At 70.5% G+C, this 50,086-nt stretch carries 51 protein-coding genes, 1 tRNA gene and 1 other RNA gene; 21 read left to right on the top strand and 32 right to left on the bottom strand.

The window, feature by feature from the left end; genetic code table 11:
- Window positions 1-413: outer membrane beta-barrel protein (locus BM333_RS14695; RefSeq protein ID WP_177221914.1), on the bottom strand; the 413-nt coding region annotated here is incomplete at its 3' end.
- A gap of 198 nt (window positions 414-611) precedes the next feature.
- Here BM333_RS14695 and BM333_RS14700 point away from each other — a divergent pair.
- Window positions 612-1,523, top strand: a complete 912-nt coding sequence (locus BM333_RS14700; protein ID WP_092313433.1) for an SDR family NAD(P)-dependent oxidoreductase — start codon at window positions 612-614, stop codon at window positions 1,521-1,523.
- Between the two features lie 101 nt (window positions 1,524-1,624).
- A complete protein-coding gene (locus tag BM333_RS14705) occupies window positions 1,625-2,830 on the top strand; it encodes an acetyl-CoA C-acyltransferase (protein ID WP_092313436.1) in 1,206 nt (401 codons plus the stop codon).
- A 79-nt stretch (window positions 2,831-2,909) separates the two neighbouring features.
- Here the strand turns inward: BM333_RS14705 and BM333_RS14710 are convergent, their stop codons facing one another.
- Complete coding sequence (locus BM333_RS14710; RefSeq protein ID WP_092313439.1) at window positions 2,910-3,650, bottom strand: helix-turn-helix transcriptional regulator; 741 nt, start codon at window positions 3,648-3,650, stop codon at window positions 2,910-2,912.
- A 136-nt stretch (window positions 3,651-3,786) separates the two neighbouring features.
- Here BM333_RS14710 and BM333_RS14715 point away from each other — a divergent pair, with 136 nt between their 5' ends.
- Complete coding sequence (locus BM333_RS14715) at window positions 3,787-4,401, top strand: glutathione S-transferase family protein (RefSeq protein WP_092313442.1); 615 nt, start codon at window positions 3,787-3,789, stop codon at window positions 4,399-4,401.
- 16 nt (window positions 4,402-4,417) lie between these two features.
- On the opposite strand, the gene BM333_RS14720 is transcribed toward BM333_RS14715, so the two are convergent.
- Genes BM333_RS14720 through otsB form a run of 3 tightly spaced genes read right to left on the bottom strand, consistent with a single transcriptional unit; the run spans window position 4,418 to window position 8,464 of the window.
- Window positions 4,418-5,839, bottom strand: coding sequence for an alpha,alpha-trehalose-phosphate synthase (UDP-forming) (locus tag BM333_RS14720; RefSeq protein ID WP_092313445.1), 1,422 nt, complete (start codon window positions 5,837-5,839; stop codon window positions 4,418-4,420).
- Window positions 5,840-5,894: 55 nt separating this feature from the next.
- Window positions 5,895-7,679, bottom strand: coding sequence for a glycoside hydrolase family 15 protein (locus tag BM333_RS14725; RefSeq protein ID WP_092313448.1), 1,785 nt, complete (start codon window positions 7,677-7,679; stop codon window positions 5,895-5,897).
- Window positions 7,676-8,464, bottom strand: a complete 789-nt coding sequence (gene otsB / locus BM333_RS14730) for a trehalose-phosphatase (protein WP_092313451.1) — start codon at window positions 8,462-8,464, stop codon at window positions 7,676-7,678. The genes BM333_RS14725 and otsB overlap by 4 nt, the downstream gene beginning before the upstream one ends.
- 127 nt (window positions 8,465-8,591) lie before the next feature.
- Here otsB and BM333_RS14735 point away from each other — a divergent pair, with 127 nt between their 5' ends.
- Window positions 8,592-9,587: a KpsF/GutQ family sugar-phosphate isomerase gene (locus BM333_RS14735; protein ID WP_092313571.1), complete on the top strand. Its 996-nt coding sequence runs from the start codon at window positions 8,592-8,594 to the stop codon at window positions 9,585-9,587.
- A gap of 155 nt (window positions 9,588-9,742) precedes the next feature.
- Here BM333_RS14735 and BM333_RS14740 read toward each other — a convergent pair whose 3' ends face one another.
- Window positions 9,743-10,321 (bottom strand): CAP domain-containing protein, encoded by a 579-nt coding sequence (locus tag BM333_RS14740; protein WP_092313454.1) that lies wholly within the window; start codon window positions 10,319-10,321, stop codon window positions 9,743-9,745.
- A gap of 8 nt (window positions 10,322-10,329) precedes the next feature.
- On the bottom strand, window positions 10,330-10,887 hold the full coding sequence (locus BM333_RS14745) for a hemerythrin domain-containing protein (protein WP_092313457.1): 558 nt from the start codon (window positions 10,885-10,887) through the stop codon (window positions 10,330-10,332).
- 191 nt (window positions 10,888-11,078) lie between these two features.
- Between BM333_RS14745 and BM333_RS14750 the strand changes: the two genes are divergently transcribed.
- Window positions 11,079-12,284 carry an acetyl-CoA C-acetyltransferase gene (locus tag BM333_RS14750; protein ID WP_092313460.1) on the top strand — a complete coding sequence of 402 codons (1,206 nt, stop codon included), beginning with the start codon at window positions 11,079-11,081 and terminating at the stop codon, window positions 12,282-12,284.
- Window positions 12,285-12,301: 17 nt separating this feature from the next.
- Entirely contained in the window at window positions 12,302-14,476 is a 2,175-nt protein-coding gene (locus BM333_RS14755; RefSeq protein WP_092313463.1) for a 3-hydroxyacyl-CoA dehydrogenase NAD-binding domain-containing protein, read from the top strand.
- 155 nt (window positions 14,477-14,631) lie between these two features.
- On the opposite strand, the gene BM333_RS14760 is transcribed toward BM333_RS14755, so the two are convergent.
- Together BM333_RS14760 and BM333_RS14765 are read right to left on the bottom strand one after the other, a co-directional pair.
- Complete coding sequence (locus tag BM333_RS14760; RefSeq protein WP_092313466.1) at window positions 14,632-15,063, bottom strand: DUF488 domain-containing protein; 432 nt, start codon at window positions 15,061-15,063, stop codon at window positions 14,632-14,634.
- A 9-nt stretch (window positions 15,064-15,072) separates the two neighbouring features.
- Window positions 15,073-15,399, bottom strand: a complete 327-nt coding sequence (locus BM333_RS14765; protein ID WP_092313469.1) for a hypothetical protein — start codon at window positions 15,397-15,399, stop codon at window positions 15,073-15,075.
- A gap of 80 nt (window positions 15,400-15,479) precedes the next feature.
- Between BM333_RS14765 and BM333_RS14770 the strand changes: the two genes are divergently transcribed.
- The gene (locus tag BM333_RS14770; RefSeq protein WP_092313472.1) at window positions 15,480-17,135 is read left to right on the top strand and encodes an amidohydrolase; all 1,656 of its coding nucleotides are present in this window, start codon (window positions 15,480-15,482) and stop codon (window positions 17,133-17,135) included.
- Window positions 17,136-17,214: 79 nt separating this feature from the next.
- Window positions 17,215-17,288, top strand: a tRNA-Gly gene (locus BM333_RS14775).
- Window positions 17,289-17,297: 9 nt separating this feature from the next.
- Here BM333_RS14775 and BM333_RS14780 read toward each other — a convergent pair.
- From BM333_RS14780 to BM333_RS14815, 8 genes are all read right to left on the bottom strand, one after another.
- A complete protein-coding gene (locus tag BM333_RS14780) occupies window positions 17,298-18,182 on the bottom strand; it encodes a TraB/GumN family protein (protein WP_092313475.1) in 885 nt (294 codons plus the stop codon).
- A gap of 33 nt (window positions 18,183-18,215) precedes the next feature.
- Entirely contained in the window at window positions 18,216-19,199 is a 984-nt protein-coding gene (locus BM333_RS14785) for a TraB/GumN family protein (RefSeq protein ID WP_092313478.1), read from the bottom strand.
- A 32-nt stretch (window positions 19,200-19,231) separates the two neighbouring features.
- Window positions 19,232-19,879, bottom strand: coding sequence for a hypothetical protein (locus BM333_RS14790; protein ID WP_092313481.1), 648 nt, complete (start codon window positions 19,877-19,879; stop codon window positions 19,232-19,234).
- Between the two features lie 2 nt (window positions 19,880-19,881).
- Complete coding sequence (locus BM333_RS14795) at window positions 19,882-20,076, bottom strand: helix-turn-helix transcriptional regulator (protein ID WP_092313484.1); 195 nt, start codon at window positions 20,074-20,076, stop codon at window positions 19,882-19,884.
- Between the two features lie 10 nt (window positions 20,077-20,086).
- The gene (locus tag BM333_RS14800) at window positions 20,087-20,545 is read right to left on the bottom strand and encodes a hypothetical protein (protein ID WP_092313487.1); all 459 of its coding nucleotides are present in this window, start codon (window positions 20,543-20,545) and stop codon (window positions 20,087-20,089) included.
- 77 nt (window positions 20,546-20,622) lie between these two features.
- Window positions 20,623-22,038: a DNA recombination protein RmuC gene (locus tag BM333_RS14805; RefSeq protein WP_177221915.1), complete on the bottom strand. Its 1,416-nt coding sequence runs from the start codon at window positions 22,036-22,038 to the stop codon at window positions 20,623-20,625.
- 280 nt (window positions 22,039-22,318) lie between these two features.
- Window positions 22,319-22,921 (bottom strand): recombination mediator RecR, encoded by a 603-nt coding sequence (gene recR, locus BM333_RS14810; protein WP_092313493.1) that lies wholly within the window; start codon window positions 22,919-22,921, stop codon window positions 22,319-22,321.
- Between the two features lie 10 nt (window positions 22,922-22,931).
- On the bottom strand, window positions 22,932-23,261 hold the full coding sequence (locus BM333_RS14815) for a YbaB/EbfC family nucleoid-associated protein (protein WP_092313496.1): 330 nt from the start codon (window positions 23,259-23,261) through the stop codon (window positions 22,932-22,934).
- Between the two features lie 160 nt (window positions 23,262-23,421).
- Between BM333_RS14815 and BM333_RS14820 the strand changes: the two genes are divergently transcribed.
- A complete protein-coding gene (locus BM333_RS14820; protein WP_092313499.1) occupies window positions 23,422-24,036 on the top strand; it encodes a malonic semialdehyde reductase in 615 nt (204 codons plus the stop codon).
- On the opposite strand, the gene BM333_RS14825 is transcribed toward BM333_RS14820, so the two are convergent.
- The 4 genes from BM333_RS14825 to ffs form a co-directional block, all read right to left on the bottom strand.
- Window positions 24,033-24,428 (bottom strand): cupin domain-containing protein, encoded by a 396-nt coding sequence (locus BM333_RS14825; RefSeq protein WP_092313502.1) that lies wholly within the window; start codon window positions 24,426-24,428, stop codon window positions 24,033-24,035. The genes BM333_RS14820 and BM333_RS14825 overlap by 4 nt on opposite strands.
- 33 nt (window positions 24,429-24,461) lie before the next feature.
- Window positions 24,462-24,911, bottom strand: a complete 450-nt coding sequence (locus BM333_RS14830) for a hypothetical protein (protein ID WP_092313505.1) — start codon at window positions 24,909-24,911, stop codon at window positions 24,462-24,464.
- Window positions 24,912-24,914: 3 nt separating this feature from the next.
- The gene (locus BM333_RS14835) at window positions 24,915-26,804 is read right to left on the bottom strand and encodes a DNA polymerase III subunit gamma/tau (RefSeq protein ID WP_092313508.1); all 1,890 of its coding nucleotides are present in this window, start codon (window positions 26,802-26,804) and stop codon (window positions 24,915-24,917) included.
- A gap of 59 nt (window positions 26,805-26,863) precedes the next feature.
- Window positions 26,864-26,959, bottom strand: an RNA gene (gene ffs, locus BM333_RS14840) — signal recognition particle sRNA small type.
- 286 nt (window positions 26,960-27,245) lie between these two features.
- Here ffs and nudC point away from each other — a divergent pair.
- Complete coding sequence (gene nudC / locus BM333_RS14845) at window positions 27,246-28,175, top strand: NAD(+) diphosphatase (protein ID WP_092313511.1); 930 nt, start codon at window positions 27,246-27,248, stop codon at window positions 28,173-28,175.
- A gap of 108 nt (window positions 28,176-28,283) precedes the next feature.
- Window positions 28,284-28,640, top strand: a complete 357-nt coding sequence (locus BM333_RS16360; protein WP_425425139.1) for a four helix bundle protein — start codon at window positions 28,284-28,286, stop codon at window positions 28,638-28,640.
- A gap of 4 nt (window positions 28,641-28,644) precedes the next feature.
- Here BM333_RS16360 and BM333_RS14855 read toward each other — a convergent pair whose 3' ends face one another.
- Window positions 28,645-29,379 carry a 3-deoxy-manno-octulosonate cytidylyltransferase gene (locus BM333_RS14855; protein ID WP_092313517.1) on the bottom strand — a complete coding sequence of 245 codons (735 nt, stop codon included), beginning with the start codon at window positions 29,377-29,379 and terminating at the stop codon, window positions 28,645-28,647.
- Between the two features lie 138 nt (window positions 29,380-29,517).
- Here BM333_RS14855 and BM333_RS14860 point away from each other — a divergent pair, with 138 nt between their 5' ends.
- Window positions 29,518-30,258: a c-type cytochrome gene (locus tag BM333_RS14860; RefSeq protein ID WP_092313520.1), complete on the top strand. Its 741-nt coding sequence runs from the start codon at window positions 29,518-29,520 to the stop codon at window positions 30,256-30,258.
- 66 nt (window positions 30,259-30,324) lie between these two features.
- Here BM333_RS14860 and BM333_RS14865 read toward each other — a convergent pair whose 3' ends face one another.
- A complete protein-coding gene (locus BM333_RS14865) occupies window positions 30,325-31,104 on the bottom strand; it encodes a C40 family peptidase (protein ID WP_245777308.1) in 780 nt (259 codons plus the stop codon).
- 66 nt (window positions 31,105-31,170) lie between these two features.
- Entirely contained in the window at window positions 31,171-32,553 is a 1,383-nt protein-coding gene (locus BM333_RS14870) for a leucyl aminopeptidase family protein (RefSeq protein ID WP_092313522.1), read from the bottom strand.
- Window positions 32,554-32,647: 94 nt separating this feature from the next.
- Here BM333_RS14870 and BM333_RS14875 point away from each other — a divergent pair, with 94 nt between their 5' ends.
- From BM333_RS14875 to thrS, 4 genes are read left to right on the top strand one after another with little or no spacing between them, the layout of a single operon-like run.
- Window positions 32,648-33,457: a tetratricopeptide repeat protein gene (locus BM333_RS14875; RefSeq protein WP_092313525.1), complete on the top strand. Its 810-nt coding sequence runs from the start codon at window positions 32,648-32,650 to the stop codon at window positions 33,455-33,457.
- A gap of 17 nt (window positions 33,458-33,474) precedes the next feature.
- Window positions 33,475-33,945, top strand: coding sequence for an iron-sulfur cluster assembly scaffold protein (locus tag BM333_RS14880; protein ID WP_092313528.1), 471 nt, complete (start codon window positions 33,475-33,477; stop codon window positions 33,943-33,945).
- A gap of 45 nt (window positions 33,946-33,990) precedes the next feature.
- Window positions 33,991-34,245, top strand: a complete 255-nt coding sequence (gene yidD / locus BM333_RS14885) for a membrane protein insertion efficiency factor YidD (RefSeq protein WP_092313531.1) — start codon at window positions 33,991-33,993, stop codon at window positions 34,243-34,245.
- Window positions 34,245-36,170, top strand: a complete 1,926-nt coding sequence (thrS, locus tag BM333_RS14890) for a threonine--tRNA ligase (protein WP_092313534.1) — start codon at window positions 34,245-34,247, stop codon at window positions 36,168-36,170. The genes yidD and thrS overlap by 1 nt, the downstream gene beginning before the upstream one ends.
- A 72-nt stretch (window positions 36,171-36,242) precedes the next feature.
- Here the strand turns inward: thrS and phnE are convergent, their stop codons facing one another.
- The 4 genes from phnE to BM333_RS14910 all read right to left on the bottom strand — a co-directional run bounded on the left by phnE (window position 36,243) and on the right by BM333_RS14910 (window position 40,183).
- On the bottom strand, window positions 36,243-37,055 hold the full coding sequence (gene phnE, locus BM333_RS14895) for a phosphonate ABC transporter, permease protein PhnE (RefSeq protein ID WP_092313537.1): 813 nt from the start codon (window positions 37,053-37,055) through the stop codon (window positions 36,243-36,245).
- Window positions 37,052-38,050, bottom strand: a complete 999-nt coding sequence (phnD, locus tag BM333_RS14900; RefSeq protein WP_092313540.1) for a phosphate/phosphite/phosphonate ABC transporter substrate-binding protein — start codon at window positions 38,048-38,050, stop codon at window positions 37,052-37,054. Before phnD ends, phnE begins: the two co-directional genes overlap by 4 nt.
- A complete protein-coding gene (gene phnC, locus BM333_RS14905) occupies window positions 38,047-38,844 on the bottom strand; it encodes a phosphonate ABC transporter ATP-binding protein (protein WP_092313543.1) in 798 nt (265 codons plus the stop codon). Before phnC ends, phnD begins: the two co-directional genes overlap by 4 nt.
- Before the next feature lie 109 nt (window positions 38,845-38,953).
- Window positions 38,954-40,183: a DUF2254 domain-containing protein gene (locus tag BM333_RS14910; protein ID WP_092313546.1), complete on the bottom strand. Its 1,230-nt coding sequence runs from the start codon at window positions 40,181-40,183 to the stop codon at window positions 38,954-38,956.
- A 226-nt stretch (window positions 40,184-40,409) separates the two neighbouring features.
- Here BM333_RS14910 and BM333_RS14915 point away from each other — a divergent pair, with 226 nt between their 5' ends.
- The 5 genes from BM333_RS14915 to BM333_RS14935 all read left to right on the top strand — a co-directional run bounded on the left by BM333_RS14915 (window position 40,410) and on the right by BM333_RS14935 (window position 44,675).
- Window positions 40,410-41,675: a type III PLP-dependent enzyme gene (locus BM333_RS14915; RefSeq protein WP_092313550.1), complete on the top strand. Its 1,266-nt coding sequence runs from the start codon at window positions 40,410-40,412 to the stop codon at window positions 41,673-41,675.
- 100 nt (window positions 41,676-41,775) lie between these two features.
- A complete protein-coding gene (locus BM333_RS14920; protein WP_092313554.1) occupies window positions 41,776-42,834 on the top strand; it encodes a 1,9-bis(guanidino)-5-aza-nonane synthase in 1,059 nt (352 codons plus the stop codon).
- 95 nt (window positions 42,835-42,929) lie between these two features.
- The gene (locus tag BM333_RS14925) at window positions 42,930-43,262 is read left to right on the top strand and encodes a ribonuclease (RefSeq protein ID WP_245777309.1); all 333 of its coding nucleotides are present in this window, start codon (window positions 42,930-42,932) and stop codon (window positions 43,260-43,262) included.
- A 100-nt stretch (window positions 43,263-43,362) separates the two neighbouring features.
- Complete coding sequence (locus BM333_RS14930) at window positions 43,363-43,881, top strand: hypothetical protein (protein WP_092313557.1); 519 nt, start codon at window positions 43,363-43,365, stop codon at window positions 43,879-43,881.
- Between the two features lie 86 nt (window positions 43,882-43,967).
- Complete coding sequence (locus BM333_RS14935; protein WP_143105849.1) at window positions 43,968-44,675, top strand: phosphatase PAP2 family protein; 708 nt, start codon at window positions 43,968-43,970, stop codon at window positions 44,673-44,675.
- Here the strand turns inward: BM333_RS14935 and aguB are convergent.
- From aguB to BM333_RS14955, 4 genes are all read right to left on the bottom strand, one after another.
- The gene (gene aguB / locus BM333_RS14940; protein WP_092313563.1) at window positions 44,672-45,541 is read right to left on the bottom strand and encodes an N-carbamoylputrescine amidase; all 870 of its coding nucleotides are present in this window, start codon (window positions 45,539-45,541) and stop codon (window positions 44,672-44,674) included. The genes BM333_RS14935 and aguB overlap by 4 nt on opposite strands.
- Window positions 45,541-46,545, bottom strand: coding sequence for an agmatine deiminase family protein (locus tag BM333_RS14945; protein ID WP_092313566.1), 1,005 nt, complete (start codon window positions 46,543-46,545; stop codon window positions 45,541-45,543). The genes aguB and BM333_RS14945 overlap by 1 nt, the downstream gene beginning before the upstream one ends.
- Before the next feature lie 161 nt (window positions 46,546-46,706).
- A complete protein-coding gene (locus BM333_RS14950) occupies window positions 46,707-49,229 on the bottom strand; it encodes a TonB-dependent receptor (protein ID WP_092313568.1) in 2,523 nt (840 codons plus the stop codon).
- Window positions 49,230-49,501: 272 nt separating this feature from the next.
- The coding region (locus tag BM333_RS14955) for an OmpA family protein (protein ID WP_143105850.1) at window positions 49,502-50,086 on the bottom strand (585 nt) is incomplete at its 5' end.

Here is a 50,086-nt window from a genome sequence, read left to right on the forward strand (position 1 = left end):
CCCAGACCGATGAACGGACGCAGGCTCCACGACGCGTCGCCGAAGTCGTAGATCACATTGGCCATCAGCGTGGTCGAGGTGATCTCGCCGTCCGGCACATCGCACGCGCCCGCCGCCGGCGTCACGTTGCAGATGAACGGCGCGCCCGAAGCCACCGTCACCTCTTCGAGGTCGCCGCCCGAGCGGTGTCCGCCTTCCAGCTCGACACGCCAGTTCTCGTTGAACCGGTAGCCCAGCCGCGCAAAGCCGGCCCAGCTGTCTTCAGGGTTGAAATCGACGCCCTGCGCCGTCTCGACGTCCGCCGTGTGCCAGCCGGCGTCAAGCGCGCCGTACCAGCCGTTCGGCTCGGCAGACGCTGCGCCGGCTGCAAGCAGCCCGGCCATCGCGACGCCGGCGAGAAGTTTCACCTTCATCATATCCCTCACACTCAAGGTTGCCCGAATGCCCACGCTTACACGGGGCGGCTCGGGAGGCAGAACCACAATGTACGGTTCCGGTTCCTCGCCAGACCATCGAATGCGGCGACTGTGGCGCCATTCCAACACAAATGCAGGGGCTTTCTCCTTCTGAAACGCCTGCTAGGACAATCGGGCGGGATCAAGTGAGGCGAAATGGCGATGAAATTCGACGGACGGGTGGCGATCGTCACCGGGGCGGGCGGCGGCCTGGGGCGTGAACATGCACTGGCGCTGGCTAGCCGCGGGGCCCGGGTGGTGGTCAACGATCTGGGCGGCGCCCGCGACGGATCAGGCGGGTCGGCCACGGCGGCGGAAGCTGTGGTGGCCGAGATCACGGCGGCCGGCGGCGAGGCGATGCCCAGCGCCGCCTCGGTCACCGACTTCGCGGCCGTGCAGGCGATGATCGCCGAGGCGATGGAGCGCTGGGGCCGCGTCGACATCCTGGTCAACAACGCCGGGGTGCTGCGCGACAGGACCTTCGCCAAGATGGAGCTGGACGACTTCCGCTTCGTCGTCGACGTGCACCTGATGGGGGCCGTGAACTGCACCAAGGCCGTTTGGGACATCATGCGCGAGCGGAACTACGGCCGCATCGTCATGACCACCTCGTCCTCCGGGCTCTACGGCAACTTCGGCCAGTCGAACTACGGCGCCGCCAAGATGGCGCTGGTCGGCCTGATGCAGACCCTGTCGATCGAGGGGGCCAAACACGACATCCGGGTCAACTGCCTGGCCCCGACCGCCCACACCCGGATGACCGAGGATCTCGGCGCCCGGCTGCCGCTGGAGATGCTGGAGCCGTCGCTGGTCACGCCGGGGCTGCTGCACCTCGTCAGCGAGGCGGCGCCGAATCGCTGCATCCTGGCCGCCGGCGCCGGCGGCTTCGAGCGCGCCTACGTCACCCTGACCCAGGGCGTGCGCATCGTCGGCGAGGACGCGCCCGAACAGGTCGCCGCCCGGTTCGAGGAGATCTCCGACCGCGCCGGCGAGATCGTGCCGGAGATGGGCGCGGCGCAGGGCTTCATCGAGCTCTCCAAGGCGCAGAAGGCCCTCGGCGAGGGCTGACTTGGCTGACGCGGCGGCAAGGTTCTAAATCCCGAACATCGCGCTCAGGCCGCGAGCGACCGCGTCGCGAGCGATAGCGCCAACCAGCAGGAGCCTCGCCGATGTCCCGCGAAGCCGTGATCGTCTCCACCGCCCGTACCCCGATCGGCCGCGCCTACCGCGGCGCCTTCAACGACACCCAGGCGCAGCAGCTGGGCGGCCACGCCATCCGCCACGCCGTGGCCCGCGCCGGCGTCGATCCGGCCGAGATCGAGGACGTGGTCATGGGCGCCGCCCTGCAGCAGGGCTCGACCGGCACCAACATCGGCCGCCAGGCGGCGCTGGCCGGCGGCCTGCCGGTCACGACCGCCGGCATGAGCCTCGACCGCCAGTGCGCCTCGGGGCTGATGGCCATCGCCACGGCGGCGAAGCAGGTGATCCACGACGGCCAGACCGTCGCCGTCGGCGGCGGGCTGGAATCGATCTCGCTGGTGCAGAACCAGAACATGAACCTGTTCCGCCTGCACGATCCGGACCTGAAGGCGCTGCACCCGCACATCTACATGTCGATGCTGGAGACCGCCGAGGTCGTCGCCGACCGCTACGGGATCAGCCGCGAGGCCCAGGACGAATACGCCCTGCAGTCCCAGCAGCGCACCGCCCGGGCCCAGGCCGAGGGTCGGCTGGACGCCGAGATCGCGCCGATGACCACCACCATGCAGGTCGTCGACAAGGCCACCGGCCAGGCTTCGGCCCGGGAGGTCACCCTGTCGAAGGACGAGGGCAACCGGCCCGACACCACCCTCGAGGGCCTGTCCTCCCTGAAGCCGGTGTTCGGCGGCGGCGAGACGGTCCAGCAGGGCCGCTTCATCACCGCCGGAAACGCCAGCCAGCTGTCCGACGGCGCCTCGGCCTCGGTGATCATGGAGGCCAGGGAGGCCGAGCGTCGCGGGCTGAAGCCGTTGGGCGCCTTCCGCGGCATGGCGGTGGCCGGCTGCGAGCCGGACGAAATGGGCATCGGGCCGGTGTTCGCCGTGCCCCGCCTGCTGGAGCGGCACGGCCTGACCGTGGACGACATCGGCATCTGGGAGCTGAACGAGGCCTTCGCCGTGCAGGTGATCTACTGCCGCGACCGGCTGGGCATCCCCAATGAGCGCCTCAACGTCTCCGGCGGCGCCATCTCGATCGGCCACCCCTACGGCATGTCGGGCGCCCGCATGACCGGCCACGTCCTGATCGAGGGCAAGCGCCGGGGGGCGAAGTACGGCGTCGTCACCATGTGCGTCGGCGGCGGCATGGGCGCGGCGGGCCTCATCGAAATCTACTGACACGACCAGCCGCGCCCACGCCGGAAAGCGGCCGGACCGCCATGCGGTCCGGCTGCGGCGCGGTGGGGCTGTTCGAGATCTACTGAGCCCGCTTCTCCGGCGGCGGCGGCCGTCCCATCGCGATCCAGGCCGCCCGCTCGGCCTCCATCTTGGCCATCCAGCGGGTGCGCAGGGCCGCCGGGCGGGCCGGGTATCGTTCCTCCAGGAAGTCGGCCGCCACCACCCGGTCGGTGCGGAAGGTGCGGAAATCGTCGCGCATCTCGCACCAGCCCACCAGCAGCCGGGTGGTCTCTCGATAGCCGACGAGGAACGGCCAGACCACGCGGCGGGTCTCGCGCTCCCGCTCGTCGCGGTAGAGCAGGGCCAGCTTGCGGCCGGCGTGGATCCAGGCCCGCGCCTGCGCCATGTCCAGCGCCTCGGGCTTGCGGTCGTCCCACACCGGCGCGCTGGCCACCGCCGGCTCAAGCAACACCGGCCGCAGGCGCTCGGGCACGGTGGCGGCGATCTTGGCGATCAGGTCCCGCGCCGCCCGCGCCAGGGCCGGGTCCCCGCGCCCGGCCACCCACTGCGCCCCCAGCACCGCCGCCTCGACCTCGTCGGAGGTCAGCATCAGCGGCGGCATGTCGAAGCCGCCGTCAAGCACATAGCCGACGCCCGCCTCGCCCCGGATCGGCACCCGCTGGCCGATCAGGGTGGCGATGTCGCGATAGATCGAGCGCTTCGAGGTCTCCAGTTCGACGGCGATGACCTCGGCCGTGACTGGCCGCGACGAGCGCCGCAGCACCTGGATGATCTGGAACAGCCGGTCCGCGCGTCTCATGTCGCCACCCTTGCGTACGGTTGCTGACAGCATGCTGTCAGCAGGATGTCAGTAGTCAATCCGGGTCGACGGCGAGCGCGCTCGGGCCACGGGCGGCCGCGTCGCGAGCGACAGCGCCCCAACCGGAGAGACATCCATGCTGACCCTGTTCCACGCCCCGCAATCGCGCTCCGGCCGCATCGTCTGGCTGCTGGAGGAGCTCGGCGCCCCCTACGAGATCGAGTACGTCGACATCTTTCGCGCCCTGTCGGGGACCGGAAAGGCCGACCCGGCCAATCCGCATCCGGACGGCAAGGTCCCGGCGCTGCTCCACGACGGCGCGCTGGTGACCGAGTCCGCAGCGATCGCCCTGTATCTGACCGATCTGTTCCCGAGGGCGAACCTCGGCGCCCCGGCCGGATCGCCGGAGCGGGCCGCCTATCTGACCTGGCTGTCGTGGACCGCCGGCGAGATGGAGCCGGCCTACTGGAGCCGCATCCGGGGCGAGACCGAGGCCGATCCGATCGCCCGCAAGCGCTACGATGCGGTCAACGCCCGCATCCTCGGCGCGCTCGACCACGGCCCCTGGCTGATGGGCCACCGGTTCACCGCCGTCGACGTCATGGTCGGCTCGGCCATGCTGTGGGGCCGGGAATTCGCGCCGCAGAGCGCGGCCATGGACGCCTGGCTGGCGCGGCTTTCGGACCGGCCGGGCAATCTCCTAGCCGCGGCCAGGGACGCGGCGCCGGCGCCGCTGGCCGACGTGGCCTGAAACCGCGCGACGACGGTCAGGCCGCGCGGGTGGCGGAGTCCTCGCCGTCCGCCGGCCGGTCGATCGCGCGCAGACAGGCGACGAAGTCGTCGCGCCACAGGCCGACGTCGGTGTCGCGCACCACCTGCATCAGCGACGCCCACTTCCGCTTGCGCTCGTCCAGCGGCATGGTCAGGGCGCGCTTGATGGCGTCGGAGAGCTCCTCGCGGCTGAACGGATTGACCAGCAGGGCCTCGCCCATCTGCTCGGCGGCCCCCGCGAACCGCGACAGGATCAGCACGCCCGGATCCTCCGGATTCTGCGCGGCGATGTATTCCTTGGCGACCAGGTTCATGCCGTCGCGCAGCGGCGTCACCAGCCCGACGCGCGCCGCCCGGTAGATGCCGGCCAGCTGGTCGCGGCGGTAGGTGCGGTTGAGATAGCGGATCGGCTGCCAGTCCATGTCGGCGTACTCGCCGTTGATCCGCCCCGCCAGGGCGTCGAGCCGGGCGCGGATGTCCTGGTAGGCGTCGACATCGTCGCGGCTGATCGGGGTCACCTGCAGCAGGAAGACCTCGCCGCGCATGTCGGGATTGTCGGCGAGGAACTGTTCATAGCCGAGCAGCCGCTGCTCCAGCCCCTTGGAGTAGTCCAGCCGGTCGACGCCGACGATCATCGAGCGGAACGCCGCCGACGCCGCCATGCGGTCGTAGGTGCGGGTTCCCAGCGCCGAGTTGCGGGCCGCCAGGAAGCCGTCGACGTCGATGCCGATGGGGAAGACCCCGGTCTGCACCGTCTTGCCGAACGCCTCGAGCGCGTCGTTGGGCAGCAGCCGCCCGTTCACGCTGGGCTCCGAGGCGACGTAGTCGCGGAACAGGTCCAGCCACTCGCGGGTGTGGAAGCCGATCAGGTCGTAGTCGAACATCGACTCCACCAGCCGCCGGTGGTGCGGCAGGGTGACCAGCAACTGCCGGGCCGGCCAGGGCGTGTGCAGGAAGAAGCCGATGCGGTTGCGGATGCCGCGCCGGCGCAGGTCCCGGGCCAGCGGGATCATGTGGTAGTCATGAATCCAGATCACGTCGTCCGGCTGGATCAGCGGAGCCAGCACCTCGGCGAAGCGGGCGTTGGTCCGTTCGTAGCCCTCGCCGTAGGACCGCTCGTATTCGGTCAGGTCGACGCGGTGGTGGAACAGCGGCCACAGCGTCTTGTTGGCGTAGCCGTTGTAGTACTCCTCGACGTCCTGGGCCTCGAGGTCGACAAGGGCGACGGTGACCCCGGCCCGATCCTCGATCTTGGCTTCGGGAACGAACGTCTCGACCGTCTCGCCCGACCAGCCGAACCACAGGCCCTCGTATTTGCGCAGGGCGGCCGAGAGCGCCATGGCCAGCCCGCCGGCCGAGCCGGCGGCGGGGTCCTTGGGCGCGGAGACCCGGTTGGAGACGACGATCAGGCGGCTCATGGCTGCAGAACCGCCGGACGAGCGTTTTGGCGCCAGCGCGATGTCGTGAAGGCGTTCATCGAACCTCCTTCCACGAGCGGCTCAGCAGCACGGCGCAGTTGATGATACCGACCAGCGAGTAGGTCTGCGGATAGTTGCCCCACAACTCCCCGTCGGCCAGCGAGATGTCCTCGCTGAGCAGGCCGGCGTGGGTGCGGCGGCTCAGCATCTCCTCGAAGATCGCCCGCGCCTCCTCGGTGCGGCCGTTCAGGTGCAGCGCCTCCACGAACCAGAAGGTGCAGAAGTTGAACGCCGTCTCCGGCTCGCCGAAGTCGTCCGGCTCCACGTAGCGGAACAGGTACGGCCCCTTCTTCAGGTCGCGTTCGATGGCCTCGAAGGTGCCGACCTGGCGCGGGTCCAGCGGGTCGAGGAAGCCCAGATCGGTCAGCTGCAACAGGGAGGCGTCCAGCTCGCGATTGCCATAGCTGGCGGCGAAGCGGCCCTCTTCCGGCAGATAGGCTTCGCTCTCGATGCGCTCGCGGATGACCCGCGCCCGTTCGCGCCAGACATCCGCCCGGCTGGCGAGGCCCAGGTGGTCCGCCGCCTTGGCGAGACGATCGCAGGCCGCCCAGCACATCACCGACGAATAGGTGTGCACCCGCGCGATGGTGCGGAACTCCCACAGGCCGGCGTCGGTCTGGTCGTGCATGGCGTAGGCCCGCTCGCCAACCTTCTCGAGGGCGTGGAAGTCCTCGACCGTCCCGGGCCGCAGCAGCCGGTGGTCGTAGAAAGCCTGCACGAGGCACAGCACGATCTGCCCGTAGACGTCATGCTGCAGGTGCTCGTGCGCCTGGTTGCCGACGCGCACCGGCTTCATGCCCCGGTAGCCCTCGACGGTCTCGACGATTCGCTCGCCGATGCCGGGCTCCAGCCCGACCCCGTAGACCGGCTGCACATGTCCGCCGGCGGAATCGTCGACGAGATTCCTGAGGTAACCGAGGTAGTTCTCGAGGATGTCCACCGCGCCCAGCCGGTTCAGCGCCCGCACGACGTAGTAGGCGTCGCGGATCCAGCAGTAGCGATAGTCCCAGTTCCGCCCGCTCTCGGGGAACTCGGGCACCGAGGTGGTCATCGCCGCGACGATCGCGCCGGTCTCCTCGTAGGCGCACAGCTTCAGTGTGATGGCGGCTCGGATCACCGCCTCCTGCCAGTCCAGCGGCAGGTACAGCTTGCGCACCCAGTCCTGCCAGTAGGCGACGGTCCGCTCCAGCGCGGCGCTGACGCCGGGCCCGACGTCCTGGTCGTAGCCCTCGTCCGGCCCGAGGAAAAAGGCCAGGGGCCGCTCCAGCCGGAACATCCGTTCGTTGAGCACGTGCGAGACCGGACAGTCGGTGGTCAGCCGCAGCGTCACGTCGGTGCAGAGGTAGCGGATGTGGTTGGAGCCGTGGGTACGCTCCGCCCGGCGGGCGCCCCAGTCCGCGGCCGGCCGCAGACGCATGCGGATGCGCGGCGCGCCGTGCAGCGGCCGGACAACCCGCCCGAAGGCGAGCGGCCGGTAGGTGCGGCTGTGTTTCGGATGACGCGGCGCGAAGTCGACGACTTCGACCGACGAGCCGTCCTCGGCGGTCAGCACCGTGCGCAGCACCGGGGTGTTGCGCACATAGGCCTGGCTGACGTGCTTCTGCCCCTCCAGCTCGATGTCCCAGAAGCCGTGCTCCGGCTCCATCCCGTCCATCAGGGCCGAGAACACCGGGTCGCCGTCCACACGGGGCGCGCACGCCCAGACATAGCGTCCGCGACGGTCGATCAGCGCGCTGATCGAACAGTTGCCGATCGGGGCGAGGTCCAGGTCGGGCTTCATGCGGTCTCCTCGAGCCGTTCCAGCCAATCCAGCACCTCGTCAACGCCCGGAAGGCCGAAGCGAGCCGCCGTCTGTCGCGCCGGCCCGACCAGCACGCCAAAGCCGCCCAGCGCCTCGGCGGCGCGGAAGCCGTATTCGTCGGTCAGGTCGTCGCCGACCATGATCGGGCAGGCGCCGGCGAACGGCGGCTCCTCCATGAAGGTGGTCAGGGCCGTGCCCTTGTCCGTGCCGGGGGTCTTCAGCTCGATGACGGCGTTACCTGGCTGCATCACCAGGCCGGTGTCGGTCGCCAGGCAGCGGGCCAGGGCGGTCGCCGCCGCCGCCGCGTGAGGCGCCTGTCGGAAGTGCAATCCGGCTGACACCGCCTTGTCCTCGACGATTACGCCGGGAACGCGGGCGGCGAAGGCCTCGAACGCCTCCACGGCGACGCGCACGCCCTCGGCCGGCTCGGCCCGGTGGATCGAGCCGTCGGGGCGCCGCCGCTCGAGCCCGTGGACGCCCGAGGCGGAGGTCAGGGCGGATTCGGAGATGCGGTCGACCTCGGCGAGGGTGCGGCCGCTGACGATCGCCACCCGTCCGTCGAAGCGGTCGGCGACGGCCTTCAGGGCCGCGGTGCGGCGTGGATGCGGCACCACCGCCTCCGGCGTTTCGGCCAGCGGCGCGAGCACCCCGTCCAGATCGAGGAACAGGGCCGGCCGTCGGATGCGGAAAGGCGGCGGCGGCAGGTGCGGTGAGTTTTCGACCGCCGCGGCCGCGGCGTCGACGGTCGGATGTGACGTCCCCATGGCTGTTCCTAACGCGGAACCCGGGATCGGGTTGACCCCAAGCGTCGCTTTTTTTGACGCGGCGCAGCATGACGGCGTTCGCCGGCTCCGGATTGTGCATTCCGGCGCGATGGGCCAATTCCGCGTCATGACCGAGCCCCGCCCCGCCCTCGCCGCCGAGCCCGCCGCCATGATCGACCGCGCCCGCGAGGTGGTGCGGCTCAACGTCTCCGCCCTGCAGGCGCTGGAGGCCGGCATCGGCGACGATCTTGTCCGCGCGGTCGAGATCATCCTGTCGCGACCCGGCTACGTCGTCGTCACCGGCATGGGCAAGTCGGGCCACATCGGCGGCAAGATCGCCGCCACCCTCGCCTCGACCGGCACCAACGCCTTCTTCGTTCACCCGGCCGAGATGAGCCACGGCGACCTCGGCATGCTGAGGAAGGACGTCACCCTGCTGGCCATCTCCAACTCGGGCGAGAGCCGCGAGCTGCGCGATCCTTTGATCTTCTGCCAGCGCGAGGGCATTCCGGTGATCGGCCTGACGCAGCGGCCGAACAGCTTCCTCGGGCGCACCTCGGCGGTCTGCCTGGCCATGCCGCAGGTGGCCGAGGCCTGCCCCAACAACCTCGCCCCGACCACCTCGACCCTGATGACCCTGGCGCTGGGCGACGCCCTGGCCATGGTGCTGATGGACCGCCGCGGCTTCACCGCCGAGGCCTTCGGCCTGCACCACCCGGGCGGCAAGCTGGGCATGAGCCTGCAGAGCGTGCGCGACTGGATGGGCGACCGCCCGCCGGCGCCGGCGACAGTGCCGACCACCGCGACCTTCGCCGAGGTCGTCTCGGCCATCACCGAGGGCCGCAAGGGCGCCACCGCCGTGGTCGACACGGACGGGCGGCTGGCCGGGATCGTCACCGACGGGGACGTGCGCCGGGCCTTCAACCGCGAGAACGCCGCCGGCCTCACCGCCGCCGACATCATGAGCCCCCGTCCCAAGGTCATCGCCCCCGACGCCCGCATGAGCGACGCCATCGACCTGATGACCCAGAACAGGATCGCCACCCTGCTGGTCCTCGAGGACGAGCGTCCGGCGGCCATCATCCACATCGCCGAGCTGATGCAGGCGGGCTACGTGAGCTGAGGGATCAGGGATCAGGGATTGGGGATTAGGGACTAGGGATTAGGGACGAGTGGGCGGGCTTCCGCAAAGCTGCTCGGGCCACGGGGCTCGCGAAGTCGCCGTGGGGAACGATCCCCAACCCCTAATCCCCCAATCCCTGCTCCCTGGTCCCTACCTCAATACGCCGTCCGCCCGTCGATATTCCCCGGCGGCGCATAGCGGCAGGCCAGCACCGAGCGATCGCCGCGGCTCTCCACCGCGCAGCCGACGTGGGTCGTGTCGCGCCACACCAGCTGGGTGTAGTGGGCCACCTCGGCCCAGTTTCCCGTGCGGCTGACGTTCGGGAACGGACCGTGCCGGTAGTCGGCCCGCTCGGCCGCCCACTCCCCCACCATCTCCTCGGGGGTCCAGACCCGGCCGCCCCAGCCGGTCCACAGGTTCTCGCCGTGTCCGTGCGGCGCGGGATCGTGCGCGAAGGTGCTGCTGCCGATCAGCTGGCGCGCCCACACCCGGGCCTCCGCCTCGAGGGAGTCGGCCCAGCGCAGCGGCGCGACGCCGACCCGCGCCCGCTCGGCGTTGTGGGCGTCGAGCAGCCGGCGCTCGACCTCGCTGGACGGCGCGGTCGAACGCGGCGGCGCGATGGGCTGCACTGTCCGCGGCTGCTGCGGCGGCGGCACCACCAGCAGCCCAGGGTCGGCGCAGGCTGCGCCTCCGGCCGCCAGCAGGGCCACGGCCGCAAGCCGTGCCGGAAGCATCGCCGGCCTCAGCGGGTCTGCAGGCCTTCGCCCAGCGGCTGGTCGGTCTGCGCGCTGGCGACATCGTCGCCCTCCAGCGTCCGCGTCTCGGCCGGCTTGCCGGCCTGGAACTCCTCCATGGCCGTCCGCTTGCGGGCGCGCATGTCGTCGGCCAGCTGATCCATGTCGAGGCCGGCGGCGCGGGCCTGGCTGAACATGCCCTCGACCCGCTTCTCCTCCTCCTCGACGTGGTGCTCGATCATCTCGGACAGCACCTTGACCTTGGCGTCATAGAAGGCCTCGTCTGGCCCGCCCGCCTCGATCTCGTTGATCAGCAGCTTGGCGCTGTCGTGCTCGACATAGGCCTCGTCGACCAGCTCGTCCTCGATCTTGCCGCGACAGGCCGGGTAGAAGATCTCCTCCTCGATCGCCGTGTGCACCTTCAGCTCCAGGCAGATCTCCTCGGCCAGCTTCTGCTTGGTGGCCTTGCCGTTGGTGTTCTCGAACTTTTCGAACAGCTCCTCCACCTTGCGGTGGTCCGCCTTCAGCATGGCGATGGCGTCCATCTCTTCGTAGCTCTGGGCCATCTCGGCTCCTCCTTGCTTCTTCGGCGACAGAAGGCGCGAAGCGGACGGCCGTTCCGCCCACCGGCCAAGCTGAGAGTCGTTCGCGGGCCGCCGCGCCGCCCGTTGTTACTTGACGTTGACGTAAACGTAGGGTTTCTGACCAGCGCGTTTCGAAACCGCACCCTCCCTTCGAAGCCCCCAAGGAGCTCTCCATGGCCGACGCCTACATCTACGATGCGGTCCGCACCCCGCGCGGCAAGGGCAAGAAGGACGGCTCGCTGCACGAGATCACCGCGCTGAGCCTCGCCACCCAGGTGCTGGAGGCCCTGCGCGACCGCAACGGACTGGACACCTCGAAGGTGGACGACGTCATCCTCGGCTGCGTCTCGCCGGTGGGCGAGCAGGGCGCCGACATCGCCCGCACCGCCGTGCTCAACGCCGGCTGGGCCCAGACCACCGCCGGCGTCCAGATCAACCGCTTCTGCGCCTCGGGCCTCGAGGCGGTGAACATGGCCGCGGCCAAGGTGAAGGCCGGCGAGGCCGACTTCGCCGTCGGCGGCGGCGTCGAGGCCATGAGCCGCGTGCCGATGGGCTCCGACGGCGGCGCCTGGCCGGTCGACCCGTCCTCGGCCTTCTCCACCTACTTCGTGCCGCAGGGCGTCTCGGCCGACATGATCGCCTCGAAGTGGGGCTTCAGCCGCGACGACGTCGACGCCTATTCGGTCGAGAGCCACAAGCGCGCCGCGCGCAGCTGGGAGGAAGGCCGCTTCGCGAAGTCGGTGGTGCCGGTGAAGAACCAGCTCGGCCTCGTCCAGCTGGACCGCGACGAGACCATCCGCCCCGCCACTGACATGCAGACCCTGGGCGCGCTGAACCCGTCCTTCGCCATGATGGGCGAAATGGCCTTCGACAGCGTGATCAACCAGCGCTACCCCGAGGTCGAGCGCGTCAACCACGTCCACACCCCGGGCAACTCCTCGGGCATCGTCGACGGCTCCGCCGGCGTGCTGATCGGCTCGCTGGAGGCCGGCAAGGCCCTGGGCCTCAAGCCGCGCGCGAAGATCCGCGGCGCCGCCTCGATTGGCTCCGAGCCGTCGATCATGCTGACCGGCCCCGAGTTCGTGACGCAGAAGCTGCTCGGCAAGCTGGGCATGACCACCGCCGACATCGACCTGTGGGAGCTCAACGAGGCCTTCGCCGCGGTGGTGCTGCGCTACATGCAGGCGCTCGACATCCCGCACGACAAAATCAACGTCTGCGGCGGCGCCATCGCCATGGGCCACCCGCTGGGCGCCACCGGCGCGATGATCACCGGCGTGGTCCTCGACGAACTGGAGCGCTCCGACAAGGAGACCGCCCTGGTCACCCTGTGCATCGGCGGCGGCATGGGCACCGCCACCGTCATCGAACGCGTCTGATCCGGGAGTAGAGCGAGATGGAAAACTTCAAGATCGACGTCGACGCCGACGGCATCGCCCTGATCACCTTCGACGTCCCCGAGCGGTCGATGAACACCCTGACCTCGGGGGTCATGGCCGAGATCCCGCAGTGGGTCGAGCGGGTGAAGACCGACGACGCCATCAAGGGCGCGGTGCTGACCTCCGGCAAGGCGAGCGGCTTCTGCGCCGGCGCCGACCTCGGCGACATGGCGTCGGGCATGCTCGGCGGCGCCGACCTGCAGGCGGCCTATGACGCCGGCTGGCGGCTGAACGGCGCCCTGCGCGCGCTGGAAACCTGCGGCAAGCCGGTGGCCGCCGCGATCAACGGCCTGGCGCTGGGCGGCGGCCTCGAGCTGACCCTGGCCTGCCACTATCGCGTCGCCGGCGACGATCCGAAGATCCAGCTCGGCCTGCCGGAGATCAAGGTCGGCCTGTTCCCCGGCGGCGGCGGCACCCAGCGCCTGACCCGCCTGATCGGCGTTCAGGCCGCCATGATGGCGATGAGCGAGGGCAAGTCCTTCCGCCCCAACGACGCGAAAGGCGCGGGCATTATCCACGAAGTGGTCGCTAAGGGCGCCGAGGTCGAGGCCGCCAAGGCGTGGATCAAGAACGGCGGCAAGGCCGTCCAGCCGTGGGACGAGAAGTCCTTCAAGCTGCCCGGCGGCGGCCCCTACCACCCGGCCGGCATCCAGAACTTCCTCGTCGGCAACGCCATGCTGCGCAAGCAGTCCTACGGCAACTACCCGGCCGTGCTGAACCTGATGAAGGCGGTTTACGAGGGCGTCCAGGTCCCCATGGACGCGGCCCTGCGTATCGAGACCCGCTACTTCATCAAGACCCTGATGACCCCCCAGGCCCAGGGCATGATCCGCAGCCTGTTCCTGTCCAAGCAGGAGCTGGACAAGGGCGCCGTGCGCCCCGCCGGCGTGCCGAAGTCGGACCCGAAGAAGGTGACGGTGCTGGGCGCCGGCATGATGGGCGCCGGCATCGCCTATGTGCAGGCCATGGCCGGCATCGAGACCATCCTCATCGACCGCGACCAGGAAGCCGCCGACAAGGGCAAGGCCCACGTCGAGGAGCTTCTGAAGAAACGCCTGTCCCGCGGCCAGCTCACCCAGGAGAAGTTCGACGCCCTGCTGGCCTCGGTCACCGCCACCACCGACTACGACCTGATCAAGGGCTCGGACCTCGTCATCGAGGCGGTGTTCGAGAACCGGGAGATCAAGGCCGAGGTCACGAAGCGGGCAGAAGCCCAGCTGGCGGCCGACGCGGTGTTCGGCTCGAACACCTCGACCCTGCCGATCACCGGCCTCGCCGAAGCCAGCGTCCGGCCGAAGAATTTCATCGGCATCCACTTCTTCTCGCCGGTCGACAAGATGATGCTGGTCGAGATCATCATGGGCGAGAAGACCGGCCAGGAGGCGCTGGCGAAGTCGCTCGACTACGTCATGAAGATCAGGAAGACCCCGATCGTCGTGCAGGACGGCCGCGGCTTCTACACCTCGCGCTGCTTCGGCACCTATGTCGCCGAGGGTCTGGCCATGCTGGAGGAGGGCTACGCCCCGGCCCTGATCGACAACATCGGCCGCATGACCGGCATGCCGCGCGGCCCGCTGGAGATGCACGACGACGTCGCGCTGGACCTGTCGGTCAAGATCGCGAAACAGACGAAGGAAGACCTCGGCGACGCCTACCAGCCGCTGCCCGGATGGAAGATCGTCCAGACCATGGTCGAGGACCTCGGCCGCTACGGGCGCAAGAACGGCAAGGGCTTCTACGACTACGACCAGAAGCCCAAGAAGCTGTGGTCCGGCCTGTCCGATCTGGCCCCGGTGACGATCAACGACTCCACGCCGGAGATGGTCGAGGACCAGAAGCGCCGTCTGCTCTACCGCCAGGCGGTCGAAGTGGCCCGCTGCTGGGAGGAAGGCGTCATCGACGACCCCCGCGAGGCCGACGTCGGCGCCATCCTCGCCTGGGGCTTCGCGCCCTGGACCGGCGGACCGATCACCATGATCGACCAGATCGGCCTCAAGGCCTTCGTCGAACAGGCCGACGCCTACGCGGCCAAATACGGCGACCGCTTCTCGCCCCCGCAGCTGCTGCGCGACATGGCGGCCAAGGGCGAGACCTTCTACGGCAAGTTCGCCGGCCAGAAGGCGGCAGCGTAATACCGCCCTTCTCCCCTTGCGGGAGAAGGTGGCCCGCGAAGCGGGTCGGATGAGGGGTCGCGCACACGGCGACCGTGCGACCCCTCACCCGACCGCACAAGAGCAACGGCTTCGCCGCCGCGTGCGGTCTCCCTCTCCCGCAAGGGGAGAGGGACCTACAGGTTCACCACCTCGAACCCGTCCTCACTGGCCAGCCGCTCGGCCAGCACCGCCCGGTGGCAACCGGCGTGGTCGGCCTCGAAGCACAGCAGGGCGGTCGGACGGTCCTTCGCGATCTCGCGCAGCCGCTCGTAGGCCAGCTGCGACGGCGGCTCCTGCATGTGTTCGGCGAAGATCGACCGCATCTCGCCGATCCGCCCCGCCCGCGCCGCGTCCCGCCCCGCCTTGGGCGTGCCGAGGTCGCGCAGGTGGACGTATTCAATGCCGGCCTCCGCCAGGCTGGAGCCCAGCACCGTCTTCGAGAATCCCGCCCGCCGCGACGCCGCCACCGCCCGCACATCGGCCAGCACCTTCACGCCCGCCGCCTTCAGCCGGTCGATCACCGCCGCCTGCGGCTCGCCCTCGTAGCCGATGGTGAACAGCTTCATTATCGCTCCTCAGGGCAGGGCGCCGCCCTCGATGGCCTCGTCCACGCAGGACTGCAGTTCGGCCCTGTAGGCCTCCGCATCCGCGGTCTTGCGCGCCGGCATTGAAGCCGCGAGGGCCTGCCGTTGTTCCTCGGACCACGCCTCCGGCGCCTTTTCCTCCGGCAGGCGGGCCATCCACCAGCTGCGGACGAACCAGCTCGGGCCGGCGACCATGCCGGTCTCGCGCTGGGCCTCGGCGATCATCGCCTCGACATGGGCCAGGCACAGCTCGGCCCGCGGCGGCTCCGGATCGGGGCTCGCGACGAGCGCGGACAGCAAAAGGGCGGTAGCGATCATGACCTTCCTCCGGATCCGGAGCTTGACGGACCGACTGTGCTAAGGCGAGTCCGAACTCCGCCAGTCTCAGGAACCGTCAGATGCGCCGCAGCCTGCTCCTCGCCCTTCTTCTCGCCGGGGCGGCCACCTCCGCGGAGGCTCAGAACCTCGTGATCCGCGGCGGGCCGATCTACACCGGCGTCGACGCCGCCCCGACCGCCGAGGTGGTGCAGGTGCGCGACGGCCGGATCGTCTACGTCGGCGCCGCCGCCGGCGCGCCGGCCGCGGACGGGCTGGAAGCTGTCGACCTCAAGGGCGCCGCCCTGTTCCCCGGCTTCACCGACGGCCACGCCCACCTCGACGGGATCGGCTGGCGCGAGCTGACCCTGAATCTCGAGGGCTCCGCCTCCGTCGCCGAGGCCATGGCCCGCCTGACCGCCTGGGCCGAGGCGCACCCCGAGGGGCCGATCGTCGGCCGCGGCTGGATCGAGACGCACTGGCCCGAGGCCCGCTTCCTGACCGCCGCCGATCTCGACGCCGCCGCCCCCGGCCGCGTCGTCCTGCTCGGCCGCGCCGACGGCCACGCCGTGGTCGCCTCCTCCGCGGCGCTGGCCGCCGCCGGCATCGACGCTTCGACGTCCGCGCCCTCGGGCGGCGAAATCCTCAAGGACGAGGCCGGCCGCCCCACCGGCCTGCTGGTCGACGCCGCCGAGCAGCTGGTCGCCGGCCTGATGCCCCAGGCCGACCCCGAGGCCCTGCGCGAGGCCTACCGCGCCGGCTTCCGGGTCGAGGCGGAATACGGCTGGACCGGCATCCACTTCATGAGCGCCCCGTGGCGCGACATCCCCCTGCTGGAGCAGATGGCCGCGGCCGGCGAAGCGCCCCTGCGGGTCTACAACAGCGTCACCCCCGACGGGGCCCAGGCCCTGTTCGCCTCGGGCCCGCGCAGCGTCGCCGACGGGCGGATCATCACCCGGGCGGTGAAATACTACGCCGACGGGGCCCTCGGCTCGCGCGGCGCGGCCCTGTTCGAGCCCTACGCCGACCGCCCCGACACCACCGGCCTGATGCAGATCGGCGAGCAGGAGATCGTGCCGCTGTACCAGCAGGCCCTGCGCGCCGGCATCCAGATCGCCACCCACGCCATCGGCGACCGCGGCAACGCCTCGGTGATGGAGTGGTACCAGCAGGCCATGGCCGGCGTGGCCCCGGAGGATCGCCCCAACGGCGCCGACGTGCGCTGGCGCATCGAGCATGCCCAGATACTGCGCCCGGGCGACTATCACTGGTTCGTCGACCTGCCGATCATCGCCTCGATGCAGCCCAGCCACGCCATCGGCGACCTGCATTTCGCCCCCGCGCGCCTCGGCGACGCCCGGCTGGACGGCGCCTACGCCTGGCACAGCCTGGTCGACCGGGGCGTCATCGTGGTCGGGGGCTCGGACGCCCCGGTCGAGCGCGGCTCGCCGCTGATCGAGTTCTACGCCGCCATCGCCCGCGCCGACCTGCAGGGCTTCCAGGGCCCCGACTGGCGGCCGCAGGAGGCGGTCGACCGCGCCACCGCCCTGAAGATGTTCACCCTCTGGCCGGCGTACGCCAGCTTCCGCGAGGCCGAGCTGGGCACGATCGAGGTCGGCAAGCGCGCCGACCTGACCGCCTTCGACGTCGACCTGATGACCGCCGCGCCCGCCGACATCCTCGAGGGGCAGGCCACCCTGACCGTGGTCGACGGGGTGATCGTCCACCGCGCCGATTGAGGTCGCGAAAGGGGCGGCCCTTCCGGAGCCGCCCCGCTTGATGCTTGCCGCCATTCGCCCTAAGTCTGCGTCCGGCTCCGCGGGCATGATGTAGTGGTAGCCTGAAAGCTTCCCAAGCTTTTCGTGCGGGTTCGATTCCCGCTGCCCGCTCCAGCCTCCCCCCTACTGCACCGCCTCGACGTTCACGCCGCGCTCGGTCAGCAGCGCCGGAACGCCGTCCGGGCCGCCGACGGCGGCGGCGTTGACCACCACGAAGCTAGTCCCGGGCTCCGCCAGCAGGTCGATGATGCGATCGGCGAAGGCCCTGTTGCGCCCGCCGATCATCGCCCGGTGCAATGGCTCGCTGAGCTCCCGCAAACGCCCGGTCCCGAGTTCGCGGCTCCGGTCTGCATCGCCCTTCAGCCAGGCGGCCACCGCGGCGTCGAGTTCGGCCACGAGAGCTTCCGGGGCCGCCAGCCCGAACCGCAGAAGCGCGACCTGCTCCGCTTCGGGGCGGCCGGACAGGAAGGCGATGGCTTGTTCGGGCGCCTCGATCGAATGCACGGTCTTTCCGGCTGCACGGGCCTGGGCCACGAACAGCGGCCCCGGCGCCGCCTCGGGGCTGTAGCCGGCCATCAGATACCAGACGTTGGGCGCCCAGCTCGCGGCGAGCCATGGCCGCATGGTTCGGACCGTGGCGACCGGCACGCCGGAAGCCTCGGCCGTGGCGACGACGTTCGTCCATTCCGCCGGCGTCAGCAGGGCTTCCAGATTTCCGTCCGGCTGGAAGCCATGCGCCACGAGCTGACCGGCCAGGAATGGCGACGCCTCCGCGTCGCCTTCCACCCACAGCGCGTCGGCTGCATCGAAAGCGGTCTCCAGCGCCTCGCTCCACCAGTCTGTCTCGGGTCGGAGCATTGAGGGCGCGCCGAACAGGTAGATGGTGGAATCGGCGACGCGGGCGACCCAGAGGCGCGGGCCTGCCGCGGCGCCGGCCTCCTGTCCCGCCGCTGCGCCCGCCCAGAACAGTACGGCGGCGGCGAGGAGGAGGGCTCTCACACGGATCATGTTCCCTCCTCCCGGGCGCCCAAGCCTGCCCGATCAGGGGACTTCGTCAACCTCCACGCCGCGCTGCTCCAGCAGGCGCTGGACGCTGTCGTCGCCGGCGAGGTGGGCGGCGCCGACGGCGACGAAGGCCGTGCCCTCGCCCGCCAGCAGCTGCTGGATCTGCCCGGCCCAGTCGGCGTTCCGGCGCACCAGCAGGGCCTGGTAGATCTCCTCGCTCTCCTCGCGCATGTCGGCGACGCCCAGCTCCTCGATCACCGCGACGTCGCCGCGCGCCCAGGCCTCGACGAGGCGGTCCAGCTCGACGGGGGCGTCCTCGAAGGCGTCCAGGGTACTGGTCAGGAAGTCCATCTGGTCGGCCTCGGGAAAGCCGGCGAGGATGCGCACCTGCTTGTCGATGGTCTCGAAGCCCTTCACCGGCTTGCCCGCCGCCCCGGCGCGGGCCTTGAGGATCAGCTCCACCCCCGACTGCGGGTCGTAGCCGGCGCGCTGCAGCGGCGCGATCGACAGGGTCAGGGCGGCCAGCCAGGGCCGCAGGTTGTCCATGGCCATGGCGTTGGCGCCCATGGTGCGCGCGGCGTTGTCGAACAGGGTCAGCTCCCCGGACGACAGCTTCAGCGTCAGGCGCTGGGTCGGGTCGACGCCGTGCTGCTGGATCAGCGGCACGAGGGCGGCCTGGTCGTCGGGATTGGAGATCTCGAGCCACAGTTCGTCGGCCTCGGCGAAGGCCCGCTCGACCCGCTCCGAGCCCCAGGCCGTGGTCGGGCGCAGCATGTGCACGGTTCCGAACAGGTAGATGGTCGAGTCGGCGTCGCGCACGACCCACAGGGCCGGCCCGGCCCCGTCGGCGCGCGGGATGCCCGGAAGCTCGGCGGCGGCCGGCGCGGACGCCGGAGTCTGGGCGAAGACCTGCGCCGGCTGGAAGGCGATGGCGGCGGCGAGGCCGAGGCCGAGTACGGCGCCCACGGCGGTGCGGGCGGCGTCGGCGGCGAGGCGGCGGAGGGGGCGAACGCGGTTCATGGGCAGCTCCGGAGGCGAGATGGAATGGAAAGTCAGGCGAGGCCGCGCCGGGCGGCGACGCCGACGGAGGCGATGAGGTAGGCGGTCAGCAGGACCACATAGATGTCCCAGCCGGTCAGGGCGGGGGCCACGCCCAGCCGCTCGGCCACGGCCCAGAGAAACAGCACGCCCTGCCCCAGCCAGAAGGTGAGGGCGCCCGCCTCGACCACCGCGCGGCGGAACAGCTCGTCGACACGCCGGTACAGGGTGAGATTCAGGGCTGTGTGTGCGGCCAGCAGCAGACCCAGCAGGGCAAGCGCCGGTGCGGCCGCGACATCGACCATCGCGAGTAGCGGCGGCAGCATCACGATCACCCCCGAGAGGGCGAGGATGAGGGCCTGGAGGCGGGTGTCGCGAATCTCGTCCGGTCCGGCCTGGCCCTCGAGGTTCAGTGTCCGCGCCAGCAAGGCGGGGCTCAGACTGATCAGCGAGGTCGCCACGGCGGCGACGACCATGATCATGCCGACAAACACGGCCAGCAGGTCCGCCCAGCGGACCGGAAGGCCGTCGAAGGCGCCGGAAGCCGCGACGCGTTCGCCGACGAGGTAGCCGGCGACGCCGAGGCAGATGCCGACGAGAAGCAGGCCGAGGATCTTTCCGGCCTTGCGCGGCCGCGAGCTGAAGGGGGCGACACGAGCCATTCTCAGTCTCCTTCGGAGAAGATGGATTCGATGGGCTGGCCGAAGACCCGGGCGATCTTGAAGGCTAGCGGCAGGGAGGGGTCGTAGCGCCCGGTCTCGAGCGCGTTGACGGTCTGGCGCGAGACGCCCAGCGCCTCGGCCAGGTGCGCCTGGCTCCAGTTGCGCTCGGCGCGCAGCACCTTGAGGCGATTGTTCACGGGGCGCTCCTCACCGGCGCCGCCACCACCACCACACCCAGGCGAGGGTGTAGCCGATCAGCATCAGCAGGAGCATGCCGAAGGCGCCGGTGGCCGCATAGGCTACCGGATCGCTCCGCCCCGCGAACCAGGCCGGGATCCGGACCGTCTCGGCCTGTGGCAGGGACGCCATGATGATGGCGACGCCGCCGACGGCGAGACCGGCGGAGCCGCCCCAGAACCACGCCGTCTTGTGCGCCTCGCGCGCCGCCTCGTCGATGGCGCGCATCCAGCCGACCCCGACCGCGAGGGAGCCGAGCATGATCAGGATCGCGAACCCGCCCATGACCCAGACGAGTGCGGCCTCGGGATCGACGCTGCCATGCGCCGCCAGAAAGCCGACGGCCCCGCCGGCGAGCACGAGCGCCAGGATCAGGCCGAGAAAGCCGAGGAAGGTGTAGAGGGCGACGCGCTTGAGACCTTGGGCCATGGGAGGCAAACATCCTTGTCCAAATGACAAGGACGCTTTACCCAGGCGCCCGGGACGATGTCAAGCGTGCTTGTCCATCATTCGGCCGCGACGTCCTCGTCGAAGCCGATCAGCCGGTCGGCGGCGGGTTCGCCCCCGGGCAGGGGCACGGACTCGACATTGCGGAGGCTGCGGATCACCGCCGTGTGCTTACGGCTGACGTCAGAGACCTTGTTCTTGGCCTCGTCCAGCTTCTTGTCGACGGCGTGCAGGGCGTCGCCATAGCGTTCGAAGGCGGTCTTGACCTTGCCCAGCTCGGTCCACACCTCGCTCGACTTCTTCTGGATCTGCAGCGAGCGGAACCCGACCCGCAGGCTGTTGAGCAGGGCGGTCAGGTTGCTGGGCCCCGCCACCTCCACCCGGTACTTCGCCCGCAAGTCGGCGGCGAAGCCGTCGCGGCGCACGATCTCGGCGAACAGCCCCTCGGTCGGCAAGTAGAGATAGGCGAAGTCCGTCGAGTGCGGCGGATGGATGTACTTTTCCGCCACCGACTTGGCCTGAGCCGCCACCGCCTTCTCCAGCGCCTTGCCGGCCAGTTCGACCGCCGCCGGGTCGGCCACCTCCTGCGCCGCCAGCAGGCGGGCGTAGTCCTCGTGCGGGAATTTGCAGTCGATCGGCAGCCACACCTGGCCCTGATCGTCGTGGCCCGGCAGGCGGACGGCGAAGTCGACCCTTTCCGGGCTGCGCGGGCGGATCGCCACCTGGGCGGCGTACTGCTCGGCGCTGAGAGTGTCCTCCAGCAGGGCGCCCAGCTGCACCTCGCCCCAGGTGCCGCGCGACTTTACATTGGTCAGCACCCGCTTCAGGTCGCCCACGCCGGTGGCGAGGGTCTGCATCTCGCCCAGCCCCTTCTGCACCGACTCCAGCCGGTCCGAGACCTGCTTGAAGCTGGCGTCCAGCCGCTGGTCGAGGGTCGACTGCAGCTTCTCGTCGACCGTGGCGCGCATCTGCTCCAGCTTGGCCTCATTCTCCTTGCGCAGCTGCTCCATATTGGCGGTCAGCACCGTGCGAACCTTCTCCAGCTCCTCGCCCATGGCCTTGCGGCCCTCAGCCTGCTGCTGCTGCAAGGTCTCGACCAATTTCAGCACCGTCTGGTTGGTCTCGGACAGCCGCTTGTGCTGGCCGTCGGCGAGGTCGGTGCCGATCTTCTGCTGCAGCTCGGCGAAGCCGGTGAAATGAGTGGTCAGGTTGGCCGCCAGACCGCCGACGCGCTGGTCGAGGCTGTCGCTCAGGGCCTTCAGAGCCCCCTGCAGCTCCTGTCGCTGAGTGGCGGCGTTCTGCCCCGCCTCGCCGCGCAGGGCGGCCATCTCGCGGCTGAGCGCGGCCAGCAGCCTGTCGTCCTCCCCGGAGCGGGCGGCGCGGCGGGCGGCCTGCAGGGCCAGTCCCGAGACGACCACGGCCGCCGCGGCGGCGACCAGGGTGAGGACGGAAATCACGGGCAGGAGAGCGTTCATGCTCCGTTCCTTACCGGGAGTCGGCTCGGGCCGCCACGCGGCAGACAAACGACAAGCCATCCGGCGTCCGCGAAAACTCGTGGACACGTCCGCACGCCTGCGGGGACTTCGTCATCGGGCCCTCATCGTTCACCACCGCAGGGCAGGCTACGTACCCGCTACGTCAGTTCCGGACGCAGGCGGCGACTTCACGGAAGGAGGCGAATCGACCTTGTCGCGCATGTCGACGCTGTCGACCCGACATGTCGCGGTTATAGCGGCGGACGTATAGCGCTTGTCCTCACGCCGGCCGGCGCGCCCGCAGGGCCTGCACGATCGTCCCGTCGTCCAGCCAGTCCAGCTCTCCGCCTACCGGCACCCCCCGCGCCAGCGAGGTGATCTCCACCCCCGAGCCGGACAGGCGTTCGGCCAGGTAGTGGGCCGTGGTCTGGCCGTCGACGGTGGCGGGCAGGGCCAGCACCACCTCCTTCGCCTCGCCGCCCTTCACCCGGCCGACCAGTTCGGCGACCCGCAGCGCGTCCGGCCCGACCCCGTCCAGCGCCGACAGCAGGCCGCCCAGCACATGATACTTGCCGCGGAAGGCCCCGGAACGCTCCATGGCCCACAGGGCGCCGGCCTCCTCGACCACGCAGATCAGGCCGTTGTCGCGCGATCCGTCCGAGCAGATCGAGCAGGGGTCGCGGGTGTCCGGCGCGCCGCAGACGCTGCACGAGGTCACCTTCTCCGCCGTCTCGGCCAGCGAGGCGGCCAGCGGGACCAGCAACTGCTCGCGCTTCTTCAGCAGCGCCAGCGCCGCCCGGCGGGCCGAGCGCGGGCCCATGCCGGGCAGCTTGGCGAGCAGGCCGATCAGCCGCTCGATCTCGGGTCCGGCGGAGGCGGCCACGCGCGCGTCGTCAGAACAGCTTGGGCATGCCGGGGATGTTCATCCCCGCCATCGGGCCGGCGGCCTCGCGCATCAGGGCGGCGTTGACCTCGTCCAGCTTGCGCTTGGCGTCGGCGTGGGCGGCGACGATCAGGTCGGCGAGGATCTCGCCCTCGCCGGGGACCATCAGGCTGTCGTCGATGGTCACCGAGGTGATCTCGCCGGGCCCCTTCAGGGCGATCGAGACGAGGCCGCCGCCGGAGGTGCCGACAGCGCTGCTTTCGGCCATTTTCGCCTGGGCGTCCTGCAATCGTTGCTGCATCGCCTGGGCCTGCTGCATCAGGGCGTTGAGGTCTTTCATGCGCCCTAGATAGGCCGTTCCCGGCGCGGGCGACAGGGGGGCTGCGTCGCAGCCGCCGGTCTATCTGCAACAGAATTTGTTCCAGTCGCTCTGGCGCGGCTCGGCGGACGCCCTAATTGATACCGCACTCGTTGCTGTTTCCATTCAGGAGGGTTCTTCCATGGCTTTCGACGCGCTCACCGTCCGGGATCGACCGGTCGCCGATTCGGCCCTGGCCCAGCTGTTCACCGAGGCTCGTACGCGCAACGGCTGGAGCGACCGGCCGGTGCCGGAGGCGCTGCTACGCCGGCTGTACGACCTGACGAAGTTCGGTCCGACGGCGGTGAACAACACCCCCGCCCGCTTCGTGTTCGTGACCTCCCCCGAGGCCAAGGCGCGGCTCGCGCCGCTGATGAGCGAGGGCAACCGGGCCAAGACCCTGCAGGCCCCGGTCAACGTCATCATCGGCATGGACCTCGACTTCCCCGACGCCCTGCCGAAGCTGTTCCCGCACGCGCCCGGCGCCAGGGACTGGTTCGCCGACGAGGCCGCCCGGCGCGAGAGCGCCTTCCGCAACAGCTCGCTGCAGGGCGGCTACTTCCTCATCGCCGCCCGCGCGCTGGGCCTCGACGTCGGCCCCATGTCGGGCTTCGACCCGGTGGGCGTGAAGGCGGAGTTCTTCCCGAACTCGGCGGTGGAGCCGAACTTCATCGTCAACCTCGGCTACGGCACGGACGAGAACCTCTTCCCCCGATCGCCGCGTCTGAGCTTCGAAGAGGCGGCGGAGATCCTTTAGTCCGCGTCCAGATCCGTCTGGATCCACTCCGGCGAATGGTGGATGTCGATGGTCTGCAACCGGCCCGGGCCGAGATTCTCGAACCGGTGGGGCACGCCCGCCGGCCCGAACACGACCTCGCCGGCGCTCGCCTCCAGCGTCGCAGCGCCGACGAGGAAGCGGGCCCGACCCTCGATGATGATGAAGGTCTCGTCGTAGGGGTGGACGTGCAGCCTCGGCCCCGCGCCGACCACATCCGTTCCGTAGGCCAGCACGGTGTTCTGTCCGCCGAGAACCGCGCCGTTCAGGGACCCGCGCCACGGCCCCTCGGCGGCCGGGTCGAACAGGGGGGCCTTGGTGGCGGGCCGTCCATCGGGCTGAACCCTCGCAGGGTCGAAGTCTCTGCGCGCCATTCTTTTCATCTCCTGGGGGACAGCCGTAACGCTTCAGGCAACCGGGTCGATGAGACGGGCGCCGGACTCCAGCATCTGCGCTTCTCTCCAGCGCAGCCAGGTCATCACGCCGACGACGCCCGCCCAGCCCAGCCAGAGCGATCCCAGCCACGCATCCAGTTCCCGGGGACTCCCCGGCCACAGCAGCCAGAGAAGGACGGGAAGCACCATCATCACAGCCATGAGCCAGAGGAGCGCCAGATAGGCGCCATCCGACAAGGGAGCTGATGGAATTTTCTTCTCCCGCAGGGCGCTGTGGAGTCGACGGCGTTGCGCCTGACCGATCTGAGCCAGCGCAAGCAGCAGTCCGCCCGCAGCGAACAGCCCCGCCGTCTGCCAGAATCGGGTGAATGAGAGGGCCTGAACATAGAAGGCGGAGCCCAGAAGGAGCAGTCCAACACCGGTGAAGATGACGCTGCGTCTTGAGAAGGCCGGGACCGCCAACCCTCAGTCCTCCCCCGCCTCGTCCGGAATGACCGGCAGCTCGACCGGCGCGGCCAGCGTCCGGATCTCCCCGATCTTCGCCCCCGGGAAGGCCTCCATGACGGCGGCGACGAACGGGTCGGCCTCGACGGCGGCGCGCTCCTCGGCGCGCTTGCGGCGGTCGACCTCGATCATGGTCTCGCCGCCGCCCTGGCCGTTGGCGGCGATCAGCCAGGTGCGGCCGGTCCAGTCCTTGAGGCGCGAGGCCAGCTTGCGGGCGAGATCGACCGGGGCGCCCTCGACGGCCTCGTAGGTGATGGCTCCCGGCTTGAAGGCGACCGGGCGGACGTAGCGCTGGACGTCCATCTGCAGGCCGACCTCGCGCTTCTCGCCGATCAGGGCGACCACCGCCTCGAACGACTGCGGGTCCGGCAGGGCGGCCGGCGCGGCGACGGGCCGGGCGGCCAATTGGGCCGAGGCGCCGCCCCCTCCCCCGCCGCCGGACGGGCCGCGCGGCGCGGCGCCGCCGCCGACCGGCTCGCCGTCGCGCAGGGCCTTCAGGGCCTCCTCCGGCCCCGGCAGGTCGGCGGCGTAGGCGAGGCGGACGATGGCCATCTCGACCGCGTCGGCCGGATTGGGCGCGCGGCGGACCTCGTCCAGCGCCTTGAGCAGCATCTGCCAGACCCGCGACAGGGTCCCGGCCGAGATCACCGCCCCCAGCGCCGCCAGCTTCTGGGCCTGGTCGTTGGGCAGGCGGGTGGCCTGCGGCCCCAGCATCTTGGCCACCGAGGCGGCGTGGCAGTGCTCCAGCAGGTCGTTGGTCACCTGCACCGGGTCGGCGCCGTAACCGTACAGGGTGCGGAAGCTCTCCAGCGCCTCCGGCGTGCGCCCGGCCATGATGGATTCGAACAGGGCGATGGTCTGGCTGCGGTCGGCGAGGCCGAGCATGTCGCGGACCGTCGTGGTCTGGACCAGCTCGCCCTTCTCGGCCTGCACCAGGGCCTGGTCGAGCAGCGACAGGCCGTCGCGCACCGAGCCCTCGGCGGCGCGGGCGATCAGGGCCAGGGCGTCCGGCTCGATGCGCATGCCCTCCCGCTCGGCGATGCGGCCGAGGTGGTCGACGAGGATCTCCGGCTCCACCCGCCGCAGGTCGAAGCGCTGGCAGCGGCTGAGGATGGTCACCGGCACCTTGCGGATCTCGGTGGTGGCGAAGATGAATTTGGCGTGCGGCGGCGGCTCCTCCAGCGTCTTCAGCAGGGCGTTGAACGCCTGCGTCGACAGCATGTGGACCTCGTCCAGCACATAGACCTTGTACCGCGCCTCGACCGGCGCATACCGCACGCTCTCGAGGATATCCCGGATGTCGTTGACGCCCGTGTGCGAGGCGGCGTCCATCTCCATCACGTCCATGTGCTGGCCGGCCATGATGGCGGCGTCGTGCCGGCCGTGGGCGGTCAGGGCCAGCGACGGACGGTCGATGGAGTCGGTCTCGTTGTTCAGGGCCCGGGCCAGCAGGCGGGCGGTGGTGGTCTTTCCGACCCCGCGGACGCCGGTGAGCATGAAGGCGTGGGCGATGCGGCCGGTGGCGAAGGCGTTGGTCAGGGTGCGGACCATGGCCTCCTGGCCGATCAGGTCCTCGAAGGTGCGCGGCCGGTATTTGCGGGCCAGCACGGTGTAGGCCTCGCCCTCGCCCGCGGGGGCTTCAGCGGCGGCGGCCGGAGCGGCGGTCGGCGCCGGCTTCGGGGCCGCGGACGCAGCCTCGACCGGCGCAGCGGCGGCCTCGGCCTCGCGCATGCCGGCGGGTTCGGGGGCGCCGAACATATCCTCGGTGTTGGGGTCGCGCTCGACGACCTCCGCCGCGGGGGCGTCCTCGTCCCAGGGGGGACCGTCGAGACTCGGGTCGCTGTGGCTCATGGCTCCGTCATAGCGTGAGCGCACGCAGACGCTAAGGGCGCCGGTTCAAGATGTCGGGGATTAGGTGGAGACCGCGACCCGAAGGGGGATTCGTTGTGGCTGCTGCCTTCCGGCCCTGACCAGGTTGGCGAAGCCTTCGCCCGCGATCTCCACGCGGGGATATGACGGTTCACGCGCCGGGACGCAAGACGTCCGGGGGCTTGCGACCGATTCTGGCGTATGACGGGCGCAGGTTGCGGTCCGGGTCTTTGACAATCGAATACGCAACCGCGCCGGGTGGGCGATGCGGACGCATCGGACGCATCGGACGCATCGGACGGCGTTTTTTAGTCCGCAGCAGGGCCAGAAGCGGTCACTGCGGATATGGTGGACGCATCGGACGGTGTTCTTCTCAGCCGCCCGCCGGGTCGCGTCCCCGCAGGCCCCGCGCTAGAAGGAGCCATGCCCCTCCCCCGCCTGAACACCTTCGCCGGCAATCCGCTCGACCGCGCGGGCGACCGGCGCAACGATCCCGAGTGGCTGGTCGAGCAGGAGGCCAATCCCGAGGCTGTGGCCATGGTGCTCTGGCAGGGCCGGCCGCTGGTCGAGGACCATGCCGAGGGGCCGCGGCTGGCCTGGCTGGGACTGGAGCATGCGCGCGCGGTCGTGCCCGACCGGGAGCTGTTCCTCGGGCTCTGGAAGGAAGCGCCGGTCTTCGCCGTGGAGGTGGAGAGCTCACTCGATCCGGCGGCCGGGCCGCTGGCCGGGCTGGGCGCCTTCATGGAGATGCGAGAGGCCGCCGCCCTGCTGTCGGGGCCCGACGCGGCCATGGCGGGTGTCGCCAAGAGCCTGTTCGACTGGCGAGCGCGACACGGCTTCTGCGCCGCCTGCGGGGTGGAGAGCGAGACGGCGTCGGGCGGCTGGAAACGGGTCTGCCCCGCCTGCCGCACGGAGCATTTCCCGCGCGTCGACCCGGTGACCATCATGCTGCCGGTCTACCGCGGCGGGGCCGAGCCGGTCTGCCTGCTGGGACGGCAGGCCAGCTGGCCCGAGGGGCGGATGTCGGCCCTGGCCGGCTTCCTCGAGCCCGGCGAGTCGATCGAGGAAGCCTGCGCCCGCGAGGTCGAGGAGGAGGCCGGATTGACGGTGACGGCGGTGCGCTACCACTCCAGCCAACCCTGGCCGTTCCCGTCGCAGCTGATGATCGGCCTGCTCTGCGACGTGGACTCGGACCAGGCCGCGCCGGACCAGACGGAGCTGGAGGCGGTGGCGTGGCTGACCCGGGACGAGGCGCGGGCGGTGCTGGCCGGAAGCCACCCCGCCATCAAGCCGCCGGCGCGGATCGCCATCGCGCGAACCCTGCTGCAGGCTTGGGTGGACGAGGAGGGATGAGGGATAAGGGATGAGGGATGAGGAAGGGGCGCTTAACCAGACGACCAGGCTGGAGTAGTGTAGGCCGGCTGATCAGGGGACAGCATCGCGCCTCAGTCGCATCGGGACCTGACGGTCTGGCAGAAGGCCATTGACCTTGCCTGCGGGGTCTATGCGCTGACCAGGCGGATGCCGAAGGAAGAAACCTATCGACTCGTCGGGCAGATCATTCGGTGTTCGTCGTCCATCGCGGCCAATATCGCTGAAGGCAACGCCAGAGGCACTCGTCGGGACTACGCGCACTTCGTCAGCATCGCGCGAGGCTCGGCAGCAGAGCTGGAGACATTTCTGATCATGATCAGGCGCTTGCGATTAGCGCCGGTAGAGGAGATTGATCCGCTTCTGGAGCAGACTGGTGAGATATCAAGGATGCTGAATACCCTGCGTCTCCGATTGAGGGGCGCAGCGAACGGACCTCATCCCTAATGCCTTATCCCTCATCCCTCACCAGCGCCCGCGCCGCCTCCAGATCCGCCGGGCTGTCGACCGACAGCGGGGCCTCGTCGATGACGGCGGCCCAGATCTGCAGGCCCATCTCCAGCGCCCGCAGTTGCTCCAGCTTCTCGCGCTTCTCGAGCGGCGACGGCGGCGCGGCGCAGAAGCGTTCGAGGGCGTGGCGGCGGTAGCCGTAGAGGCCGATGTGCCGCCACACGGGACCGTCGCCGTAGAGGGTCGATCGGGTGAAGTAGAGGGCGCGGCCGTGACCGGCGCCGTCGGGCAGGGCGAGGACGGCCTTGACCACGTCGGGATTGGCCCGATCGGCGGCGTCCGCTTCGGGGGCCACGAGGGTGGCGATGTCGCAGGCCGGCTCGGTGGCCAGCAGATCGGCGCAGGCGCGGGCGAGGCCGGGGTCGGCGAAGGGCATGTCGCCCTGCAGGTTGATCACCGCGTCGTGGCGGCCTTCGGGATCGATGGCCTCGAGCGCGGCGCGGATGCGGTCCGAGCCGGAGGGCAGGTCGGGGTCGGTCAGGACGGCGCGGCCGCCGACGGCGGTGACCGCCTCGACGATCTCCGGATCGCCCGCCGCCACGGCGACGGGCAGCCCCGAGGCGGCGGCCCGTTCATACGCCCGCACGATCATCGGCTTGCCGCCGATGTCCGCCAGCGGCTTGCCCGGCAGCCGGGTCGCGGCCATGCGGGCGGGGATCAGGATCAGGGGATTCATCGGTCAGACGCCGCCTGCGACGCCCGGGCGGGTCCGGGCCGGTTGCGAAGGCCGCGCTAGCGTGTAAGAGACGCCCACGCAAGAATTCGCCCGCCGTCTCCGCGGCCGGGCCCTAACGGACGGGATGCGACGACGCGCATGAGCGGCGATCTGAAGTGGAACAAGATTCTGGGCGCCGGTCTGGCGACCGCCTTCGTCATCATCGGCGTCCAGCAGCTGACGGGCGCCATCTATCACACCGAGGCCCCTGAAAAGATGGGCTACTTCGTCGACGCGCCGGAAGAGGCCGCGGGCGGAGCCGCCGAGGCCGAGCTGCCGCCGGACTGGGGCACCCTGCTCCCGGTCGCCGACCTCGCCGCCGGCGAGGCCGCCTTCGCCCGCTGCCAGGCCTGCCACAACGTGAGCCAGGGCGGCGCCAACGGCATCGGCCCGAACCTCTTCGGGGTCGTCGGCGGTCCCGTCATGCACGCCGCCGGCTTCGCCTATTCGGACGCGATGAGCGCCCACAAGGCCGAGGCGCCCAACTGGACCTACGACGAACTCGACCAGTTCATCACCAACCCGGGCCGTCACGTGCCGGGCACCAAGATGTCCTTCGCCGGCATCCGTGACCAGCAGACCCGCATCAACCTGATCGCGTACCTGCGCAGCCAGGGATCGGGCGGCTACGCCATCCCGGCGCCGGATCCCGCCCGCCAGCCGGGCGCGGCGGCTCCCGCCGAAGGCGTCGAAGTCGCGCCGGGCGCGTCCCAGGCGACCGAGGACGCCGGCGGCCCCGCCGGCGGCGCGCCGATCACCGGCGCCGCCGGCCAGCCGACCGTCGAGGAATCGCCGGCGGCGCCGTCGGCCGCCGACAGCTCGACCGAAAGCCCGCGCTGAGTCGCGACGGATCGATACGAAAGGGCCCCGCCGGCGACGGCGGGGCTTTTTCGTTCCCGCAGGCGTTCAGAGGCGGCGGAAGCGCGGGGGGCTGAAGCCGTCGGCCGCGTATCGCGCCTCGGCCTCGGCGAGGGGTTCGACCACGACCGCGCCGTGCGCGCCGCTGGCGTGGAGGACGCGCCGGCCGTCGAGCAGGAAGGCCGAATGGCCGTTCCACGGACCGGCTCCCGGATGCAGCCAGACCACGAGATCCCCGCGGTGGGCGTCGTCCCGGTCGACCGCCTCGCCCAGCTCGGCCTGCTGGTCGGCGTAGCGCGGCGCGGCGCGGCCGCAGGCGTAGAGGGCCTGCTGGACCAGGCCGCAGCAGTCGGTGGCGCGCGAGGAACGGGCGCCAAGGCGGTGCGGCACGCCGATCAGGCGTTCGGCGACGGCCACCGGATCACGCTCGAAGTCTCCAATGGGCCGCAACTCGTCGCCGCGGGGTTCCGTCACCAGGGCGTTGAGCGGCAGGGCGGCCGTGACGGCGGCGACGCTGGCGCCCGGCCGCGGCGCGCCCTCGGCCAGGGCGGCGCGATCGACCCAGCCGACGACCCCGTCGCGGCGGGCCTGTCCCCAGACCCGGTCGTCACGGCTCTCCAGCACGTCGAAGGCTTCGCCGAAGATGAGTTCGTCGATCGGATCGGCGCCGTCGACGTCGCTGTGGATGTCGGCGACCGCTGCGGTGCAGCGCATCGGCCGCGCCGCCCGGTAGGCGTCGGCGCGCACCAGACCCTCCAGCGCCTGCTCGGCCAGATCGGGCCGGGCCAGGGTGGTGCGGGGATCGAAGTTGGCGGCGGCTGCGGTCAAACGAGGCTCGTCCGGTTGAGCCGGAAGAATGCCGCGAGATGCCGAAAAGGCCGTTAACGCCTGCGATCATTTCGCAGGAAATCGCCGCCTCAGCATCTCGAAGGCCGCCCGCAGCCCCTGCGCCTCGCCGCCTTCGGGCCAGCCCGGGCGGGCGCGCGGATTCCAGGCGAAGATGTCCATGTGCGCCCAGCCCCCGGTCGTCGGCGCGAACTTCTGCAGGAACAGGGCGGCGGTGACCGAGCCGGCCTGGGCCCAGGCGGCGGGGTCGTTCCTCAGGTCGGCGATCTCGGCCTCCAGCGCGGACCTGTAGCCGGGCCACAGCGGCATGCGCCACAGCGGGTCAGCCACGGCGTGCGCGGCCGCCAGCATGTCGGCGGCGAGCGCCTCGTCGTCGGTGTAGAGCGGCGGCAGCTCGGGGCCGAGGGCGATGCGGGCGGCGCCGGTCAGGGTGGCGAAGTCCAGGGTCAGGTCGGGCGCGTGCTCGCCGGCCCGGGTCAGGATGTCGGCGAGGATGAGGCGCCCTTCCGCGTCGGTGTTGCCCACCTCGATGGTCAGGCCCTTGCGGCTGGACAGGATGTCGCCCGGCCGGAAGGCGTCGCCGGAGATGGCGTTCTCGACCGCCGCGACCAGCACCACCAGCCGCACCGGCAGGCCGGCCTGCATGACCAGCCGGCCCAGCGCCAGGGCGTGGGCCGCGCCGCCCATGTCCTTCTTCATGTTGCGCATGCCGGCGGCTGGCTTGATGTCGAGGCCGCCGGTGTCGAACACCACGCCCTTGCCCACCAGCGCGACAAGCGGCAACTCGGCGCGGTCGAGGTTCCAGCCGATCTCCAGCACGCGCGGCGCGCGGCGCCCGTCGGCGGCGCGACCGACGGCGTGGACGGCGGGATAGTTCTGCTCCAGCAGGTCGTCGCCGGTCACCACGGTCAGGGTCGCCGCCGAGGCCTCGGCGATTTCGCGGGCGATGGTCTCGATCTGCAGCGGCCCCATGTCTCCGGCCGGGGTATCGACCATCTCGCGGGCCAGGGCGCAGGCGGCGACGATGTCCAGTAGCGGACCCACCTCCACCCCCGGCGCGGCGAGGCGCGGGCGCGGCCCGGAGCGGCTCTTGTAGCGATCGAAGCGGTAGGCTCCGAGGGCGAAGGCCAGGGCGGCGAGCGCCGACGCCTCGCCCTCGACGCCCTCAAGCCGCCACAGGCCGTCCGGCAGCTTCGCCGCCAGGGCCCGGGCCGACATGGGGTCGAAGCGCTCGCCGGCGCCGAACAGGGCGCCCGCAGCCGCCCCGCCCGCCCCCGGCAGCACCAGCAGCTGGCCCGTCTTGCCGGTGAAGTCATGCGCCCGCGCCCAGGCGGCCTCCGCGCCGTCCAGGGGCGCGTCCTTCGTCACGATGCGCACCGGCAGGGCGCCGTCGGCGTCGGCGACGAGGACATCGGGGTGCATCAGGGACATGGCGGTCCGCCTTTCGGGCCCGCGAGGGGCTTTGTTAACCAGCAGTTGACGCGGAAGGGCGACTCTTCGGGCCGACCCTTCCGGAGCGCCTTTCATGTCGCGCACGACCGCCCGCATCGCAACCGTCGCCCTGCTCGCCGCCCTCGCCACGCCGGCGCTGGCGCAGCAGGCGCCCGCCGCCGAGCCAGCCGTCGCTCCGGCCCGGACGCGCGCGCCCGCCAACGCCGAGACCCGCGCCGCCTACGACCGCGCCGACGCCCTCAGCCGCTCGGTGTTCTGGACCGAGCAGGCCGATATCAACCCGCTGGACCCCGTCGCGGGCGTCAAGGCGGCACAGGCGCTGCGCGAGCTCGGTCGCTTCGACCAGGCCGCCGAGATGGCGCAGCGGGTGCTGCTGGTGCAGCCGGGCAACGTCGAGGCCATGCTGGAGGCGGGCCGCGGCCACATCGCCCGCGGCCAGGCCTTCTACGGCATCCAGGCGCTGGAGACGGCGCGCGACGCCCGTCCGGACGACTGGCGCGTGTGGTCGCTGCTGGGAACCGCCTACGAGCAGGTGCGCCGCGCCGACGACGCGCGGACCGCCTGGGGCCGGGCGCTGGAGCTGTCGCCGGAAAATCCGGACGTGCTGGCCAACATGGCGGTGGCGGCCATGGTGCGCGGCGACAACGCCGCCGCGGAACCGTTGCTGCGGCGGGCGGCGGCGCGGCCGGAGGCCTCGCTGAAGGTGCGGCTGAACCTCGCCCTCGCGCTGGGCCTGAACGGCAACCTGACGGAGGCCGAACAGATCCTGCGCCGCGTCCTGCCCCCGGAGCAGGCCGACGCCAATCTCGCCTGGCTGAGGGCGCGGGCGGGTGGGCAGGAGCAGGCCAGCGCCCGGACCTGGGACTCGCTGCAGGGCGGCTGATCGCCTATCTTTCCGGAATGATCGACGAGCTCTACAGCGCGCGCATCCTCGGCCTGGCGGCCAACATGCCGCACGCCGGCCGGCTGGCCACGCCCGGGGGCACCGGCGTGCGGGTGGCCAAGCTGTGCGGCTCCAAGGCTGTGGTCGACGTCAGTCTGGACGACGACGGCCGGATCCAGGACTTCGCCCAGGACGTGAAGGCCTGCGCCCTCGGCCAGGCGGCTGCCGGGGTGCTTGGCGCGGCGGTGATCGGGGCCACGGTCGACGAGGTCGAGCAGGCCCGCGAGGCGATGCTGGCCATGCTCAAGGCCGGCGGCGCGGGGCCGGAAGGGCGGTTCGAGGGCCTGCGGGCGCTGAAGCTGGTGGCGGATTATCCGGCGCGGCACGCCTCGACCATGGTCGCCATCGAGGCGACGCTGGACGCGGTGAAGCAGGCGCTCGCGCGCAAGAGCCCCGACACACGAACTAGCCTCGCCGGTGCGGCCTGAGCGCCCGTTGCCCCCGCGCGCCTGCCGGGGGATAAGCGCGGCGACATGGCATCCGGCGGAACTCTCTACGAACGCGGCGTCCGGCTGGCCCATCGGGGCTACAAGGTGACGCTGTCGCCCCTGATCGGGCAGCAGTGCCGGTTCCGGCCGACCTGCTCCGACTACGCCCGGGACGCGCTGATCCAGCACGGCCCGGCGAAGGGGGGATGGCTCACGGTCCGGCGTCTCTGTAAATGCCACCCCTTCAGCGGCTTGGACTGGACCTACGATCCCGTCCCGCCGCGCGAAAAGACAGACTGATGATCGAACTGAAATTCCCCGACGGCGCCGTCCGACAGTTTCCGCCCGCGGCCACCGGCCGGGACGTGGCCGCGTCCATCTCGCCGTCGCTGGCCAAGCGCGCGGCCCTGGTCGAGCTGAACGGCAGCCAGCGCGACCTCGACCGGCCGCTTGAGGAAGGCGGCGCCTTCCGCCTGATCATGCGCGACGACCCCGAGGCGCTGGAGACCATCCGACACGACGCCGCTCACGTGCTGGCCCAGGCGGTGCAGGAGCTGTTCCCCGGCACCCAGGTGACCATCGGCCCGGCCATCGAGGACGGGTTCTATTACGATTTCGCCCGGGAGGAGCCGTTCTCGACCGACGACTTCGCCGCCATCGAAAAGAAGATGGCCGAGATCGTCGATCGCGACGAGAAACTGGTGCGCGAGGTCTGGGACCGCGACGAGGCGATCCGGCTGTTCGAGGCCAAGGGCGAGAGCTTCAAGGCCGAGCTGATCCGCGACCTGCCCGCCGACGAGACGATCACCGTCTACCGGACCGGCGACTGGGCCGACCTGTGCCGGGGGCCGCACTTCCCGTCGACCAAGTTCGTCGGCAAGGCCTTCAAGCTGACCAAGCTGGCCGGCGCCTACTGGCGCGGCGATCACCGCAATCCCCAGCTGCAGCGCATCTACGCCACGGCCTGGGCCAACCAGGCCGACCTCGACGCCTATCTGAAGCGGGTCGAGGAGGCGGAGAAGCGCGATCACCGGAAGCTGGGCCGCCAGATGGGGCTCTTCCACATGCAGGAAGAGGGCCGCGGCATGGTCTTCTGGCACCCCAAGGGCTGGGTGCTGTGGCAGGTGATCGAAGCCTACATGCGCCGCCGGCTGACCGCCGCCGGCTACGTCGAGGTCAAGACGCCCCAGGTGCTGGACCGCAAGTTCTGGGAGGCCTCGGGCCACTGGGACAAATACCGGCCCAACATGTTCGTCTGCGAGACGGTCGAGGGCGAGACGCTGTCGCTGAAGCCGATGAACTGCCCGGGCCACGTGCAGATCTTCGACCAGGGCCAGCGGTCCTACCGCGAGCTGCCGCTGCGCATGGCCGAGTTCGGGGCCTGCCACCGCTACGAGCCCTCCGGGGCCCTGCACGGGCTGATGCGGGTGCGCGGCTTCACCCAGGACGACGCCCACATCTTCTGTCGCGAGGACCAGATCGTCGAGGAGACGGCGGCCTTCATCGAACTGGCCCATTCGGTCCATGCCGACCTCGGCATGGAGACGGCCTACATCAGCCTGGGCACCCGGCCGGAGGTGCGCGCCGGCACCGACGAATTCTGGGACAAGGCCGAGGCGCAGATGGCCGACGCGGCCCGCGCCGCCGGTTCCGAGCCGGTGGTGACGCCGGGCGACGGGGCCTTCTACGCGCCGAAGCTGGACTTCATCGTCAAGGACGCCATCGGCCGCGAGTGGACCTGCGGCACCATCCAGCTGGACTACGTCCTGCCTGAGCGGCTGGGCGCCGAGTACGTCGGCGAGGACGGGCAGAAGCACCGGCCGGTGATGCTGCACCGGGCCATCCTCGGCTCGTTCGAACGCTTCATCGGCATCATGATCGAGAACTACGCCGGGGCCTTCCCGCTGTGGCTGGCGCCGGTGCAGGCGGTGGTCGCGACCATCGTCTCGGACGCCGACGGCTATGCCGGGGAGGTGGCGGCGAAGTTCGCAAAGGCTGGCCTGCGGGTCGAGACCGACCTGCGCAACGAGAAGGTGGGCTACAAGGTGCGCGAGCACTCGGTCGCCAAGGTCCCGGTCATCGCCGTGGTCGGCAAGAAGGAGGCCGAGGAGGGCAAGGTCGCCCTGCGCCGGCTGGGCTCCCAGGCCCAGGAGATCGTCACCGTCGAGGAGGCGATCCGCGTCCTGACGGAGGAGGCGACGCCGCCCGACCTGCGGCGGGGCTGACCGCTTGGCGAAAACAGAAAGCCCGCCCTTGCGACGCAGGGGCGGGCTTTTCATTGGACGGTCAGGCCGGGGTCAGAGCAGCCGCTTGCGCATGGCCTGGGACAGCATGTCGATCAGGGTCACCGCCACGATGACGATGATGACCACGGCCGAGACGCCGTTGAAATCGAAGCTGTTCATCCGTTCGAACAGCACCTGGCCGATGCCTCCGGCGCCGATCAGGCCGAGCACCGTGGCCGAACGACTGTTGGACTCGAAGCGGTAGAGGGCGAAGGAGGTCCACAGCGGCGCCACCTGGGGGATGACGCCCCACATGATCTCGTGCAGCGGCAGGGCGCCGGTGGCGCGCACGCCCTCGACCGGCCCCTTGTCGATCGACTCGACGGCCTCGGAGAACAGTTTGGCCAGCACGCCGGCGGTGTTCAGGGTGATCGCCAGCACGCCCGCAAGCGGGCCGAGACCGACGGCGACCACGAACAGCAGGCCCATGACCAGGTCGGGCACCGAGCGCAGCAGGTTCATGACCCAGCGCACCGGCGTCACCACCCAGATGGGGGCGATGTTGCGGGCGGCCGCGAGGCCCAGGGGCACGCCGAGGAAGACGGCCAGGAAGGTGCCCCACAGGGCGATCTGGACCGTCTCCCACATCTTGGCGACGAACAGCCGCCAGTCCGAGAAGTCCGGACGCAGCAGGTCGGCGGCGAAGGTCTGGATGCGGTCGCTGTTGGTGACCAGTTGCGGCAGGTTCGCGAGGTCGACCGCCTCGATGCTGTAGAGCAGCAGGGCGGCGATGCCGCCCCAGACGAGGACGTCGAGCGCCCACGAGCCCGCCGACCTGGCCGGCGGCTTCGGGATCGCCGAAGCGACGGGAGCGGCGTCGGTCAAGGCTGGACCTCGCGCTTCGCGCGCAGGCGCTGAAGTTCCTGCTGCGCCGCCGTCGCCGCGGCCTCATCGCCGCGCTGGCGGGCGTCGGCGAGCTGCTGGTCGGCGACCATCTCGCGCACCGGATCGAGGTAGCTGTCGTCGGCGGCGCGGAACTCTGAGTAGTTCAGCCCGGCCAGCACCTGACGCTGGCGCTCGGCCTCGGCGCCCTCGCCCTGGCCGTAGCTCAGGAAGAAGCTGCGGATCTTCTCCTTCAGCGCCGGATCGAGATCCTCGCGCACCACGATGCCGGACTCAGGGATCGGCGGCGACTGCCAGATCTCGGTGATCTGGGCGGCGATCTGCGGGTTCTGGCGGTTGAGGAAGACGGTGTTGACGGTGTTGGAGGTCGCCACGTCCAGCACCCCGGTGGCGACGCCGAAGGCGTTGGCCTGGTGGTTGGCGGAACGCACCGTCTTGAAGCACTGCGCCGGTTCGATGTCGCGCGGATTGAACAGGAAGGTCATCGGCGCGAGCGTGCCCGAGGTCGACTGGGCGTCGCCGATGCCGAAGTCATACTGCTTGCCGCAGGCCAGCACGTCGTCGAGCGTGATGCCCGAACCGGTGCGCACGATGAGCGTCGAGCGGTAGCTGTCGCGGCCCTCGGGGTCGACGATGCGGGCGATGACCTCGGCCTCGGCACGGTCGACCGCCTCCAGCGCAGGCTTGGCCGAGAACCACGCCACCTGGGTGTGGCCGCCGCGCATGGCCTCGACCAGCACGGTGTAGTTGGAGCCGAAATAGGGCTTCACCTCGACGCCGATGGCCTTCGACATGTCGTCGAGCAGCGGCTGCCACAGCGGACCGGACGACGCCTGGCCCTCTGCGGAAAGGATGGAGAAGGTGATTTCGGACGGCGCGCCGCCGGCGGCCTTGTCGTCGCCGGACCCGCAGGAGGCGACGCCGAGGGCGAGGGCGGCGACGAGCGCCATGCGGCGGGTGATGCGGGAGAAGGTCATGCCTTGGTTTCCCAGAAGGCGTCCTCGAACTCGGGACCGTAAATTTCGATCAGGCGCTTGGTGTCGAGGCCGGTGGACGGGCCGTCGTAAACCACCTTGCCCGCCTGCAGGGCGACGACGCGGTCGCAGTAGCGGATGGCGTAGTCGACCTGGTGCAGGGTGACGATGACGCCCAGGCCGTCGCGCTGGTTCAGCTCGACCAGCAGCTCCATGACCTTGCGGGCGGAGACGGGGTCGAGCGAGGCGACCGGCTCGTCTGCGAGAATGGCCCTGGCGCCCTGCACCAGCGCGCGGGCGATGGCCCCGCGCTGCTGCTGCCCACCGGACAGGGTGTTGGCGCGCTGGGCGGCGTAGTCGGCGACGCCGACCCGGTGCAACGCCTCCATGGCCTTCAGCTTGTCGGCGGACGGCCACAGACCGAGGGTCCCCTTCCAGGCCGGGATCCGGCCGAGGCAGCCGAGCATGACGTTGGAGAACAGCGACAACCGGCCGACCAGGTTGAACTGCTGGAAGATCATGCCGAGCTTCTGGCGGGCGGCGCGGACCTTGCCGGTGACCCGGCCGTCCTTCTGCACCACCTCGCCGAACACGGCGATGGAGCCCTTGCCGGGATCGATCGACTGCAGGCCGGTGATCGAACGCAGCAGGGTCGACTTGCCCGAGCCGGAAGGCCCGATCAGGGCCACCATCTCGCCGGCTCCGACCTCTACGGAGACGCCGTTCAGGGCCTTGCGGGCGCCGAAGGTCTTTGACACGTCACGAACGGACGCGACGGCGGCGGCTGGAGAGGTCATGGACACGCGGGAGGCGGTTGCACGGGCGCGCCGCATGGCCCGATCGGGCCCGCGAGGCAAGTCTTAATGGCACGTCCGCGACGTTTTCGTCCAGCGCGGCGGCCCGACATCAAGCCCCGACGGAGCGGACCCGCGCCAGATCCGCGGCGATCGGAAGGGCGCCCTGAGCGCGCGCCAGAAGGTCCTCCGCCATCTGCCGGGCGGGACCCTGCATGGGGCCGGGGTCTGCGGCGAGCGATTTCAACGCCTTCAGCAACCTGACGGTCACGGGCACGTCTCCGGCGCCGTAGCGGGCGATGGGGCCGAAGATGTCGTCGAGCAGATCCGCCTCGGCCAGGGGCGGAGCCAGCAGACGGGAGCACGGGGACGGTTCCGCCTGCCCTTCCGCCGCGGGTTCGAGCCATTCATCCATCAGGCGGACGCCGGCGCCGACGACCTGCACGGCGGTGCCGGGGTCGTTGACGCCGGGCGACAGGGCCTTGGCGGCGATCTCGCCCAGAACGACCAGGCCGAAGCGGGGATCCTGATCGTACGAGCGGGAACCGCCGACGGCGAAGGCGGAGCGGAAGTCATCGAGAGCCGCCTCCTCGCAACGGGTCAGACTGACCCGGGCGAGCGCCTCCCCCCGCCGCACGAAGCTTCCGGGAGGCGCGAGAATCTGGACGTGACAGTCCCTTTCTTCCGCAGCGTCCTGAAGATGGTCCGGGTCGACATTCTGGATATAGCCGGTCGCCCTGCTGAGGATCAGCGCCCCGGAGGTCAGAGCGCCCGGTCGTCCCCCGAGGTAAGGCCGGCGCCGACGAGCCTGAAGCGCGTCGCGGGTGCGGTCCTCGACGAGGTCGATCATGTGTCCCACGCGGGCCAGGCTGGACAGGCGGTTGATCCACGCCAGCAAACGAAATGCGACCAGCGCCACCACCGCGAGGCTGACAAGGAACAGGATCGCCCGTCCGCCCTCGCCATAGTAGCGGGCGTTGATCGCCGTCACGGCGACGATGGCGTAGAGGAACGCCCCCACAAAGGTGGCGAGCGAGCGCTGGGTCTGCCCGTCGCTGGTCACCAGGGCGGCCACCCGCGGCGTCGCGCCCTGGGAGACGGCCGTGTAGGCGGTGACCATGGCGCCCACCGAAAAGGTTGCGACCGCCAGAAGGCTGGAGGCCAGGATCGTCAGGATCTCCTCCACCGACTCGCCGCCGAGCCGCTCGGCCATGGCGTCGGGCACCCACTGCGCACCCCCGGCCGCCAGCAAGGCCGCGCCGACGCCCAGGGCGGCGTATGCGGTGGCGCGGACCCACAATTCGCGCCTCAGCCTGAGCCAGTAGAATCGCCAGCGGTTCATTCTTGCGCCCCGGCCGCCCCTTTGTGTCTCCCGACCGAACGCACGGCTCCCGCCAAGGTTCGTGTCGCCGCCCGCGCACCCGCCACCGCCCGGCATGGACAAGAAATTACCGCTTTACATGACGGGCCGTTGACCCCATATCGCGCGCTCCGGCGGACCCCGTAGGTCTGTATCGCTGCGCCGCTAACGCCGGTCTGGGTTAACAACAATCAGGGGGTTACGTGAATTGCGCACGTACCAGCTTCCCCTGGACCTGGTCCGTGAGCGGTCCCCCGAGCGTCCCGTCGCCCTTGTGCGGCCGCGTTCGGTTTCCGTAGCGGCGCGCTGGTTCCAGGATAATCTGAAAGCCGACGTCTTCTATGCGGTGAAGGCGAACCCGTCGCGCTGGGTCATCGAGACCCTGGTGGACGCGGGCGTCACCGCCTTCGACGTGGCCTCTCTCGCCGAGATCGAACTGGTGCGTTCGGTCAGCGCCGATGCGCGCCTGGCCTTCATGCATCCGGTGAAGAGCCGCGGCGCCATCACCCGCGCCTACTTCGATCATGGCGTCCGAACCTTTGCGCTCGACAGCCATGACGAGCTGGCCAAGATCCTCGACGCCACCGGCGGCGCGGCCGACCTCAACCTGGTCGTGCGCATGGGCGTGTCGGCGGATGGCGCGGCCTATTCGCTGTCGGGCAAGTTCGGCGTCTCGCCGGACCAGGCCCCCGCCCTGCTCCTGGCCACCCGCCAGGCGGTGAAGGACGGGCTGATGGGCGTGTCGTTCCACGTCGGCTCGCAGTGCATGCGGCCGTCGGCCTACGAGGCAGCCATGGCCCAGGTCGGCCGCGCCATCGCGCGCGCCGGCGTGATCGTCGACATCGTCGACGTCGGCGGCGGCTTCCCGTCGGTCTATCCCGGCATGGTCCCGCCGGACCTGCAGGAATACGCCGACGCGATCCATCGCGGCTTCGCCGAGATGCCGGTCACCCACACCACCGAGCTGTGGTGCGAGCCGGGCCGGGCGCTGGTCGCCGAGTCCTCGTCGGTGCTGTGCCGGGTCGACCTGCGCAAGGGCGACGCCCTGTACCTGAACGACGGCTCGTACGGCTCGCTGTTCGACGCGACGCACTCGCGCTGGCCCTTCCCGACCAAGCTGGTCCGGGACGGCGAGCGTTCGGGCGACCTGAAGCCGTTCCGCTTCTACGGCCCGACCTGCGACTCGATCGACCACATGCCGGGCCCGTTCTGGCTGCCGGCCGACGTGCAGGAAGGCGACTTCATCGAGATCGGCATGCTGGGCGCCTACGGCGTGGCCATGACCACCGGCTTCAACGGCTACGGCGAGCACGACATCGCCGCGGTCGAGGACGCCCCGATGGCCTCGCTCTACGGCCTGGCCCCGCGCTCGATCCCTACGGTCCGCACCTCGGCCGAGGAGCAGGCCCGCAAGGTCGTCCGCCTGTCGCGCCCCAAGGGCAAGGCCGGCCAGCGCAAGAAGTCGCGGCGCTAATCCGGCGCTGAAGCGTTAGAACCCAGCAGCGGCCCGTCGCTCCGTCCGGGCCGCCGCCTTTCCTTTCGACGGGCGCTCACCTGTAAGGGAAACCAAACCGATGAACGCTCCCGTTCAATCCAACATGAAGGCCGAGCTGCTGGCGAACGTCGTCGAGCATGTCGACATCACCAGCTTCGACGCCCGCCCGATCATCGACAGCATGCGCAAGATGTCGTTCTCGTCGCGCGACACGGCCCGCGCGGCCGACATCTTCAACATGGCGCTCGAGGACAAGGACTGCTCGCCGTGGCTGATCCTGGCGGGGTCGACCTCGGCCGGCGGCTGCATGCACGTGTACCGCGACATGGTGAAGTTCGGCATGATCGACGCCGTGGTCGCCACCGGCGCCTCGATCGTCGACATGGACTTCTTCGAGGCGCTGGGCTTCAAGCACTACCAGGCCGCCGGTCCGGTCGACGATAACGTCCTGCGCGACAACTACATCGACCGGATCTACGACACCTACATCGATGAGGAAGAGCTCCAGGCCTGCGACCACACCATCCTGGAGATCGCCAACCGGCTGGAGCCGCGCGGCTATTCCTCGCGCGAGTTCATCTGGGAGATGGGCAAGTGGCTGTCGGAGGGGAACGCCAAGAAGCCCGGCTCGCTGATCCAGACCGCCTATGAGCAGGGCGTGCCGATCTTCTGCCCGGCCTTCGTCGACTCCTCGGCCGGCTTCGGCCTCGTGAAGCACCAGAAGGAGCGGGCCGCCGGCGGCCAGCCCTACATGATGCTGGACGCCATCGCCGACTTCCGCGAACTGACCGACATCAAGATCGCGGCGGGCACCACCGGCCTGTTCATGGTGGGCGGCGGCGTGCCGAAGAACTTCGCCCAGGACACCGTCGTCTGCGCCGAAATCCTCGGCGTCGAGGCCGACATGCACAAGTACGCGGTCCAGATCACCGTGGCCGACGTGCGCGACGGCGCCTGCTCGTCCTCGACGCTCAAGGAGGCCGCCTCGTGGGGCAAGGTCTCGACCACCTGGGAGCAGATGGTCTTCGCCGAGGCGACCACGGTGGTGCCGCTGATCGGCTCGGACGCCTGGCACCGCGGGGCGTGGAAGAACCGCGAGCCGCGCCGCTGGCAGAAGCTGTTCGAAAAGCAGGGCTGAACCGAAGGGCCGGGAGATCATCTCCCGGCCCTTTCGTCATGCGCGGAACCGGGGTCCCCGCCGACCGCTTTCTCCCCCGAAGGAGAACCGCAGCCATGACGCAGCAAACGCCCCAGGCCGGCGACGCCCGTGAAGCAGAGGACATGGGCGAGAAGCCCGATCTCGGCCGCACGCCCGACGCCCTCACCGAAGCCCTTTCAGGCAGCGACCAGGGATCCGACACCCGCGCCGGCTCCTTGCGCGGCGGCTCGGCCTCGGGATCAGAGGACGATCCCGACCAGGACTCCATCAACGAGACCCTCGCCACCGAGGGCATGGCGGCCGCCGAGTTCCAGGGGCCGGCGGGCGATCCGACCGGGGGCAAGACCACGGTCAACGACCGCCCCGACCACGCCCGCGGGGACGAGGCCGACGCCCCCACGGGTTGATCCGGATCCGGCCGCGACCGCGACCGGCCGCCTTGCCGCCGCCGCACGGTTGCGCCACGGTGAAGCCAACAACGACAGTCTCTTCGAGGACGAATACGGGATGAAGCGCTTGCTTGCGGCCGCCGGTCTTTCGGCGGCCCTGGTCATGACCGGGTGCAGCCAGCCCGACGAGGACGCCCGGCCCGAAACGGCCGCGCCCGCCGCCGTCGAGATGGCCGCGCCGGCATCGGAAAACGCCCCCGGCGAGATGGCCGCGCTCCCGGCCGGCCCGGTCGCCGGGGGGGCGGCCACGCCCGCAGCCCCGGGAGCCCCGGCCTTCGCCGTGCTCTATCCCGGCGCCGCGCCCAAATCCGGACCCGTCCGGGCCCAAGGGCCGTCGGGACCGGGCGGAACCCTTGAGTTCACCACCGACGCGACTCCGGACGAGGTCGTCGACTTCTACCGCCAGCGGGCGGAAGCGGCCGGCCTCAAGGCCATCACCAGCCTGAACCGCGACGGGGCCCGCGGCTATGCGGCCGGCGACGGAGCCGACGGCCGGGGGCAGATGCTCAACGTCGTGGCCACCCCCGTCGAGGACGGTCCCACCGACGTCCTGCTGATGTGGTCGAGCGGCCGGTGATCCGGCGGGCGGCCGCGCTGGCCGCCCTCGCGCTGCTGACCGGTTGTGCGACACCGGACGGCGCGGCGAGGCCGACGGGCGTTTCCGTGGGCTATCTCCCCCGGGAGAGGCTGGAACCGCTGGCGAACTCCGCCGTGCTGCCTACGGGGACGTCGCCGGCGCCGGCGTGGCTTCCGCCGGTCGCCCCCGGATCCGACCGCTGGTGGCTGGCGACGGCGCATGCCGAGCTGCGTCCGCCGTGGGCGACCCAGCATTTCGACTGCGCGCTGAACACACGCCTCGCCGAACGGCCGCGCCCCGCCCTCGCCCGCATGATGGGACGGCTGGCGGCCGACGTCGTCGCCCTCGCCCGCCAGCGCTTCGCGCACACGGGCGCGGCCCAGGGGTCTCGCCCCTTCGAGGCGATCGCCGGCCTGGAGCCCTGCGAACGGGCGACCGGTCCGGGCCGGACCGCCCCCTCGTCGCCGGCCACGGGGGCGATGGCGGCCGGAACCTATGGCGAACTGTTCGCCGTCCTGGTTCCGGAGGCCGCCGGCGCCGTTCGCCGGACGGCGCGGGAGATCGGCTGGAGCCGGGCGGTGTGCCGCATGAACTGGCCGACGGACGTCGAGGCGGGCCTCGAGCTGGGGGTGCGTCTGTTCGCCGCCGCGGCGGCGCAGCCGGACTTCGCGACCGATCTCGAAGCCGCCCGCGCCGAACTGGCCGCGGCCCGCGCCGAGGGGCTGACCAGCCCCGCCTGCGCGGCGGAGCGTCGGGCGCTCGGCCAGTGGCGCGCGCCGCCGCCGCGGTCCTAGGCCGGCCGCGGTCCCACGAGCGACCCGTACAGGTCGGTGCGGCGGTCCCGGAAGAAGCCCCAGGCTGCCCGGTGGCGGTCGATGTAGTCGAGGTCGAAGGTGTGGACCAGCACGCCCTCCTCCTCGCGCCCCAGCGTCTCGACCAGGTCGCCACGATGGTCGGCGATGAAGGACGAGCCGTAGAACACCTGTCCGACCTCGGTGGCGTGCTCGTGACCGATGCGGTTGGCGCCGACGACCGGGACCACGTTCGACACCGCGTGGCCCTGCATGGCGCGACGCCACGGGTCGGCGGTGTCCAGCTCCTTGTCGTGGGGCTCCGAGCCGATGGCGGTCGGATACATCAGCACCTCGGCGCCCTGCAGCATCATGGCGCGGGCGGTCTCGGGGTACCACTGGTCCCAGCAGATGCCGACGCCGACGCGGCCGTGGCGGGTGTTCCACACCTTGAAGCCGGTGTCGCCGGGCCGGAAGTAGTACTTCTCCTGATAACCCGGGCCGTCCGGGATATGGCTCTTGCGATAGACCCCCATGGCCGAGCCGTCGGCGTCGAGCATGACCATCGAATTGAAGTAGTGCGGGCCCTCTCGCTCGAAGATCGACACCGGAATGGCGACGCCAAGCTCGGCCGCGACGGGTTGCAGCGCCGTGACGCAGGGATGCTCGCGCCAGGCGTAGGCGGTCCCGAACCACTTCTCCTCCTGCGAGACGCAGAAGTACGGCCCCTGGAACAGCTCCGAGGGCAGGATCACCTGCGCTCCGCGACTGGCGGCCTGGCGCACCAGGTCGATGGTCTTGTCGATGTTCGCCTGCAGTTCCTCGCCATAGGAAGTCTGGATGGCGGCGACGGATAGGGTGCGGGGCATCAGGCCGGCTCCTGCTGGGAGATGCAGTGGAAGGATCCGCCTCCGGAGAGAATGGCCAGCGACGGAAGGGGGATGATCTCGCGATCGGGGAAGACCGTGGCGAGGCCTTCGCAGGCGAGGCGGGCGGCCGTTTCGTCGCCGTAGGTCGGGACGATGACAGCTCCGTTGGCGATGAGGAAATTCATGTGGCTGGCGGGGATCGGCCGCTCGTCCTCGTCGCCGACGAAACCCGGCGACGGCAGGCGCAGCACCTTGATCGGCCGCCCCTCGGCGTCGGTCATCCGCGACAGGTCGCGGGCCACGGCGTCGTAGACCTCGTCGTTGGGATCGCCCCGGCCCCAGGCGACCGGACAGGCGACCACGCCCGGGGCGACGAAGCGCGCGAGATTGTCCACGTGGCCGTCGGTGTGGTCGTTGAGCAGGCCGTCGCCCAGCCACAGAACCTTGCGGGCGCCCAGCGCACCGGCAAGGGCCGCCTCGGCGGCGGCCTCTGTCCAGCCGGGGTTGCGGTTCGGATTGAGCAGGCACTGGCGGGTGGTGAGGATCGTCCCCTCGCCATCGTGGTCCAGGGCGCCGCCCTCGAGGATGAAGTCGTGCCGGTCGAGCGCTGCGCCCGAGGCCTCGCCGATCTGCTCCGCCACCGTGTCGTCGTGCTCGAGCTCGTACTTGCCGCCCCAGCCGTTGAAGCGGAAGGCGGCGGCCGTGGCCGAGCCGGCCCCGAAGATCGGCCCGGTGTCGCGCAGCCAGATGTCGCCGAACCGGCCGTCCACCACCTCGACGCTGTCGACGCCGGCGAAACGGGCGCGGGCGTCCTGCAGCGCTTCGGCCTTGCCGACCAGCAGCCGCACGCGTTCGCGCCCGGGACCGGCCAGGGCGCGGACCAGGGCCTCGACCTCCGCCTGGGCCGGTTCGAGGTTCTCTTCCCAGAGTTCGCCATGGCTGGGCCAGCCCACCCACATCGCCCGGTGCGGCGACCATTCGGCGGGAACGAAGCGGCTGGTCATGAGCGGGGAGGTCCTCGGGCGACGCGGGCGAGCCGGGCCAGATAAGCGCAGGCGGGCGCGACTTCAATGTTCGCGGGCGGGGCGGGGCTCCCGGAGCCGCACAGAAAAAGGGGCGGCCCGTCGCCGGACCGCCCCTCCATCAGTCTGAACCGCGTCGGACCTTAGAAGGCCATCCGCAGGGTGCCGACGATCGTGCGCGGGGCGCCGATCTGGGCGAACGGACGGCTGTAGCCCAGCTCGCCCGGGGTGGCCGAGGCGCGAGTGCCGAGGCCGCCGTAGTACTTCTCGTCGAACAGGTTGGTGACGTTGAGCTGGAAGAAGGTGCCCTCGAAGCCCAGCGGCGCGAAGTCGATGCGGACGTCGGCGTCGACCACGGTGAAGGCGTCGTCCTTCAGGTCGTTGACGTCGGTGATCCAGCGCTCGCCGGTGTGCTTGGCCTGGATGCCGGCCGAGAACATCTCGTTGAACTCATAGTTCGCCCGCAGAGCGAACATCATGTCCGGCGTCTCGACCAGTTCCTTGCCGGCGGTCTGCAGTTCAGCGCCAGCGAAGTTGTACCGGTAGTTGTCCTGCAGCTCGCCCTTCAGGAAGGAGGCCGAGGCGTACAGGCTCAGAGCCTCGATCGGCGACCAGCCCACCGAACCCTCGAGACCTTGCAGCTCCACCGAGCCGACGTTCCGGTCGACGAAGGTGTCGAGGTCCGGGTCGAAGGTGTTGACGATGCGGTTGTCGTAGTTGGTCATGAAGGCCGCGACCTGGGCGACCAGGGTCGGGGCGGTGAAGCGGTAGCCGGCGTCGAAGGTCTGGGTCGATTCCGGCTGCACGGTCGGGTTGCCGATCGAGCCGTCGGCCAGACGGGCGACGGTGTAGAGGCTGTCCGTCCGCGGGGCCGACAGGTTCTCGGCATAGCTGACGTAGACCGAGTGGCCGTCGCCGAAGCGGTAGGTGGCGCCCACGTTCGGAAGGATGTCCTCGTACTCGAGGGTCCGCTCATACGGCGCGATGTACTGGGTCGTGCCGCGGCCCGGGAAGGTGACATTGCCGTTGGCGAGCGGGGCGTTCGGGACCTCCGAGGTGCACAGCACGTTCGACGACTCGTTTTGCGAGTAGCAGAACTGGTTCAGCTCGCGCTTGAAGAACGGGGCGCGAACGCCGAGCGACACCGTCAGGGCGTCGTCCATGAACTGGCCGCGGTACTCGAACGAGAACTGGTTCAGGGTCGCGTACGACAGGCGATCACGGGACTGGAGGTTATAGCCGTCCAGGTTGATGACGCGGTTGGCCTCGTCGTTGCGGCCGCCGAACCAGTCGACGAAGCGCGGGTTGTCCGGGTTCGAGAAGTTGACGAAGCCGTACTGGCCGTACTGACGGTGGCGACCCCAGTCCAGCGCATAGGCGGCGCGCAGGCGGTGGTCGTCGTTCAGGTCCCAGATCAGCGAGGTGTTCAGGCCGTACCGGTGGGTGTTGGTGTTCGACGGCGTCATGACGCGAACGCGGTCGAGGGTGTCGCCGTCGCCGTTCAGGTCGACGCCGCCGGTGGTCTGCGAGCCGCGCAGCAGGCGATCGGTTTCCGACAGAACGGCCTGCTGGGTGCCGCCGTTGGCCAGGGTGTACTGGAACGACGGGTCGACCGTCAGCACCACGCCGTCGGCGAGGGTGAAGCGCGAGTTGCCGCGGATGTTGCCGGTGTTCGACGGGTTGATCCGCAGACCGTAGAAGTTCGAGCCGTTGGCGTCGTTGTCGGCCACGCCGTTGCGGAAGGTCGGGGCGACGTAGGTGGTGTCGAAGTCGACTTCCCAGCCGCGCGGATCGTCGACGACCTGGTCGTTGCAGACCACGGTCCGGGCGACGTCGCAGAAGCCGGTGGCGGTGCGCAGGTTCGGGCCGGTGTAGTTGTTGTTGCGGTTCTCGTTGTAGTGGCCGGACAGGGCCACGAAGTCGCCGTTGTCGCCGAGCGGCTGGTACAGGCGGGCGTTCCACTGGTCCTTGCGGATCTCGCCGAGGCCCTTGAACTTGTCGTAGTCGGTGCCCGAGTAGGCGAACCAGGCCGAGGCGCCCGTCGGACCGAACTCGCCGGTGTCGATCAGGAACATGAAGCGCTGGTAGTCGAAGCTGCCGAACGAGGCTTGGCCCCAGCCGCCGAATTCGCGGGCCGGACGACGGGTGACGTAGTTGATGGTGCCGCCGGTGGCAGAGGCGGTCGGGCTGTCGACGTCGGTGGTGCCGGTGTTGACCGAGGCGCGCTCGATCAGCTCGGGGTCCATCTGCTGGTTGGTGTAGGTGGCGTAGTTGCCGGTGTCGTTCAGCGGAATGCCGTCGAAGGTCAGCGACACGCGGTTGCCGTCGAAGCCGCGCAGGCGGATGTTGCCGCCCGAGGAGCCGTACGGGTCGGCGTTGGTGAAGCTGAGGCCCGGGGTCAGGTTCAGGGTCTGCAGAATGGTCTGACCCGGGGTCTGGGTGGCGATGAACTCCTGGTTCACCGTGTTGCGGGTCTTGGCGACGGTTTCGGCGACGGCCAAGCCGTCGATGTTGCGCGGACCGCGCGCGCCGGTGACCACCACCTCGCCGAGGCGGGTGGCTTCCGTGGCCTCGGTGCCGGTCGACTGGGCCGAGGCGGCGCCGGCGGCCAGCAGGCCGGTGAAGAGGGCGGTCGTCGCCCAGAACACGCGTTTGCGGTTCGTCATTGTCGTCTATCCCCGATGATATGGGCGAAGGCGCCCGCCGGCCGGCGGCGGCCGGTCGAAATCACGCCCCCTCTAGGCGTGACGTCGGAAAGACAGGCGACACTCACGTGACACTGATGTGACAGCGACACGGGGTGTCGCCGGAGACACACCCGGCGGCTGCAGAGACCTGTGGATCGCCATGGGGACAGAAACCCGGAGGCCTTAAAGCAAAACCGCCGGCCCCTTTCGGGACCGGCGGCTCTGTTTTCGGCCGTATCGACCTTCCGGGGTTAGCGGAAGTTGATGTCGATGGTGGCGCGACGGTTGAGCGGCTCGCGCACGCCGTCGGCGGTCGGGCGGGCCAGCTGGGTCTCGCCCTTGCCGTCCAGCGAGATCACCCCGCCGTTGACGCCCTGGGCGACCAGCGCGTCGGCGACCGTGCGGGCGCGGCGGTTCGACAGGCCCACGTTGTAGGCCGCCGAACCCGAGGTGTCGGCGTGGCCGACCACCAGGATCCGCGTCGGACGACCCGACTTGGCGTAGTTGGCCGCCTGGGTCACCACCGACTGGGCTTCGGCCGTCAGGTCCGAGCGATCCCAGTCGAAGTAGACCACGAACTGACGCTCAACCGGCGGCGGCGGCGGCGGCGGCGGGGCCGGACGCGGCGGCGCCGGCGGGGTCACCGGCGGCGGCGGCGGCGGCGGCGGCACATAGGCCGGCTCCGCGGCGCCGAACGCATAGCGCAGGCCCAGCGTCAGCGAGTGGTCGGTGTAGCGGCCCTGGAACGGCCCCTGGTCGAACGCCGCCGACGAGGCGAAGGTGTCGAACTCCATGTTCGACATCAGATAGCGATAGGTCAGGTCCATGTGGGCCCG

The sequence above is a fragment of the Brevundimonas viscosa genome, assembly GCF_900116065.1.
Lineage (GTDB): Bacteria > Pseudomonadota > Alphaproteobacteria > Caulobacterales > Caulobacteraceae > Brevundimonas > Brevundimonas viscosa.

What these genes read in the sequence shown, in the direction of transcription:
- BM333_RS14720 (WP_092313445.1), bottom strand. Translation starts at nt 5,839, where the DNA reads ATGAGCCGCCTGATCGTCGTCTCCAACCGGGTCTCCGCGCCCAAGGAC.
- BM333_RS14735 (WP_092313571.1), top strand. Translation starts at nt 8,592, where the DNA reads ATGACCGAGCCCCGCCCCGCCCTCGCCGCCGAGCCCGCCGCCATGATC.
- phnC (WP_092313543.1), bottom strand. Translation starts at nt 38,844, where the DNA reads ATGACCTCTCCAGCCGCCGCCGTCGCGTCCGTTCGTGACGTGTCAAAG.
- BM333_RS14860 (WP_092313520.1), top strand. Translation starts at nt 29,518, where the DNA reads ATGAGCGGCGATCTGAAGTGGAACAAGATTCTGGGCGCCGGTCTGGCG.
- BM333_RS14820 (WP_092313499.1), top strand. Translation starts at nt 23,422, where the DNA reads ATGGCTTTCGACGCGCTCACCGTCCGGGATCGACCGGTCGCCGATTCG.
- yidD (WP_092313531.1), top strand. Translation starts at nt 33,991, where the DNA reads ATGGCATCCGGCGGAACTCTCTACGAACGCGGCGTCCGGCTGGCCCAT.
- BM333_RS14760 (WP_092313466.1), bottom strand. Translation starts at nt 15,063, where the DNA reads ATGAAGCTGTTCACCATCGGCTACGAGGGCGAGCCGCAGGCGGCGGTG.
- BM333_RS14785 (WP_092313478.1), bottom strand. Translation starts at nt 19,199, where the DNA reads ATGAACCGCGTTCGCCCCCTCCGCCGCCTCGCCGCCGACGCCGCCCGC.
- BM333_RS14790 (WP_092313481.1), bottom strand. Translation starts at nt 19,879, where the DNA reads ATGGCTCGTGTCGCCCCCTTCAGCTCGCGGCCGCGCAAGGCCGGAAAG.
- BM333_RS14780 (WP_092313475.1), bottom strand. Translation starts at nt 18,182, where the DNA reads ATGATCCGTGTGAGAGCCCTCCTCCTCGCCGCCGCCGTACTGTTCTGG.
- BM333_RS14755 (WP_092313463.1), top strand. Translation starts at nt 12,302, where the DNA reads ATGGAAAACTTCAAGATCGACGTCGACGCCGACGGCATCGCCCTGATC.
- otsB (WP_092313451.1), bottom strand. Translation starts at nt 8,464, where the DNA reads ATGGGGACGTCACATCCGACCGTCGACGCCGCGGCCGCGGCGGTCGAA.
- BM333_RS14745 (WP_092313457.1), bottom strand. Translation starts at nt 10,887, where the DNA reads ATGGCCCAGAGCTACGAAGAGATGGACGCCATCGCCATGCTGAAGGCG.
- BM333_RS14875 (WP_092313525.1), top strand. Translation starts at nt 32,648, where the DNA reads ATGTCGCGCACGACCGCCCGCATCGCAACCGTCGCCCTGCTCGCCGCC.
- BM333_RS14925 (WP_245777309.1), top strand. Translation starts at nt 42,930, where the DNA reads ATGACGCAGCAAACGCCCCAGGCCGGCGACGCCCGTGAAGCAGAGGAC.
- BM333_RS14920 (WP_092313554.1), top strand. Translation starts at nt 41,776, where the DNA reads ATGAACGCTCCCGTTCAATCCAACATGAAGGCCGAGCTGCTGGCGAAC.
- BM333_RS14710 (WP_092313439.1), bottom strand. Translation starts at nt 3,650, where the DNA reads ATGAGACGCGCGGACCGGCTGTTCCAGATCATCCAGGTGCTGCGGCGC.
- BM333_RS14815 (WP_092313496.1), bottom strand. Translation starts at nt 23,261, where the DNA reads ATGAAAGACCTCAACGCCCTGATGCAGCAGGCCCAGGCGATGCAGCAA.
- BM333_RS14855 (WP_092313517.1), bottom strand. Translation starts at nt 29,379, where the DNA reads ATGAATCCCCTGATCCTGATCCCCGCCCGCATGGCCGCGACCCGGCTG.
- thrS (WP_092313534.1), top strand. Translation starts at nt 34,245, where the DNA reads ATGATCGAACTGAAATTCCCCGACGGCGCCGTCCGACAGTTTCCGCCC.
- BM333_RS14805 (WP_177221915.1), bottom strand. Translation starts at nt 22,038, where the DNA reads ATGAACGCTCTCCTGCCCGTGATTTCCGTCCTCACCCTGGTCGCCGCC.
- BM333_RS14715 (WP_092313442.1), top strand. Translation starts at nt 3,787, where the DNA reads ATGCTGACCCTGTTCCACGCCCCGCAATCGCGCTCCGGCCGCATCGTC.
- BM333_RS14770 (WP_092313472.1), top strand. Translation starts at nt 15,480, where the DNA reads ATGCGCCGCAGCCTGCTCCTCGCCCTTCTTCTCGCCGGGGCGGCCACC.
- nudC (WP_092313511.1), top strand. Translation starts at nt 27,246, where the DNA reads ATGCCCCTCCCCCGCCTGAACACCTTCGCCGGCAATCCGCTCGACCGC.
- BM333_RS14950 (WP_092313568.1), bottom strand. Translation starts at nt 49,229, where the DNA reads ATGACGAACCGCAAACGCGTGTTCTGGGCGACGACCGCCCTCTTCACC.
- BM333_RS14705 (WP_092313436.1), top strand. Translation starts at nt 1,625, where the DNA reads ATGTCCCGCGAAGCCGTGATCGTCTCCACCGCCCGTACCCCGATCGGC.
- BM333_RS14870 (WP_092313522.1), bottom strand. Translation starts at nt 32,553, where the DNA reads ATGTCCCTGATGCACCCCGATGTCCTCGTCGCCGACGCCGACGGCGCC.
- BM333_RS14880 (WP_092313528.1), top strand. Translation starts at nt 33,475, where the DNA reads ATGATCGACGAGCTCTACAGCGCGCGCATCCTCGGCCTGGCGGCCAAC.
- BM333_RS14800 (WP_092313487.1), bottom strand. Translation starts at nt 20,545, where the DNA reads ATGGCCCAAGGTCTCAAGCGCGTCGCCCTCTACACCTTCCTCGGCTTT.
- BM333_RS14835 (WP_092313508.1), bottom strand. Translation starts at nt 26,804, where the DNA reads ATGAGCCACAGCGACCCGAGTCTCGACGGTCCCCCCTGGGACGAGGAC.
- BM333_RS14725 (WP_092313448.1), bottom strand. Translation starts at nt 7,679, where the DNA reads ATGAAGCCCGACCTGGACCTCGCCCCGATCGGCAACTGTTCGATCAGC.
- BM333_RS14765 (WP_092313469.1), bottom strand. Translation starts at nt 15,399, where the DNA reads ATGATCGCTACCGCCCTTTTGCTGTCCGCGCTCGTCGCGAGCCCCGAT.
- BM333_RS14740 (WP_092313454.1), bottom strand. Translation starts at nt 10,321, where the DNA reads ATGCTTCCGGCACGGCTTGCGGCCGTGGCCCTGCTGGCGGCCGGAGGC.
- aguB (WP_092313563.1), bottom strand. Translation starts at nt 45,541, where the DNA reads ATGCCCCGCACCCTATCCGTCGCCGCCATCCAGACTTCCTATGGCGAG.
- BM333_RS14945 (WP_092313566.1), bottom strand. Translation starts at nt 46,545, where the DNA reads ATGACCAGCCGCTTCGTTCCCGCCGAATGGTCGCCGCACCGGGCGATG.
- BM333_RS14700 (WP_092313433.1), top strand. Translation starts at nt 612, where the DNA reads ATGGCGATGAAATTCGACGGACGGGTGGCGATCGTCACCGGGGCGGGC.
- phnD (WP_092313540.1), bottom strand. Translation starts at nt 38,050, where the DNA reads ATGACCTTCTCCCGCATCACCCGCCGCATGGCGCTCGTCGCCGCCCTC.
- BM333_RS14910 (WP_092313546.1), bottom strand. Translation starts at nt 40,183, where the DNA reads ATGAACCGCTGGCGATTCTACTGGCTCAGGCTGAGGCGCGAATTGTGG.
- BM333_RS14750 (WP_092313460.1), top strand. Translation starts at nt 11,079, where the DNA reads ATGGCCGACGCCTACATCTACGATGCGGTCCGCACCCCGCGCGGCAAG.
- BM333_RS14930 (WP_092313557.1), top strand. Translation starts at nt 43,363, where the DNA reads ATGAAGCGCTTGCTTGCGGCCGCCGGTCTTTCGGCGGCCCTGGTCATG.
- BM333_RS14825 (WP_092313502.1), bottom strand. Translation starts at nt 24,428, where the DNA reads ATGGCGCGCAGAGACTTCGACCCTGCGAGGGTTCAGCCCGATGGACGG.